Consider the following 57,671-nt stretch of genomic DNA (forward strand, 5'->3'; position numbering starts at 1 on the left):
GGCGCAGGGAAGAAATCAGGGATGCGCTCGTTGAAGTAGTGGGTCCTGTTGGTATATATGAGAGAAGTGATGTATCCATCCGTGAGCTGGAAGGATTGGAACAAACGAAGGGTCCTTTGTACGGTGATTGCCCGCGTCATGTGGTGGTTACGGAAAATGGCCTGCACATCAAGGTTGATATCGTAGAGGGCCAGAAGACGGGTTATTTCTTTGACCAGCGTGAAAATCGTGCTGCCATAGCACCGATGATGACAGGTTGGGGAGTACGTAGTGGAATTACGCTACAAGAAGTAGCTGCAGACTCAGGAGATGCGGGCACAACGGTCTTGAAGCCAGTGAATAAAAGTGGTAAGGTTGTTGAATTCCCATTCTGGGATGGCGCAACCGTATTGGAATGTTTTTCACATACGGGAAGCTTTACGCTCAATGCATGTAAACATGGTGCTAAAAAAGTAACATGTCTTGATATTTCTGAGCATGCGATTGAAAGTGCGCGGGATAATGTCAAGCTGAACGGTTTTGAGGAACGCGTCGAGTTTGTCGTCGACGATGCTTTTCAATATTTGCGCAATCAAGTGAAAGGTGTAGAGGAACGCAATGCACGAGCCGGGGGCAAAGGAGATACATCCAAGCCGCTGACAGCAGGTGGCGGACGCACCTTTGATGTGGTCATTCTCGATCCGCCAGCCTTTGCCAAAACGAAGAACGCTGTCAAAGGAGCTACACGTGGGTATAAAGATATCAACCTGCATGGGATGAAGCTTGTCAATGAGGGCGGCTATCTGGTGACAGCGAGCTGTTCGTTCCATATGCGGCCAGAGCTGTTTTTGGACACTATTAAGGAAGCGGCGGCAGATGCCGGCAAAATCCTTCGTCTGGTAGACTGGAGAGCGGCTGGTAAGGACCATCCTCAAATTTTGGGTGTGGAGGAAGGCCATTACTTGAAATTCGCCATCTTTGAGGTGCGCAGCCGGACACAGCTTTAGGTGTCATACAAAGTCAAAGTCAATCGCCTTTTTGGTGATTAAATAGGTAAAATAGACTCATTTTAGGTATAAATCAGTCCTGTAGAGAAGGCATGCACCAAGCCAACCTGCGGGACTGATTTATTTTTAGGGGGAGGATGAATTGCTACAACATGGCAAACGTACGTTCTTTTCTCCCTTGCCTGATATGCTATACTGTTTAATAGAATGTTGTTCGTTGGAAAGGAGGCCGCATCATGTCGGTCCGCTTGTTGATTGGCCGCTCTGGCAGTGGTAAAAGTACGTTAATCCGCAATGAAATGACGTCTATGTTACGCGAGGAGCCGCTAGGTAAGCCTATGCTGTTACTTGTACCGGAGCAATCGTCATTTGCTTCCGAGCATGCGTTACTTACAGAAGCCGGAAACGGTATTCAGGGGTCGGTGCGCGCCCAAGTGATGGGATTTCATCGTCTTGCCTATTTAGTTATGCAGGAAACCGGGGGTTCAGCACTGGTGCCTGTAACGGAAGAAGGCAAGAAGATGCTTTTATATAAAATTATTCGTCGTCGCAAGGATGAACTGAGCTTGTTTAAGGATTCGGGAGACCAGCTCGGCTTTGTGGATCGGTTGAATACATTGTTTACGGAGCTAAAGCAGTATGGAAATGATACTCGGTCTGTACCCGAGCAACTGGAGCGAATGAACGCTGTGGGAGAGTCAACTCCGATTTTGCGCGGCAAGCTCAAAGATATCAGTCTAATCTATGAGGATTTTGAACGAGAGCTGACGCTTAAATATATTGACGGTGAAGATACGCTGCGCATGCTGGCAGAACAGATTGCGGAGTCTTCCCTTGTGCGTGGAGCAGACATTTGGATGGATGGCTACCGTAGGTTTACACCACATGAATATAAGGTGGTGGAGCAACTTATGCTGCATGCCTCTTCGTTGACGGTGGCGCTGACTTGCAACCGCAGCTACGAGAGCGGACAGCTTCCGCATGAGTTGGATTTGTTTCATCCCTCAGCGGCTACGTATGTAAAGCTCAAAGGAATGGCAGACGAGCTGATGATAGAGACGCAGACACAATTACTGCGCCCTGATCCGCTGCCGAGATTTAAGGAGCGTTCAGCGTTGGCGTATTTGGAGGCTAACTTTGAACATCGTACAGGGTTACGGAATCAGGAACAACGAATGCGGCTGCAGCAGCTACGAGAGCATTGGACAGAAGAACAGCCGGAGGGCATAAAACTGTACACTGCGGCGAATCGCCGTGCAGAGCTGGAAGGGGCTGTACGCGAAATGCGCCGTCTGGCCCGAGATGAAGGCGCGCGTTACCGGGAGATGGCTCTGTTTGTACGTCATATTGAAGATTATGAGCCATGGGTGGAACCGATATTTAAACAGTATGAGGTTCCAGTATTTCTGGATCAGCGAAGAAGTGTATTACATCATCCTTTGGTGGAATTAATTCGGGCTTCGCTGGATATCGTGCAGCGGCGTTGGCGATATGAGGATGTATTCCGTGCGGTCAAAACAGACCTTCTACTGCCGCTGGACGGTCGGGTGAGCCGCGAGGAGATGGACCGTTTGGAAAACTATGTTCTGGCCTGCGGAATACAAGGCAGCCGTTGGACAGATGGTCGGCCGTGGCAGGCTGTGCCCAGCTTGTCACTGGAGCTGGAGGAGCAAGAACGGAACCGTAGGCGGGATGAAACGTTGGATTTGATGGAGCTGTGCCGGGATGTGATCGTGACGCCTTTACGTGCGTTTGAGAAACGTGTGGGCAAGGCACGAACTGCACTTGAGAAGTGTGAAGCGGTATATCTGTTACTGGAAGATGCAGAAATCGGCCACAAGCTGGACGCCTTTATTCATCAGGCAGAGGAAGCAGGAAAACCTGAGCAGGCGAAGGAGCATCGTCAGGTATGGGATGCAGTGCTTGAACTACTGGATCAAATCGTCGAAATGATGGGTGATGAGAGGCTGGATACCTCTTTGTTTGCGGGTGTGCTGGAAACGGGATTGGCCGAGTTCCGTATGGGACTTGTTCCGCCGGCTCTGGATCAGGTTCTAGTCGGAAACACGGACCGTACGCGTGTATCCGGTATTCAACATGCCTTTGTGCTAGGTATGAACGAAGGTGTGATGCCGGCTGTGTTCCATGAGGACGGTGTGCTGAATGAGCAGGAGCGTACGGCATTAAACGAACGAGGCGTGGAGCTGGCGCCGGATATGACAAGACGTCTGTTGGACGAACGTTTTCTCGCTTATACGGCCCTTACCTCAGCCGGTAAAAGCCTGTGGATGAGCTATGCGGTGACTGATGAAGAAGGCAAGTCGTTGTTGCCGTCTGAGTTAGTACGACATGTGCGGCACCTGTTTCCTAGTCTGGACGAACGTCCGTTGGCTGGATACCCTTTGCCTGGGGATGCTTGGACGACGCAATGGGAGTATGCTTCTCATCCGTCCGAGGCTTTGCCGCAGCTCATTGGGCAATTACGGCATTGGCGACGTGGCGGTGACATTTTATCTCCTTGGTGGGAGGTATATAACTGGTATGCAAGCCAGCAAGGGCGTGAGAAGGACAAGCTGCGTCAGCTGTTAACCTCACTTTTTTATGAGAACCATGCCGAAATGCAGAAGGAAACGAGCCGCCGTCTGTACGGTAGCAAGCTGCGTACCAGCGTATCTCGTATGGAACGTTTTGTGGCATGTCCATTTTCGCACTTTGCCTCTCATGGTCTTCGTTTGAAGGAACGTCAAATGTATCGCCTGAAGGCCCCGGATATCGGACAATTATTCCATGCAGCGCTTGGAGAGATGGCGATCAATCTGCGTAAACGCAATGTCAGCTGGGGCAGTCTCAGCACCGAGGAATGCCGACAAGAGGCGGAAAGTACAGTGGAGCGTTTGGCTCCTCGTCTGCAAGGCGAGATTTTAATGAGTTCCAAGCGGTATGGCTACATTTTACGCAAATTGAAAGACATCGTGAGCCGTGCTTCGTTGATCTTAGGTGAACATGCGCGAAGAGGTAGTTTTGAGCCGATTGGGCTGGAGTTGGACTTTGGACCGGGTCAGCAGCTTCCTCCGTTAAGCTTCCGGTTAGATAACGGCGTTGTGATGGAAATTGTTGGACGGATTGACCGTGTAGATGTGGCAGAGGGAGAAAAGGGGTTACTTTTGCGTGTCATCGATTACAAATCTAGCCAAAAGGATCTCAAGCTGCATGAAGTGTACTATGGCCTGTCCTTGCAAATGCTCACCTACCTGGATGTGCTGCTGAATGCGGCGGAGGAATGGTTGGGCGAGACAGCTTATCCAGCGGGTACCCTGTATTTTCACGTCCACAATCCGATGTTGCAGTCGCCTAACGGTCTTAGCGCAGAACAGGCCCGTCAGGAGCTTTTGAAACGTTTTAAGATGAAAGGATTATTGCTTGCAGATCGGGATGTAGTTGGACAAATGGATACAGCATTGGACAAAGGATATTCCTCTATTTTACCTGTTGCGGTGAAAGCAGACGGCAGTTTTTATAGCAGTGCTTCGGTTGCTTCGCCGGAACAGTGGGACAGCTTGTTAGCCTCGGTGCGTAATAATATTCGGACGATTGGCACACGGATGACAGAGGGCGATGTGGCCATTGAACCTTATCGAATCCAGCAAGAGACGGCTTGTACCTTCTGTTCTTTTAAGCCTGTTTGTCAATTTGACGACAGTCTGGAGGGCAGTGGCTACAATCAATGGGGTAAACCCGGTAAGGATCAAATCTGGAATCTGTTGGGTCATACACAGGAAGGGAAAGGAGGAATGGACCAATGATAGGCACGTCAAACACTAAAGACATGCCGAAGCCGGAAGGCAGTATGTGGAGCGATGACCAGTGGCGTGCCATTTCGGAATCGGGTAACAACATGCTGGTCGCGGCAGCGGCAGGGTCTGGTAAAACAGCGGTGCTCGTAGAGCGTATTATTCGTAAAATTGTCGATCCCCAGCTTGGCTTCAGCGTGGATCGGTTGCTGGTAGCAACCTTTACGAAGGCTGCAGCCGCCGAAATGCGTCAACGGATACGCGAAGCGTTGGAACGTGTGTTGGAACAGGAACCGGAAAGTGATCATGTACGCCGCCAGCTGTCGTTGCTGAATCGGGCCTCGATTACAACGCTTCACTCATTTTGTATGGAGGTCATCCGCAGGCATTATCAGGCCATTCCTCTTGATCCTGGTTTTCGGATTATGAATGAGCATGAGACAGAATTGCTGCGTCAGGAGCTTCTAGAAGAACTGTTTGAGGAGAAATATGAGGCTCATGATGAAGGTAGTACATTCCGCAGACTGGTCGACTGGTTTAGTGGAGAACGCACCGATGATGCAATGTACGTGCTTGTTCAGCGGTTGTATGATTTTTCTCAAAGTCATCCTTGGCCAGAACATTGGCTGCGGGAGACAGCGGCAGCATTTCGTGTACAGGATGTAGCCGCTTTGGGAGAGACTCCCTGGGTTCGCAGCATTTTGGCGGATGCCGTACTTTCTTTGCGCGGAGCAGCGAGCTTGCTGGAACAGGCGCATGAAACAGCTATGCAGCCCGGCGGTCCTGCACCTTATGCCGTGACGCTGCAAGAGGATGCGACGATGGTGAAGGGATTGCTGCAAGAGCTGGAGACACAGCCGTGGGCATCTCTATATGATCATTTTCAGACAGCTGCCTTCGGTAAGCTCAAGCCGGTCAAAAAAGATCAGACTGAGCCTGCATTGCAGGAACGGGTTAAGACGTTGCGCGAAGCAGCCAAAAAAATGATTACAGATATGAAGGCATCCCTGTTTGGCAGGAGAGCAGAAGCCTATTGGGAGGAGCTGCACGCCGCGGCTCCGCTGATGGACGAGTTGGTAGAAACCGTGATTGTATTCGGGGAACGATTTCAACAGCACAAGCAGTCAAAAGGGTTGGTGGATTTCGGGGATTTGGAACATTATTGTCTGAAAATATTACGACATCCCGAATCTACTCCGTACAAGCTGCTACCTTCCGACGCTGCACTCGAATACAAGGCGCAATTTGACGAGGTGCTGTTGGATGAGTATCAGGATACGAATACCGTACAGGAAGATATCGTTAGGCTGGTATCACGGGAGGAACCAGGTAACCGTTTTATGGTGGGCGATGTGAAACAGAGTATTTATCGGTTTCGGCTGGCGGAGCCGGGTCTGTTTTTGAATAAGTATCAACGGTACGGCATGCAGGAGCAGGAAGATGGCTTTTTAGTTGATCTGGCGCGTAATTTCCGCAGTCGGCAGGAAGTTGTCGATGCGGTCAATTTGGTGTTCCGCCAGATTATGAGTGTGGATGTGGCGGAAATTGAGTACGATGAACGAGCCTGGCTGGTACACGGCGCATCCTATCCCGACCCGTCGGATCAAGACACCGCATCTGTATACGCACCTGAGATGCTCTTAGTTGATAAGGGTGGACAGGGTCTTTCCGAGGCTTCAGAGCTGTCCGAAACGGGGGACGAATCTGTTCTACAGGAAAGTGAGCTGGCTGAGCTTGCGGAGCTGGAAACGGCACAGTTAGAGGCTCGTGCGATCGCGCAACGGATTAAAGAACTGACCGGAGATACTGGACAACCACTGCTGATTTACGACAGAGGATTAAAAGCGATGCGCCCGGCAGTCTACGGCGATATCGTCATTTTGCTTCGTTCGGCAAGCGTGTGGGCCCCCCTAATTGTGGAGGAACTGCGGCTTGAGGGCATTCCGGCTTCCGGGGAGCAGACGACAGGCTTTTTTAAAGCAACGGAAGTTGAGGTAATGTTGTCTCTGCTGCACATTATTGATAATCCGCAGCAGGACATCCCGCTTGCATCCGTGCTTCGTTCGCCGATTGTCGGCTTGACCGAAGATGAACTGGCACAAATTCGGTTGGAGAAGCCGGATGGATTATTTTATGACGCATTGCTGGCGGCGGCTGAGGCTAACCCACTGGAAGAGAGCGAAAAAGGGATCTCAGCTGACATCATGGAGTTGGATCTTTTCCCTGAGGACTCTTTATCTTCATCTGACTTTGGTAATAGAAATGACGGGAATACGTTGTCTTCCCGACTACGTTCATTTTTGCGTAATTTGGAAGCCTGGCGGCAGGAAGCCCGACAAGGCAGCTTAAGTGTATTGATTTGGAATGTGCTGGAGGAAACAGGATATCTGGATTGGGTCGGTGGACTGCCTGGCGGCTCACAGCGTCAAAGCAATTTGCGGGCGCTTTATGACCGAGCGAGACAGTATGAGACATCTACGTCCAACCGAGGATTGTTCCGATTTCTGACCTTCATTTCCCGTCTGCGGGAGCGAGGCGGTGATTTAGGATCCATTAGCGGGGGGACTGAACCCGATCAGGCTGTCCGTGTTATGACCATTCATAAAAGTAAAGGACTTGAATTCCCTATCGTGTTTATTGCCGGGACAGCAAAAATGTTCAATCAGCAGGACCTCAATGCGCCGTTTCTTATGCACAAGGAGTTGGGGTTTGGTCCTAAATATGTGGAGGAACAAAATCGTGTCAGCTACCCTACGCTGCCTAATTTAGCGATCCGCCGACGCTCACAGCTGGAGCTATTGGCTGAGGAAATGCGGGTGTTATACGTGGCGCTTACGCGTCCGCGTGAAAAGCTAATTATGACCGGAACCGTGAAGGACCTCGCTTCGCGCGCAGCGGGTTGGGCACGTGCCAAAGAACATACGGAAACGGTCTTACCAGACTATATGCTGGCGGCAGGCCGCAGCTATCTGGACTGGGTAGGTCCTGCTTTGATTCGGCATCCTTCTGCTACTTTGTTGAGGGAAGCGGCAGGCGATCAGGATGGGTACTATCACAGGCTGGAACATATGCCGGGAACAGACTGGTTATTTAAAATCGTCGCCTCGGAAACACTTTCCGGCTCTCGTGTGAACTCAGATCATGAGGAAGAGGTGTCGGGCGAAGAGCGCCAAAAGAAGACAGAAGCACTGAGAAATGCGGAGCTAATCGACTTGAACGAAGAGAGTGAAACGGATATTGAAGCTGCTCTTTCCTGGATCTATCCGTATGAACGGGCTGGCAAGACGGCAGCCAATACATCGGTTACTGAGATGAAAAGATGGCTGGAAATGCAGGAAATGGGTTCGGACGATTGGCTGAATCTATCTAACTCTCTACAAGCAGAGTCACCGGAGGATCGGGAGGATTCTCACACTGGGGGAAGTCAATTACACTTGCGCAGACCTAAGTTTATGGGGAATCAGCGACTGACTCCAACGGAACGAGGAACAGTCTATCATACGTTGATGCTGCATTTGCCATTAGATGGGGGGATGAGCGCCGAAGTTATTGAGGAAACCAAGGCTCGTTTGCTCAATCAGCGTATGTTACTGGATGTTCATGCAAAGGCGCTAGATACGGATAAAATATTACGCTTTTTCACTAGTGAGCTGGGTAGCAGAATGCTGGGGGCATCCCATGTTCAAAGAGAGCTTCCGTTTACTTATACCATGCGGGCAACCGATTACTGGAACCACAGCTTACCATCAATGTCACCAGGACAAGAAACAGATTCGGAAGGTGGACAGGACGGCGATAAAGTGCTGATGAACGGGATTATTGACTGTCTATTTGAAACTCCCGAAGGACTCGTGCTGGTAGATTATAAAACAGATCGGATATCTGAATATCGTACACTGTCCCATTTAACAGACCAATATCGTTTTCAATTGGAACTGTATGCCCGTGTGATCGAAGAGATTACAAGCAAAAAGGTTGCTGAGAAGTGGCTGTATTTTTTAGAAGCTGGAGAGAGTGTACAGCTGTAGTTATATAGATAGGGAGAGGAGGAATAGCATGCGGATTTTGCATACGGGTGATTGGCATTTGGGCCGCACGTTGGAAGGACGCAGCCGTTTGAAGGAGCAGGAGGCGTTTTTGGAAGAGTTGGCGAAAATGGCTGACGATCAGCAGGCCGATTTGATTATGATGGCTGGAGACGTATACGACTCAGTCAATCCTTCGGCCGCAGCCGAGCAATTGTTTTATGAAACGTCTGCCCGTCTTACGGCTGGAGGAAGACCACTCGTCGTCATTGCGGGCAATCATGATCAGCCGGAAAGGGTATCCTCGGTCACACCGCTGGTGAGCGGGCGTGGAATTACGTTGCTGGGACTGCCCCATGGGGAAGCGGTACGCGTTCGTACACCGCGAACGGGTGAAATGGCATGCATTGCAGCCTTGCCATATCCATCCGAGTCTCGTCTGAACGAGCTATTGTCTGAAGACGGGGATGAAACAGTCTTGCGCGAGGCATACAGCCGCCGTGTGGGCTTGCTGATGTCACAACTGGGTACAGCATTTCGGCCTGACACCGTTAATTTGTCGATGAGCCATATTTATGTGCTCGGCGGGCTGGAGTCGGATTCGGAACGTCCGATTCAGGTCGGGGGGGCGTATACCGTAGATCCGTCTGCTTTGAGCATTGGGGCACAGTATACGGCTCTAGGACATTTGCATCGTCCTCAATATGTGAAGGGGGACGGGCTGATGCGTTACAGTGGCTCGCCGCTGGCTTATAGCTTTTCCGAAGCCGGACAAGCCAAATCGGTTACGTTAATTGACGTGGTTGCTGGCAAGCCTGCTCAGATCGAGGAACTGTATATTACCAGTGGACGCCCATTAGTGAGGTGGCGCGCACGGGGAGGTCTGGAGGAAGTATATCGCTGGCTGGACGAAGGATTGGATGCCGATGCCTTTATTGATCTGGAAATTACGCTGGATGAAGCGATGTCGATGGGAGATATTCAGCGGCTGCGCAAAAGCCGTGAAGGCATCATTCATATTCGCCCCATGTATCCAGAAATGGCTGCCGCACAGCTGGATCACCAACGATCAGAACTGCCAGTGCATGAGTTGTTCCGGGCATTCTATCAGCGGCAGACAGGTGGAGCACAGCCAGATGACGGATTAGTACAGTTGTTTCTGGAACTGGTGGAACAGGATGATGCAAGAGACCACGCTGAGGAGGATGACGCATGAAACCAATCCTTCTAAAATTGGCGGGGTTGCAAAGCTACCGGGAGTCGCAGGAAATTCGCTTTGACGATTTGACCGAAACTGGACTGTTCGGGATATTTGGCCCAACGGGTAGTGGAAAATCAACGCTGCTGGATGCCATTACGTTGGCTATGTACGGTAAAGTGGAGCGGGCAGTGAATGGTACACAAGGCATTATGAATCATGCTGAGGATACATTGTCTGTTGCATTTACGTTTGAATTAATGTCAGCTCAAGGACCTCGTCGTTACCGTGTAGAACGACGTTTCAAACGTGCTGGAGGCGTATCGGTTAATAATACGCTTAGCCGTTTTATTGCGTTAACAGAGGATGGCGAGGAAGTGCTTGCCGATAAGGTGCAGGATGTGACGCGCTGTGTGGAGGAGTATATCGGCCTGAAAATGGACGATTTTACACGAGCTGTCGTATTGCCGCAGGGAAAGTTTGCGGAATTCTTGTCCTTAAAGGGCAGTGAACGCAGACAGATGCTACAGCGTTTGTTCCATTTGGAGAAGTACGGAGATCAACTTGCACAGAAGCTAAGCCGTCGTGTGAAAGATAACGATACCGCACTGAAAGCGTTAGAGGCAGAGCAGCAAGGGCTGGGGGATGCCAGTGCTGAAGCTCTTGAACATGTAGAGTTGCGTCTCAAAGAGGCGATTGCCAATGCAGAAGCTTCGCGTCGTGAGCTCGAGCGTGTCTCACGTGAATGGGAGGCACTAAACAAAACCCGTGAGCTGGTCGTCGAGCTCAGCCAAAGATCGAACGAGCTGGAGCAGTTGGCAGCACAGGAGCCGGGCATTGCTTTGCTGGAGCGCAAGCTTCGACAAGCATCTGCAGCCGAGGCATTGCTGCCTGCGCTGACGGATTGGAAGGAAGCCATTGCTGAAGCGGAAAAACGGCAAAAGACTGCCGAAGAAGTGGCAGTCCTGGCTGCTACCGCGCAAGAGGCTGCGCTTGTGTCTGCGCAAGCAGATGAGCAGGCTCGGCAAGCGCTCAGTGCCGAAGAACCGAAGCTATTGCTTCGAATCGACCAACTAGAGCAGGCGCTTCAACTGGAGCGTGATACGGAAGCGTTGCGGACCGAACGGGAACGTCTGGCGGCCGAGCTTATGCAAAGCGAACAAACCCTTGCTGAACATGCAAAAGGACTCGCAAAGGAACAAGAGCTACAGACGCGAGGCTTGAAGCGACAGCAGGAGCTTCAACAAGAGCTAAAGCAAAATGAAGTGCGGGCAGATGAGCGGCGTATGCTGCAAGAGGCTGTGCAACGGTTGCAACAGCTGGAAATCGCGAATGAGCAATTGCGTGAAGCTGAACTGGAGTACACCGCTCAGGAGAAACGGCTTGCGCAAGCTGACGAACGTTTAAAGCTGACGGACCAGGAGACACAGGAGACAGAGGCACGGCGTTCTGCCCTTGCTGCACAGGCAGCTGATGGCATTGAGGCATTGCTGACGTTGGAGGCAGAGATCACCGCCGATATGTCGTCACTGGCCTCCGAGGAAGAACAACTGCGCCACGAGCTCCGTGCCGAGGAGCTGGGGCGTCTCGCACAGCATCTCGCTGCCGAGTTGCGCGAAGGCGAGCCGTGCGCAGTGTGCGGTTCGCTGCATCACCCCGCGCCTGCCATCGTCGCGGCGCATAGCGCGGATGCCGCTGCGCCAGATGAGCTGCACCGCCTGCGACTCGGTTTGCAGGAGCTGCGCCTCACACTGCGCCAGCAGTTGCACGAGCAGCGCAGCTTGCTGGCGCAGCCCGCCACCGCAGACAGCGGCGCTGCCGCCACGGGCGAGCCTTTCACGCCTGCGTCAGCGCCAGCAGAGCCGCGCGGTATTGCCGCTTGGGTGGAGCGCTGCACGGCGCTGGAGCGTACTGCGGCAGAGCTAGCCGCACGTGCGCATGCACTGCCTGCCGAGGCACAGGAGCTACGCGAGGCAGACGCCGCCGGACAGCAGCGGCGCATCCGTGCTGCTGCCGAGCAGGAGGCAGCAGCTGCAGCGCTGACGCAGGCACGCAGCAAGCGCGAGGCATGCACCACGCGCAGCGAGGGGCTGCGCGCCGAATGGGCGGCGCAGCTGCCGGATGTCGCTCCGAGCGAAGCTGCGGAGCGTTACCGTGCCATGCAGGAGCGCGATGGGCGTGCGGAAGAGCTGCGGTCCCGGCTGGAGACGAGTGTGACCTTCCTCGAAGGAAAGGCGGCGCGTGTTCAACAGATACAGCAGAGTATTATCGAGGAGGACAAAATCATTATTGCCCGTCGTACAGGGCTCCAAAGCAAAGATGATTCGCTTCGTGAAAAGCTAGCACAGCTCCGAAAATGGGTTGGAGATGGCCAAGCGGCTTCATTGCTGGAAGAAGCGTCCTCGCGACTGTTGGGGCTGAAAAACGGAGCCGAAGCCGCGGCACGCCGCCGTATCGAAGCGGAAGAACGCAAGCAGCAAGCCGTTCATGCTTCACTGATTGCCCGGCAGGCCTCCGACTCAGCAGAAGAAAGCCGTCAGATGGCAGAGTCCCGTTGGGGCAACCGTCTGGAAGCCTCCTCCTTCGCTACGGAAGCAGAAGTCATGGAATGCTGCCTGGGACCGGAAGAAGCCGCACGCTATGAGCGTGAAGCGAGTTTGCATCGAGAACGGGAAAAAGAGCTGTCTTCCCGCTTAAAACATGTCGAAGAGCAGCTGAATGGAGCAACGGTAACAGAGGAACAGTGGGAAACGGCTACTGCACAGCTACGTGATTGCCGTACACGCGACGAAGAGGCGCTTCAGAATCGCGCCAAGGCTGAGCGTGATTTAGAGGACTTGCAGCATCGACACGTCCGCTGGATGAAGCTGGAGTCCAATCGTATACATTTGCGTAGCGAAGCGGAAAAAATGTCCAAGCTCCAGTCTGTTTTTCGTGGCAATGCCTTTGTTGAATATATTGCCGAGGAGCAGCTCATGCAGGTCAGCCAGTCAGCTTCACGCCGCCTGCGTTTTCTGACCAAGCAACGTTACGCGCTAGAGGTAGATTCCAGCGGTGGTTTTGTTATTAGTGACGATGCCAACGGTGGGGTCAAACGTCCAGTATCGACCTTGTCCGGTGGCGAAACATTCCTGACCTCCTTGTCGCTTGCGCTTGCGCTGTCGGCTCAAATTCAATTGCGGGGCCAATACCCTCTGCAATTTTTCTTTCTGGATGAAGGCTTTGGAACGTTGGACCCTGAGCTGCTTGACACAGTGATCACTTCACTGGAAAAGCTGCACCACGATCAATTGTCTGTTGGTGTGATTAGTCATGTGCCTGAACTACGGGCCCGTCTTCCGCGCAAGCTAGTTGTTCTTCCAGCAGAGCAGGCTGGAGGCGGCTCACGTGTGGTTATGGAAACTTTTTGAAGTAATGTGATACAGGTCACAGATACAGTTTCAAACTATTGTTATAATACAGCCAAGCCGACAAGTTAATCATACAGCACCCCGGCGGACGTATGCTGCGGAAGAAATCTTCCCGTCATACGTCCGTTCAGAGGAGCTCTGCCAAGAGCTCCCGGGGTGCTTCTTTTTTTTTTTTTGCAAGCCGGAATTCGCCCAATTTGATGTAGCAAATAGCCCGTTTTTGAATAACATACGGTATACATGCAAGAGCCTAGGAGGAAACAACCATGGAAAAAAGCATGACAACCGAAAAAGTTACAGCACCGGAACAGACGGATGTTAAAACACTATGTCAAAAACATATGCATCGTTATGTATGCGTATGGGTGAAGGACGGGACAATGTATGATGGCATTGTAGAGCATGTGGATGATGAAAAGATATACTTAGCCGTTCCTATGGGTGGAGACGAGATGGAGAAAGTCAATGTTAATCTCCCATATCCACCTAACAATTGTGGCTGCGGCTCCCGTGCTTATGGTGGCTATGCGTCTTATCCTCCGTATCCGTATCCGTACCCGTATCCGTATCCAGTACCCGCTTATGCATATGGGTTCCCATACGGACGCCGTCGCTTTAATCGTTTGATTCTGCCACTTGCAGCGTTGACAGCGATTAGCTTGCTGCCTTATTACTAATCCTAATTCCTTAGTCGCCAGATATAGTGAATTCTCTGCTCTCTCCCGCCTACAGTTCTTGTACAGTACAAGTGACTTTAAGGCGCATCCATACATCATCACCATGCAAGGCTGTTTCTTCCATTATGAAGAAACAGCCTCTTTTTCACGTAAACCATCCCAAATATGATCCAATAATTGAAACTGTATCAGTACAGTTCAATGAAATGAGGTATCCTGTTTATCCATAAACCATGGTAACATCTAGCGTGTAAAGAAACATAAGACGGAATAAGCATGTAATGAAATGAGCATGTAATGAGTATGTAAAGAGCAGGTGGGAGGATATTGTGAAAAAATACGTTTCAATTTTATTGGATATAGAACTTAAAATTCGCGAGGGACAATATAAATCAGGTTACAAGCTGCCGTCGGTCCGTGAGGCTTCTGAATTATACAGGTGCAGCAAAAGCACGATTTTGCGGGCATACGCTGAGCTTGAAAAGAAACACGCCATCTATTCCATACCGCAAAGTGGATACTATGTAGTGGAAAATTCGGGCGATTTACACCATAGCCATATGCAAGACTTCGTTAATTTTGCTTCGGCCTCCCCGGATTTAAATGTATTCCCTTATCTGGATTTCCAACATTGTTTGAATCAGGCTATTGACACCTACAAATATCATCTGTTCACTTATGGCGATTCGCAAGGACTGGAAACACTGCGTCATACGTTGGTTTCCCATTTAGCTGATACTCAGGTGTTTGCAAAAATGGATCGGATTATCGTTACTTCGGGTGTTCAGCAGGCATTGGAGATACTCGCTAAAATGCCGTTTCCCAATGGCAAAGAAAAGGTTTTGGTCGAGCAGCCAAGTTACGATATATATTTGCGTTTTCTGGAGGAAGAGAACATACCCGTCAGTACCATCGTCCGGACAGCGGAAGGTATGGATTTTCACGAATTGGAGAATCAATTTAAGAACGAGAGCATCAAGTTTTTTTATACCATGTCAAGATATCATAATCCATTAGGAGTTTCTTACAACACAGAGGAGCGAAAAGCGATAGCTGCCTTAGCCGCCAAATATGATGTGTACATCGTAGAAGATGACTATATGGCAGATTTGGGGGCCGATCATCTGTTTGATCCCATTTATGCATACGACCAGACGGACCATGTTATTTATTTGAAAAGCTTCTCGAAAATCATTTTCCCCGGCTTACGATTAGGAGTTGCGGTATTGCCAGAAGCCCTATTGAAGACGTTTAATACCTATAAAAGATATGTCGACACATCTATTTTGTCTCAGGCGGCGCTTGATATTTATATTAAAAATGGAATGTATGAACGCCACAAGCACACGATATGCAACCTGTATTCGGAGCGCGTTCGTGCTCTTAACAAGGCTGTGGAACGATACAATCAGGCCGGATACGTTCAGACTTCAGCTGTAACCTCAGGAGTTTATATGCAGTTTAAACTGCCTCGGACGGTGAATTTGGGACGTTTGGTACAGTGTCTTTCCGCGAGGAACATCCAGGTTGTAGCTGGCAAAGGCTTTTATTTATCAGGCTATAGGGAACAAGAGAAGTTTTTGCGCATAAGTATTTCGCGCGCGCAGTTGGATCAAATTGATGCAGGGGTGAAAGCTATTATAGAGGAAGTTAGTAAGGGAAACTGGTATTAAGACCCTTTTTCCGTTATGATACATATAGAAACATAAGTATAACCAAACATGGCTGTATATGTTTCTATTCAGTGTGGGAAATACATAACTTTGAATGCCGAGAGCAAGGGCTGTTTATGCCTATTTACTTACGATCGGCTCACTGCCAAAGGAGGGTTTTGAATGGACGATCTGTTTTTGAAAATTGTGGATGGAACCATCCCCAGCAAAAAGGTGTTGGAAACCGACAATGTGCTCGCATTTCATGACATCCAGCCTGCGGCGCCAGTACACGTGCTCATTATTCCCAAAAAATATATTCCTTCGATGAACGCTGTGACGGAGGAGGATCTTCCTCTTATCGCGGAGATTCATCGTGTTGCGGTTGAGGTTGCGAAAAAGTTAGGAATCGCTGAGTCTGGCTATCGGTTGATTAACAACTGTGGCCCGGATAGTGGACAAGCGGTGGGGCATCTGCATTATCACTTACTGGGCGGCGCCAAATTGGGTGCCTTGACAGGTATTTCGGACTCACATTCTTAAAAAATGACAGAGCTTGCCTTTTCAGTAATACGGAAGTGAATGGAGAAAAATGGCCCTTTATGTATTCATTTTTTCTTATAGGTTGACACCTGGTTTCCGTTTCACCTATAATAAAATTTGATGAACCGTGTTATTGCTCTTGGACGGTCTGGTCGGAGGGAGGGAAAACTGGTGTCTGAAACTAAAGTTCGCAAAAACGAGACAATTGATGCTGCACTTCGTCGCTTTAAACGTTCCATTGCTAAGGATGGCGTATTGGCTGAGGTGAAGAAACGCAAGCATTATGAAAAGCCAAGCGTAAAGCGCAAGAAAAAGTCCGAGGCTGCTCGTAAGAGAAAGTTCTAGGAGGATCTAAGCAATCATGAATTTGAGCGAACGATTGAACGAAGATATGAAGCAAGCAATGAAGAGTAAGGACAAGTTCAAACTCTCCACCATTCGAATGGTTCGTTCTACGATTAAAAATCTTGAAATAGATTTGAAACGGGATTTGGACGACAACGAAGTGCTTGATATTCTGAGTCGTGAGATCAAACAGCGAAAAGATGCCCTCCATGAATTTGAAAAAGCCGGTCGTGATGAACTTGCGACAAGCACTAAAGCAGAAATAGAGATCATCGCTCAGTACCTTCCCGAACAACTTTCTGAGGAAGAAATTAAAGTTATTGTACAGCAGACCATCCAGGAAACCGGTGCTTCTTCGAAAGCCGAGATGGGGAAAGTAATGACGGCCTTGATGCCTAAGGTAAAAGGCCGCGCTGACGGTAAGCTCGTGAACCAAGCGGTTCAGCAATTTCTGCAATAAACCTGCGACAAACAGGAAAACACAACACCCTCTGTTTACAGAGGGTGTTATTTCTATATAAGCGATGCCTACCATAGAATGTAATGATGAAAGATTCTTATATGTAAGCGTTATTGTTAATTGTGAAACGTGATGTCCATTGGGTGCGTAAAGTATCTGACAGCCGTCAGGATTAGCAATATACCCAATAATTTCACATTAAATCCTGAAAACTGTATAGTTTGTCTAACAAAGTTTGGTATGCTGTAACATAGAAAGATCGAAAGGGGGGAGAGAAATGCATAGAGAGCATCACCACTCCAGTCGCAAATTGATCTTTTTAACGTTGTGGATTATGGTATCCGTTTTGCTGTTACCCTTAGTTCATTCTGAATCAGCGGCGGCCCAAACTAAAGGTGGAGCTGTGTTTGTTATACCAGTTGATCAGGAGATTGAGCAAGGTCTGGGCAAATTTATGGAACGTGGATTTGCAGAAGCAGCAGATTTCAAAGCAGGTCTGATTTTACTGGATATTAACACTCCCGGTGGACGGGTAGATACAGCGGAGAAGCTGGGCAAACTGATTAAAGACAGTCCAATTCCGACCGTAGCCTATATAAGGGGCGAAGCGGCCTCAGCGGGTAGCTATATTGCGTTGAGCGCAAACAAGATTGTTATGAAACCGGGGAGTATTATCGGAGCAGCAGCGTTAGTAGACGGCAGGGGGCAGGCTATCACAGATCCAAAAACGATAGCCTGGTGGAAGAGTAGCATGGCATCTGCCGCAGAAGCTGGCGGACGTAATCCGGATATTGCCAGAGGTATGGTTGACTCTAAAACGACCATATCTATTCCAGAGATGAACTTTAATAAGGAAAATGGTCAGATCATTTCTTTAACCAGTGAGGAAGCGCTGAAGTTGGGTTATGCGGATCACATCGCGTCTTCCGAACAAGAAGTTATCCAGTGGATGGGTTACAGCATGGATGATGTAATTCATGTGGAGCGAACATGGGCTGAAAAAGCAGCCGAGATATTGACCAACCCAATTGTGCAGACGTTGCTTTTATTTATCGGTATCGCGGGTATCGTTATTGAGCTGCTCGTACCTGGTTTTGGTGTACCGGGAATTTTGGGCATACTCGGATTTGGGTTGTATTTTTTCGGCAATTATATCGCTGGTTTTGCAGGTTCGGAGACGTGGTTGTTGTTTATTATCGGTCTGGCTCTGCTTATCCTTGAAATGTTCACCCCAAGCTTTGGTGTTTTGGGCATTTTGGGTTCAGTCAGTCTTGTCGCCGGAGTTGTTCGCGCAGCATACAACATGCAGCACGCGTTTATATCTTTGGGCATTGCCTTTGCAGCTGCGGTTGCCGTGGTGGCGATCATTGCGGTTGTATTCAAGGACCGAGGGATATGGAACCGTTTTATACTTAAAGAAAGTTTAACGGCTGACCAAGGTTTTTCTTCAGTTGTGAACCGGGAAATGCTATTAGGTCAACGGGGTGTCAGTCTGACACCACTTCGTCCAGCCGGAACGGTGCTGATCGCTGATGAGCGAGTCGATGTTGTAACGAACGGCGAGTTTATTGCTACAGATATGCCGATTATAGTATCCAAAGTAGAAGGTGGGCGTATTGTGGTCAAGGCAGACACTAGCGTCTAAATAAGTAAACAACAAAGAATTAGATTAATGGAGGATGATGCGAGTGTTCGAATCAGGTATTGTCAGCGTTTTGCTGATTGCCGTTGTAGTGATTATTGTATTGAGCGTATTTTTCAGTTTCTTCCCGGTGATGCTGTGGATTTCAGCATTGGCTTCGGGTGTGCGCATTGGTATCATTACGCTGGTAGCTATGCGGTTACGGCGCGTCACGCCAAGCCGAATTGTCAATCCGCTCATTAAGGCAACCAAGGCGGGTCTGGGCTTGAACATCAACCAGCTGGAAAGCCATTTTCTCGCAGGAGGGAATGTAGACCGAGTGATCAATGCGTTGATTGCTGCGCAGCGAGCTAACATTCCGCTTGAGTTTGAACGTGCGGCAGCGATTGACCTTGCGGGACGGGATGTTCTGCAAGCGGTCCAAATGAGCGTTAATCCGCGTGTTATTGAGACACCTATTGTGGCTGCGGTCGCCAAGGATGGTATCGAAGTAAAGGTTAAAGCTCGTGTTACGGTGCGTGCCAACATTGATCGACTTGTTGGGGGTGCCGGAGAAGAAACGATTATTGCACGGGTCGGTGAAGGTATTGTTACAACCGTAGGTTCCAGTAACTCGCATAAGGACGTATTGGAGAATCCAGATTCAATTTCAAGAACTGTATTGTCCAAAGGTTTGGATGCCGGGACAGCATTTGAAATCTTGTCCATTGATATTGCGGACGTTGATGTAGGTAAAAATATCGGTGCTTTTCTACAAACAGAGCAGGCGGAAGCCGACAAACGTATTGCGCAGGCAAAAGCAGAAGAGCGGCGTGCGATGGCTGTAGCGCAGGAGCAGGAAATGAAGGCACGTGTTGTAGAAATGAGAGCACGCGTGGTGGAATCCGAGTCCGAAGTGCCGCTGGCAATGGCTGAAGCGCTGCGTGGCGGGAAGCTTGGCGTCATGGACTATATGAATTTGAAAAATATTGAGGCAGATACGCAAATGCGTAGCTCCTTAGGCAAACCGAATGAGAACTCGGGGAATGACAACAAGAACCGGGATTAATAACGGGACATAGCCGATGAATTACGGCAGCTAGGTGGTGAGTAATGAACTTTATCAGCTGGATCTTTGAACATTTGTATATCCTGATCGTGATTGGCTTTGCTTTGGTGTCCTTCTTGGGGAAAAGCATCCAAGGTACAGGGCGGAAATCACCGCCGCGAAAAGGTATGCCTACCTTTGGGGGTGATCATGGTTCTCGCGGGCTCTCGACGTCATCCAGACCCTTCACAACGGAACATGGGCAAGAGCAGCGCCAGCAGGATGTTGCTGGTGAGTTGCAACGTCAATTTCCTAATGAACGACGGGCGGTTATGGAGGCTCGTCGTATAGAAGAAGTGGGCGATCGGTCGGAAACGGAAGAACGGATGGACCGGGATTCATTAGATAATGGTTCGACTCTAGAGGATCGGATCCGTGCTATGGAAGAAGAACGCAGATTGGTTTTAGCCCGTCTCGATCGTATATCCAACGCGAGGGAGTCAGGGGAAATTACAGATGCGCCAGAGATAGCTTCGCAAGACCGTAATACGGTGGATACGGCTGATCTGCGCAGAGGTGTGATTTGGGCAGAAATATTAGGTCCTCCGCGTTCCAAGCGCTACATGGGTGGAGGAAGACGTTAAAATGATAGTGGATCCGTCACGGCTTTGGCTGTGGCGGATCTTTTTTGTGATGCTTTAGGAATACATAAGCATGCTCAGAATAAAAAGTGAATTAACGACAAATGCTCTAATTACCTGACAACGAATGTGATAATCTCTTGTGTGCCCTAGGTTTCTCACATTTGCTGTCATCTAAAATGGTGGCATTTTGTCTAATTTAGGGTCTCATTTATGAAAATATATTCGTGAAAAATGATCAAATGTAACAATATGAATGAAGCTTTCCGAAAGTAGTTTTCATTTTTTCTTTTTTATATATAATGTTCTCAATGATAGATATTTATGAAATTAACTCCATATTTAGCTAAAATTTGATTTAAATTGAGGTGATAAAACGAGGTTATAAAAATGAAAAATTAATTTTTAGGAGGATGGAATGGATGGGGAATAGCTTGTTCAGAAAGAAGAGCATTGATCAGTTGATTGCTGCTACGCGGGGGGAAAAAGCACTCAAAAGGGAACTGGGTGCGTTTGATTTAACGATGCTTGGAATTGGAGCCATTATTGGAACGGGGATTTTTGTGTTGACAGGTACGGGAGCAGTTACAGCTGGTCCAGGCTTGGTTCTTTCTTTTGTGATTGCGGGACTCGCCTGTTTATTCGCAGCATTGGCTTATGCGGAGTTTGCATCCACCGTTCCAGTATCCGGTTCTGTTTACACTTTTACATATGCAACGATGGGGGAACTATTGGCCTTTATTATTGGATGGGATTTGATTTTGGAATACATGCTGGCAGCCAGCGCCGTTTCCGCAGGTTGGTCGGGTTACTTTGTATCATTTTTGAATGGAATTGGCCTTCACATTCCGCTTGAATTCACTGCTGCACCTGGGGCTTTAAAAGACCAAACGACTTATTTTAATCTCCCAGCTTTTTTAATTTTGATGGGTATCACGTTCTTACTTTATTTTGGGATAAAAGAATCAAAACGGATAAACAACATCATGGTAGTCGTAAAAATTGTTGTTATTTTATTGTTTATCATCGTTGCTTTTAAATATGTGAAGCCAGATAACTGGACACCGTTTATACCGTTTGGGTTCAGTGGGGTGTTTGGAGCCGCAGCTCTTGTGTTTTTTGCTTTTATTGGTTTTGATGCTGTTTCATCAGCGGCTGAAGAAACCAAAAATCCCGCTCGTGATTTACCGCGAGGCATTATTTTCTCACTTGTTGTTTGTACTTTTTTGTATGTCGTTGTTAGCGCGATTATGACTGGTATAGTACCGTTTATGCAATTTGAAGGTATCTCTCACCCTGTGTCATTGGTATTGCAGGTTGCGGGTCAGAACTGGGTTGCAGGTATTATAGATATAGGAGCTATCTTAGGAATGACAACGGTCATGCTGGTTATGCTCTATGGTCAAACTCGCATTATGTTTGCTATGTCACGTGACGGCTTAGTCCCCAAAGTATTATCCAAGGTTCATTCCAAATATAAAACGCCCTACATTAACACGTTGTTTTTCGGTACTTTATCTGCATTAATGGGTGGGCTGATCCCGCTAGATGAGTTAGCTAGTTTGGTGAACATTGGAACCCTGTCAGCATTTATTCTGATTTCGATCGCCGTCATCGTTATGAGAAAAACACAACCTGATTTGCCAAGGGCCTTCCGTTGTCCTGGAGTTCCGTATATTCCAATCCTGGCTATCGTTTCATGTGGGGTGCTCATTCTTAATTTGAATGGTCAGACATTTATTCGCTTTATGATTTGGCTTGTCATTGGTATGGCTGTTTACTTCTCATACTCTAGAAAAAACTCTCTTTTGAATCGAGATACCGAGAAATAACCGTGTCATATAATGAAAATCAAAAAAGCCAACCTTGTTTTCGATATGAAAACGAGGTTGGCTTTTTTGGTTGTGAATTTTGAAAGAACCCATCTTTTGCCTCTGCAATATAGTAGCAGCTACGAATTGTAAGTTTAGCCTCATAAATGCGGGGACTGGATCATAAAATGTACAGAACAGATATCTGTGGCGCTGGTGTAATGGTGTTCACTGATAATAAGAATATACGATGAAAAGCCAGCAGCGTAGCTGCCATGAAACATCTATGGGTCCGAATGGCAATAACAGAAGATGAAAAAATAGCAGCGTGCTGTCATCAAAACAACTATGAACCGATGGATAACAGATGTTTTGATGACGGGAAAGGAGATTTCGCCGTATGAGCAGGATGAGCCGCAAACTGCGAAAGTGGGCCAGCGAGACGCTGGAGCTTCCGCAGGACATTCTATTTGACTTGCCGCGGTTAACCCTCATCGGCAGCCGCCAGCTTTATGTGGAGAATCACCGGGGCGTGGTGGATTTCACGCCGGATCAGCTCGTACTTGCACTTGCGCAAGGCAGGCTGAGGGTGTCCGGCCATGATCTAGTCATTACGTCTATTCTGCCAGAGCAGGTAAGTGTGGAGGGACATATAACGGATATCCAAATGGAAGGAACGGAGGAAGGCTCGTGAAACATCCTGCTTTAGCAAAGCTGCATGGCACGGTTACCCTTGCTGTCAAGGGCGAAAGTGTGGAAGATTTCATTAATTTACTCACCGATCAACATATACCTGTTTGGAACGTGCGGCCGATGGGTACTAGACATGCAGAAATGAACCTTCTGCTGCCGCACGTCTTCCTCCTACGCCCGCTTTTGAGAAGGACAGGCTGTAAAATGCATGTTCTGAAGCGGCAAGGGCTTCCCTTTACTGTTATACGACTTGCCAAACGTAAATTTTTTCTGGCTGGATTGGCTTTGTTCTGGATAGGTCTCCTGCTGATGTCTTCGCTTATCTGGGACATTGAAGTGAAGGGGAATGATAAGCTCTCGACGGAATCCGTTCTCAAAGCCGCCCGACAGGAGGGGCTGTATCCGTTTCAATGGAGCTTTCGTCTTTCCAGTCAAGACAAGCTTTCCCGTGCGCTCATGCAGAAGCTTCCAGAGGCATCCTGGATCGGTGTGGAAAAACAGGGTACTTTGGTGACGATTCAGGTTGTTGAAGCTTCACAGCCTACCCCTGCGCCGCTCTACAGCCCACGTCATATCATCAGTAAGGCAGACGCGGTAGTCACTGAAATTTTTGCCGAGCAGGGTCGTCCTGTCGTGCATAAAAATACGCGTGTCAAAAAAGGAGCCATCCTCATCTCGGGAACGCTTGGAGATGAGGAGAATCAGCAGCAGGTCGTAGCCAAAGGAGAGGTTAAGGGTCTTGTATGGCATGAATACGAAATTAGCAGTCCCACGGTGCAACGCAGCAGCACGTATACAGGTACCAGTCACGACCGCTTGTATCTGGTGTTAGGCAACCGTGCAATACAATTGTGGGGATATGGGAAAATACCTTATTCTACACATAAAACAACAGTTGAACATGATCCGCTAACATGGCGTTCCTACAAACTTCCGATGGGTTGGATGACCGAAAGTGTGAGGGAGACAAAGATACAAGAGCAGAAGCTTACGGAAGCAGAAGCGAAAATGTCAGGAATAGAAGGCGCGCGAGCTGATATTTTAGCTAAATACGGCAAAGGAACGAAAATAATAAGCCAAAAAATTTTGCATGAGAAGAGAGAGAATGGTAAAGTTTATATGAAAGTGCTTTTTGAAGTGGAGCAGGATATTGCGGAAGAACTTCCGTTAGTTCATAACCAAGGAGAATGAGGCTATTTGGCAGAACAACAACGCAGCATACAAATTGCATTGAACAATGCGGGAGAAGGACAGGCGTTATTTGGCCCGCAGGATTCCTTTTTAAAATTAATCGAAGCCGCTATTCCAGCAAAAATAGCATCTCGTGAGGCAGAAGTTAATGTTTTTGGTAATGCACACGAGGTGGAAGTGCTCGAACAATTGTTCGATGTATTACTCCAGTTAATTCGCAATGGGTATATACTGACCGAAAGGGATGTCCATTATGCGATTGAATTGGCCAAAGATTTGCGCGCTGATCAGCTGCTCGATTTGTTCAAGGGTGAAATTACGACGACGTTTCGGGGTAAACCGATTCGCGTCAAAACGATTGGACAAAAGCACTATGTAACCACGATTAAGAAACGCGATATTGTATTTGGAATTGGCCCGGCGGGTACTGGTAAAACCTATCTGGCTGTAGTGCTGGCCGTAGCTGCCCTGAAGGAAGGTTCAGTCAAGCGCATTGTACTGACTCGCCCTGCGGTGGAAGCAGGTGAAAATTTAGGTTTTTTACCAGGGGATTTACAGGAAAAGGTTGATCCGTATTTACGCCCATTGTATGATGCCCTATACGATGTGATGGGCCCAGAGCAGACTGCAAAGGCACTGGAGCGCGGGTTAATAGAAATTGCACCTTTGGCTTATATGCGGGGACGTACGCTGGATGATTCATTTATTATTTTGGACGAAGCGCAAAACACCACACCCGAGCAAATGAAAATGTTTTTGACTCGACTTGGCTTCGGCTCCAAAATGGTAATTACCGGCGATGTCACGCAAATTGATTTGCCTCGCGGCAAAAAATCCGGTCTGATTGAAGCGAATGCGATTTTACAAGGGATTGAGGAAATAGGCTTTGTCCAGTTTGCAGAAGAGGATGTTGTCCGTCATTCCCTCGTTCAAAAAATCATTGTTGCTTATGACCGTGTTGCCGAAAATCAAGGATAGCCATTCAATCACGAGTATGGTGTGTACGATCAGAAGTATAAAATGAGCAGTGTAGCTGCCTTGAAAAAGATGATGGAGAGGGATTGTTTTAGATGACCTCGAAGGAATTATCTAAAGGGAAAACGTTCCAGCATAGAATGAATGGATGGAAGTATAGCGTGGCGACACGCTATCTTCTGTTTTTATTTTTGGTGGTTCTTTTTTATGTAGGCTTTGCGTCCAAGCTGCTTCCCGAGCGTTATGATATTCGGGTAAATCAACCGAGTGAAAAGGAAATTGTCGCCCCGATGCAGCTTCCTAACAGTAAGGCGACTTTGAAGGCTCAAGAGGAATCAGCTGAACGTGTGCAGCCCATGTATACCATTGTGCCCGTTCGCAACGATAACCTGATTACTGGTATTTTGGATCGAATTGAACGGCTCAATCAGGATGATCAGGTTTCCAGAGCAGATAAGATTTCGATTTATAAGGATGAGATTCCGCAACGTGCACGGGAATTTGTGCAAAATTTTGTGAATAATAGCCGTAATGCAGATGCCTACCCAGATAAGCTACTGGATGAAGTGCTGGAAAAAACGAAAGAGCAAACGTACCGAATTCCAGAGGAGACATTCATTAAAATTCCGCGCCTTACATCTGAGGATATTGCTGAAATGCGGCCTGTTGCCCGTGAGATTGTGACAGGGTTGATGAATGATCAAATTACGGATGCTCAGACAGCCCGAGCGAAAGTAGCTGAGCGGGTTAGTACAAGCTCGCTTACTAAGCGTACTTCACGGGAGGTTGTTCAGGAACTTGCAAGGCTTGTGATTACCGCCAACAAGTTTTATGATGATACAGCTACGAAGGACGCCAAGGTACAGGCTCGTGAAGATACACCGACAGTTTACATTAAACAGGGTGAAGTACTCGTCAAGAAGGGTGAGATTATTACCCAGGAAATCTATACACTGCTTGATGAAAATGAATTGCTCAAGGATAAAATCAATTATTGGCCACAATTTGGGCTGCTGATGTTGTCTATGATGCTGGCATTGGGCCTGTTTATGTATATTCGTCAATTTCAATCACGAACACGAAACTTCAAGTATAATAATGCGCAGTTGCTCATGCTAGTATTAATCTTTGTGATTACAGTGGGAGCAATGATGTTAATTTCCATACTGCAGAACAGTGAACGTTCCTATCTCGGCTATCTGGCGCCTATCGCGCTTGGAGCTATGCTCGTAACGCTGTTGCTTGATATGTCGTTGGCTTTCGTATGTGCCGTTATATTCAGTATATTGGCAAGTGTTATTTTGAATGTCCGTCAGGGACAAATTTTTGACTTTAATTTTGGATTTTTTGCTATTGTGGTCTGTCTGGCAGCGATTTTCTCTACCCATCGAGCCAGCCAGCGTTCAACACTGTTCAAAGGGGCAATTATGGTATGCCTGTTCGGTGCCCTGTCTGTTTTTTCTCTGGCACTGATTGACCAAGGGAATTGGACTCAAACGACGACGCTTTATGGGGTAGCCTTTGCTTTTGCAGGCGGTCTGATAACAGCAATACTTGTTATAGGGCTAATGCCATTTTTTGAGTCTACTTTTGGTATCTTGTCGGCACTGAAGCTTGTTGAACTGTCGAATCCCAACCATCCATTGCTCCGCAAGCTGCTTACGGAGACACCGGGAACGTATCATCATAGTGTAATGGTGGGTAATCTGTCAGAGGCCGCAGCGGAGGCTATAGGAGCAAACGGCTTGTTGTGCCGGGTTGGTTCGTATTATCATGATATTGGTAAAACCAAGAGGCCTTCGTACTTCATTGAAAATCAAAATGGGTTGGAAAATCCACATGATTCAATAGAGCCTAAGCTTAGCAAATCCATCATTATCGCCCATGCTCGTGACGGCGTGGAAATGCAATTGGATTACAAGCTACCCAAGCCCATTCGCGATATTGCCGAGCAGCACCACGGAACGACATTCTTACACTATTTTTATCACAAGGCGTTGCGTGAGGCTGAAGAGCGGGGGGTGGAGCCTGACTTCACGGAGGATGATTTCCGTTATCCGGGACCGAAGGCTCAGTCTAAAGAGTCTGCTGTGGTGGGAATTGCTGATAGTGTGGAGGCAGCAGTTCGTTCCTTACGGAAGCCGACGGTGGAACAGGTTGAATCCATGATTGAGAAAATTATTAAGAGCCGTCTTGATGATCACCAATTTAACGACTGCGAGCTGACCATGCGGGAGCTTGATATCGTGGCTCAAACCCTCAAGGAAACAGTAATGGGGATTTTCCATTCCCGTATTGAGTATCCAGAGGAAAGGCCCAAGTCTGAAAACGGAAAAGCTTAATATAACTTGTGCATGAAGCACGGGTAGAGCACTAGAATTAAAAGGAGCGGTTGGCATGGGCCTTCAATTAGCTTGGAATAATGAACAAAACGATATGGAAATTAACGAATCTTTAATTACGCTGCTGAACACCTTATTAGAGGAGGCAGGCAGAGTGGAAGGAGTCACGGACGGTGAGGTAGCCCTTACCTTCGTTAATGATGAGCAAATTCATGAGTTGAACAGGGACTATCGGGGAATTGATCGTCCCACCGATGTGTTGTCTTTTGCTATGAAGGAGACACTGGATGAAGAACTTGAAATTATTTACGAACCGAATGAAGAAATTTCATTGAATGATGTACCGGATGTTCTGGGGGATATTATAATCTCTGTACAGACAGCGCAAGCTCAGAGCGAAGAATACGGACATTCCATTGAGCGTGAAATCGGTTTTTTGTTTGTTCACGGTTTTCTGCATCTGTTAGGCTATGATCATCAGGATGATGTGAGTGAAGCTGAAATGATGGGCAAACAGGAAGCTGTACTGGCTCAAGCGGGGTTGACAAGGTAATGAGACGTCAGCCTTGGAGAATGACCTTTCGCTATGCGGCAGAAGGCGTGATGTATGCTCTGCGTACGCAAGTAAATATGCGGATACATGTGGCCGTGGCGCTCCTTGTCATTGTAGCAGGCTTAACTCTGCACATCTCCCGGCTCGACTGGTTATTCGTCTGCGTGGCTATCGCTATAGTCATTGTAGCCGAACTGTTCAACACCGCTGTTGAAGCAGCGGTGGATCTCATCTCACCTGATATTCATCCGCTGGCCAAAGCGGCTAAAGACACCGCCGCCGGAGCCGTGCTCCTGGCAGCGGTTTTTGCTGTAATTATTGGTATATTTGTGTTTTATAGGCCTATGTTGACGTTAATTAGTTCGCTGTTTTAATGGAAAAACCAAAATAAAATAGGTGCTTAATCGCGCTGGAGGAAATGAAATGGCTAAGAAACACTTTAAATCAGGCTTTGTCGCAATTGTTGGCAGACCCAATGTCGGAAAATCAACACTGATGAACCACGTCATTGGGCAGAAGATCGCCATTATGTCAGACAAGCCACAAACTACACGCAACAAAATTCACGGCGTATTTACTACAGAGGACACGCAAATTGTATTTTTGGATACACCCGGGATTCATAAGCGCCAGTCAAAATTAGGCGATTACATGAATCAGACTGCTTTTAATACGTTAGGTGAAGTGGAAGCGGTACTTTTTCTTATTGACGCTGCTGAAGGCCTAGGCGGTGGCGACCGCTTTATTGCGGAACAACTTAAACAAGTAAAAACGCCAGTTATCTTGGTGCTGAATAAAATTGATCGCATTGAGCCGGAAGCGTTGTTGCCCCTGATTGAGCAGTATCGCAAGTTGTACGACTTTGCAGAAATCGTACCGATCTCGGCCAAAATGGGCAACAATGTAAACACCCTGCTGGAGCAGGTGCAAAAATACTTGCCAGAAGGTCCGCAATATTACCCGGATGATCAAATTACCGACCATCCTGAACAGTTTGTTATTGCCGAGTTGGTACGGGAAAAAATTCTGCATATGACACGTGAGGAAGTACCCCATTCTATTGCGGTTATGATTGAAGATATGAAAGTGCAGGATAATGGTGTAGTGCATATTATGGCTGTTATTTTTGTAGAGCGTGACTCCCAGAAGGGGATCATTATCGGCAAACAGGGAGCCATGCTCAAAGAGGTGGGCAAACAGGCCCGCCAGGATATCCAAAACCTGCTAGGCTCCAAGATTTTCCTGGAGCTTTGGGTTAAGGTAAAAAAAGACTGGCGCAACCAGGAACGCGTCCTTCGTGACCTTGGCTTCCATCGCGACGCTTAAAAACAGAATTCGATACTACGTCACTTTAGTTCAAGGATTTATTGGGGCTAAAAAAATGGATATTAAATAAATATGTATAGTTGTTGTAAGCATCATAAAAAAGCCGTCCCGATCTCTATGACTGAGATAAGTAACAGTCTTCTGATCATTCAAAGCGCCGCACATATGCGGCGCTTAACTCTTGCTCTTTTTACCTTTTCGACCAGTGATGAAATAAGGAGCATTTTTAACGCAATCCATTTATTTCATCGCATACTTCTCCCCTCCTCGCATCATCCTATTTTTGAGATGCAAACGTCATTTCCGAAGAAAGGATGAATACAATTGCGAGATTTTTCGTGGAAGTATTTTGCGATGACTGGAGATGTCGGTGCGTATCTGTTATATCGGGAGAGCGCCGTGACAAGGGAGCAAGACACGGATGAGGGAGAGTCGGACGAGCATGAAGAAGCCCGTGAATAGTACAAGCCACTGGCTTCTTCGCGAATGTTTGGGGGAAGAGGCATGCTTTACAGGGTGGAAGGAATCGTCATCCGCAGCATGGATTACGGTGAGGGGAACAAAATTATTACGCTTTGCACCGAAAGCGGAGGCAAAGCAGGCGTGCTGGTCAGAGGTGCAAAAAAGTCCAAAAGCCGTCACGCTGCTTTAACGCAGCCGTTTACGTACGGTGAATTCGTTTTTTTTCGAAACACAGGCTTAGGCACGTTGAATGCCGGTGAAATCATCCAATCCCACCATACATTGCGCGAGGATATTACTAAGGCTGCTTACGCATCTTATGCTTGTGAATTACTCGATCGGGTGTTACAGGATGAGGAAACAGGTGCGTTCTGGTTTAAGCAGCTAAAAGCATGTTTGGAGGCGCTGGAGAGTGGCAAAGATCCGCTGATCGTCATGAGTATTTATGAATTTAAAATATTGCAGGCGGCCGGATATGCTCCTCAGCTTGATGCATGTATTTCAAGTGGTCAACAATGTGCTGATGAAGATATGTTTGTCAGTCCGAGGCTAGGCGGAGTTTTGTGCCGAAGCTACAAGCATTTTGATCCAGCTGCATTGAGCGTGACTCCACGTACATTGAAGTTGCTGCGCTTGTTCGCCAGAATGGATTTGAATCGGCTCGGCAACATTGACGTGAAGGACTCCACTAAGCTGGAGATCAAACATGTCATGCGTCAGTTCATGGATATGCAGTTGGAGGTCAAGCTGAAATCCCGCAATTTCTTGGATCAGCTCGACAAGTACGATATGTGAAACGCCCTATTCTCTTGACTGTATTGCTGAAAACGTGTAATATCCTACTATATATCTCCTTCGGGAGCAGATGCATTGAACGAGAAAGTAGCGGGATGTATTCTCTGTAATTAGCGAGTTGGGGACGGTGTAAGCCCAGCGGGAATTCTTCGTGAACAAGGCACTCGGGAGCATCTGAATGGACACGGAAAAGAGGATTACGATCTGATTGGTGATGTAGGATCGCAATCAAGTAGGGTGGAACCGCGGGAGTCAGCTCTCGTCCCTACGTCTGTACAGGCGTAGAGGCGGGGGCTTTTTGCTGTCTCTAGCAAGGCTTTTGGGATAAAATAGCCCTGTACATACGAGCTTAATGAGAAGAAATCACCAACATTTGAGGGAAGTAGAAAGGGAGCGTGTACCAATGAATTTTCAGCAGATGATTTTAACGCTGCAACAATTTTGGGCAGAACACAACTGTATTATTGTACAGCCGTATGACACGGAAAAAGGGGCAGGCACGATGAACCCAATGACGTATTTACGTTCGATCGGACCTGAGCCGTGGAATGTAGCTTATGTTGAGCCTTCTCGTCGTCCGTCAGACGGACGTTATGGTGAGAACCCGAATCGCCTGTATCAGCATCATCAGTTCCAAGTAGTTTTGAAGCCTTCACCGGATAACATTCAGGAATTGTATTTGGAGAGTTTGAGCCGTTTGGGCATTAACCCTCTGGAGCATGATATTCGTTTCGTTGAAGACAACTGGGAAGCACCGACGTTGGGAGCGTGGGGCTTAGGTTGGGAAGTATGGCTGGACGGTATGGAAATTACCCAATTCACCTATTTCCAGCAAGTGGGCGGTATTGATGCCAGTCCGGTTGCCGTAGAAATCACGTATGGTATGGAGCGTCTTGCTTCCTACATCCAGGACAAGGAGAATGTGTTCGATTTGGAGTGGGTCAATGGAATCACGTACGGTGATGTTTTCCACCAGCCTGAATTTGAGCATTCCAAGTATACGTTCGAAGTATCTGACGTCAAAATGCTCTTTACTCTTTTTAATATGTACGAAGAAGAGGCAAATAAAGCGATGGCGCAGCATCTTGTATTTCCAGCCTATGATTATGTGCTGAAATGTTCTCATGCGTTCAACTTGCTGGACGCTCGCGGAGCGATCAGCGTGACGGAACGGACTGGGTTTATTATACGAGTACGTAATTTGGCGCGTCAGGTGGCTGCGACCTATCTGGAGGAGCGCGAGAAGCTGGGCTTCCCGCTGTTGAAGAAAGGAGGTGCGGCAAATGTCTAAGGATTTATTGTTTGAGATCGGGTTGGAAGAAGTCCCTGCACGTTTTATCCCGAATGCGATTCAGCAGTTGAAGCAGCGTATGACGACGTGGCTTGACAGCTCGCGTATTGCTTATGGTGCTGTAGAGGCTTATGCTACACCTCGCCGTTTGGCGGTACTTGTCAAGGAAGTAGCGGAGAAGCAAGAAGATATTAACGAAGAAGTTAAAGGTCCTTCCCGCAAAATCGCACTCGACGAAGCTGGTAACTGGAGCAAGGCTGCACTAGGCTTTGCTCGCAGCCAAGGTGTTGATCCTGAACAGTTCACATTCAAGGAGCTTGGAGGCGTGGAATATATTTACGCAACTAAGAGCAGCATAGGTGTACCAACAGCAGATGTACTGTCCGAAGGTTTATTGCACATTTTACATGCCATGACATTCCCTAAATTCATGCGCTGGGCAAGTTATGACTTTAAATTTGTTCGTCCGATCCGCTGGTTGATTGCCCTATTTGGTAACGATATTGTTAATTTGGAGATTGCTGGCGTGCAGTCAGGAAATGTGACAAGAGGGCATCGTTTCCTGGGACAGGATGCCGTTGTAGCAAGTCCGGCCGACTATGTTGAAGTACTTCGCAAGCAGCATGTCATTGTGGATATTGAAGAACGTCAAACGCTTATTGTAAAGCAAATTGAAGCGCTGGCTGCCGAAAAAGATTGGACGATTGCGGTCAAGGATGATCTGCTGGAAGAAGTGCTGTATTTGGTGGAAACCCCAACTGTACTGTTCGGAGGTTTTGATCCTGCGTTCCTGAACATTCCGAAGGATGTACTCATTACTTCCATGCGTGAACATCAACGCTATTTCCCAGTGCTGGATCGCACAGGAGAGCTACTGCCATACTTTGTTACGGTACGTAACGGAGGAAGTCAATCGCTGGAAGTCATTGCTAAAGGGAATGAAAAAGTATTGCGTGCGCGGCTGTCTGATGCCAAATTCTTTTATGAAGAAGATCAGAAGCTGGAAATTAAAGATGCACTCTCCAAACTGGAAAGTATCGTTTTCCATGAAGAGCTGGGAACGGTTGGAGACAAAGTGCGCCGGATTCGCCGTATTGCTGATGCTCTGGCAGAGAAACTTCACGTTTCCTCAGATACACAGGAATCGGTTAGTCGAGCAGCGGATATTTGTAAATTTGACCTGGTAACACAAATGGTATATGAGTTCCCTGAACTGCAAGGTGTGATGGGTGAGGATTATGCTCGTAAGGCTGGAGAGAAGGAAGAAGTGGCGAGAGCGGTGTTTGAGCATTACCAACCGCGTTATGCAGGAGAAACGGTTCCTTCAACGAATGCTGGAGCGATTGTAAGTATCGCAGACAAGATAGATACCATTACAGGATGCTTCTCCATCGGTATTATTCCAACAGGTTCACAGGACCCTTACGCGCTTCGTCGTCAGGCAGCAGGTATTGTGCAAATCTTGTTGGATCGTAAGCTTTCGGCTACGTTGTCTGATGTGTTCAATATCGCGCTCGATGTGCACGGCAACCTTGGAAATATGAAACGTTCCGCGGATGAAATACGTAAAGAATTACATGAGTTTTTCGGATTACGGGTGAAGAAACTATTGTCTGAGACACTTCGCTATGACGTTGTGGATGCTGTGCTTGCAGCTGGATATGACGATGTTGCTTCCGTTGTTAACCGCGGAACTGCATTAATGACTGCCGTACAAACAGGTGAGGTATTCAAAGCAACAGTTGAATCCTTTAATCGTGTAGGCAATCTGGCTGCTAAAGCAGTGCATAAGTTAGTTAATACGAGTGAGTTTACGGAGCAAGGCGAAAAAACGCTTTACGAAGCATGGTCTAGCGCTTATGAATCTTATAGCGTAGCTTTACAGGAAGGTGATGCGACACGAGCGTTAGCCCTTGCTTCATCCATTACCCCTGCGGTGACGGCATTCTTTGATTCCGTTATGGTTATGGCTGAGGATGATGCTGTTCGTAATAATCGTTTGGCATTGCTGGCTGCTATTGACTCAGAACTGAAGCGTTTTGCCGATTTTTCCAAGCTTGTAGTTTAAACGTTAGTTGTGATAGTATGAACAACTTGAAAAAATGGGTATAAATATACGGAACGGTGTGAGAGTAATCTTGCAGCCGTTCCGTATTTTACTCGAATGCGGATGGAGATGGGGGATGCTCATGGAGGGAACCGGAACTTTACTGGATGTGCGGATCGTTGTTGACGGGGACGCTTGTCCTGTTAAAAGTGAAATTGCGGAGATAGCTTCCCTTTTTCATATTGAGGTTATTATGGTATCTTCATATGATCATCTCATTCAGGGCAGCAAAGGCGTAAGCGTCGTTAAAGTAGACCGAAGCGACCAAAGTGCCGATCTCTATATTGCCAATCATATCCGCCGCGGAGATATTGTAACCACCAATGATTATGGTCTTGCTGCACTTGCCTTGGCAAAAGGTTGTGAAGTGATGTCTTTTCGCGGAGCTATGTATCGAAACGATTCGATAGATTTCATGCTTGACCGACGCCATACTTCTGCCAAAGAACGGAAAAAAGGACGTTATGGAAAAGGTCCTAAACCGTTTACATTAGAGGATCGTGAAGTTTTTCAACATAAACTGACAAAACTTTTACTTCGCTTGCAGGAGAATGAGTAACGGTATCGAATTATATTTACGTGCTAAAGAGATGAAGGTGGTTAATATGAGTGCCGGACAAGGCAACATACCGGACGATATCATTGAGTCGGTTTTACAACATCATGATATTGTAGATACGGTAAGCAAGTACGTGCATTTGACCAAGCAGGGGAAATATATGAAAGGCCTCTGTCCTTTTCATTCCGAAAAAACCCCTTCATTCACCGTGACACCGGATCGTCAGATTTTTTACTGCTACGGCTGCGGCGCGGGAGGCAATGCCATCAAATTTATGATGGAAATCGAAGGACTATCCTTTCCCGAAGCTGTCAGGACAATGGCAGAAGAAAGTCATATCCCGCTCGGCGAATGGCAGGGACGTGATTCATCGCATCAGCATCCTGAGTTGGACAGGCTGTTGCAAGCGTATGAGTTAACTTCTAAGATGTACCATTTTTTGCTTAAAAATACGGAGCACGGCAAACCAGCCATGGAATACTTGCGCTCACGGGGATTCAGTGACAAGATCATTGATCAATTTCAAATTGGCTATGCACCCAACCGATGGGATACGATCGTTCAGTTTCTGGAGAAGCGTTCTTTTGATCCCGTGGAGATGGAAAAGGGAGGCCTTATTTCTCCCCGGCATGAGGGTGATGGATATGTGGATCGATTCAGGGATCGTATCATGTTTCCCATTTGGAATCGCAACGGAAAAGTTATTGCCTTTGCAGGCCGTATACTTGGTGAGGGACAGCCGAAGTATTTGAATTCACCGGAGACCAAGCTATTCAACAAGAGCCGAACGCTGTACAATCTCCATCATGCTAAAACCTCAATTCGCAAGCTACGCCAAAGTGTTCTTTTTGAAGGCTATGGTGATGTTATCTCGGCGTGGGAAGCTGGCGTACAAAATGGGGTGGCTGCCATGGGCACTGCTCTAACGGAGCACCATGCTACGATGTTAAAAGGACTGTGCGACGAGGTTATTATTTGTTATGATGGTGACCGGGCAGGACAAGCTGCTGCGCTTAAAAATTTTCCGCTGTTGGAAAATGCGGGGCTTCACGTGAAAGTAGCGCTGGTCAGTGACGGTATGGACCCGGATGATTTTATCCGGCAATACGGCGGCGAACGATTCCAGCGCCAAATTATCGAAAGTGCTGTTTCAACGGTGAAATTTAAGCTTATATATCTGAAAAAAAACCATATACTGCAAGAGGAAGAAGGAAGAATCGCGTATTCCCGCGAAGCATTAAATGTCATTGCACCTCTGTCATCCCCGACCGAGCGGGAAGTGTATCTGCGCGAAGTATCATCCGAAGTCAAGGTGGATTTTGAAACCTTGAAGCAAGAATGCAATTTACTCCGTCAATCCCTGCAAAAAAAACAGAACTTTGGGGATAATAACGAAAATGGGTGGAATAATGGTAGGCATAAAAAAGGGCAGGTCTCCACACCTAATCTGTTGCCAGCTTACCATGTGGCTGAACGCAGGCTGCTTCACTGGATGATGCAGGATTTAGAAGCTGCAGAGTATGTAGAAAAGCATCTGGGCGACGCCTTTAATATTGAGGATCATGCAGCAATTGCTGCTTATCTATATGCCTATTACGCGCAAGGGAAGTTACCGGATACAAGCCGTTTTATTTCATCTTTGCAAGACGACCGACTGGAGAAGAACGTAAGTTCGATCATGATGATGGATGCTCCAGGCGTATGGGCACCGCACATTTTGGATGATTATATTCATCAAGTGCGAAAATTTCCATTGCAGGAGCAACTGGATTTGAAAAGGGAAGAAATGAGAGCCGCTGAGCGCTTAGGTGACTTTTTGCGCGCAGCACAAATTGCAAGTGAGATTATAGCCCTAGAGAGACAATGAACACACAGAGGTCGGATGTTTCTAGGGAGGAGGGAGTCGAAAGATGGCGAATGATCAGCATACTGAACTGGAGACGGAACTAACACTGGATCAGGTTAAAGATCAACTGATTGAGTTGGGTAAAAAAAGTTCTTCTCTGAACTACAAAGATATCATGGAAAAACTGTCGCCGTTTGATCAGGACCCCGAGCAAATGGATGAGTTTTATGAGCAGCTGGGTGACTTGGGGATTGAGGTTGTGAATGACAACGACGAAGAAGTTACCAGATTGCGTCAAAATGACGACCCTGAAAACAATGATGGGGATGATTTTAATTTCGATGACGATCTGAGCCTGCCTCCCGGTATTAAAATTAATGACCCGGTCCGGATGTACTTGAAGGAAATCGGTCGTGTACCGTTGCTTTCTGCTGATGATGAGGTGGAGCTTGCCAAACGGATCAATAACGGCGATGAAGAAGCTAAGCGTCGGTTGGCAGAAGCGAACTTGCGTCTGGTTGTAAGTATTGCCAAACGTTATGTTGGTCGCGGAATGCTTTTCCTGGATCTGATTCAGGAAGGTAATATGGGTTTGATTAAGGCAGTAGAAAAATTTGATTACGAAAAAGGCTTTAAATTCAGTACGTATGCAACCTGGTGGATTCGTCAGGCCATTACGCGCGCAATAGCCGATCAGGCGAGAACGATCCGTATTCCGGTGCATATGGTGGAAACGATCAATAAGCTGATTCGCGTATCGCGTCAACTTTTGCAAGAGCTGGGGCGCGAACCTACGCCGGAAGAAGTGGCTGCCGAGATGGAGCTGAGCGTGGAAAAAGTACGGGAGATTATGAAAATTGCCCAAGAACCGGTTTCATTGGAAACACCAATTGGTGAAGAGGATGACTCACATCTGGGGGATTTCATTGAGGATCAGGAAGCATTGGCGCCTGCAGATGCGGCTGCCTATGAACTTCTGAAGGAACAGCTTGAGGATGTACTGGATACGTTGACCGAACGGGAAGAGAATGTTTTGCGTCTCCGCTTTGGTTTGGACGACGGAAGAACCAGAACTCTTGAAGAAGTGGGTAAAGTGTTCGGTGTTACACGTGAACGTATTCGTCAGATTGAGGCCAAAGCGCTGCGTAAGTTGCGCCATCCAAGCCGCAGTAAGCGACTGAAGGATTTCCTCGAATAGAAGCGTAACATTGCGGACCTTCTGCGGCTTGAAGCGCGCAGGGGGTCTTTTTTTATCTCATGGCAGCCTTGGTGGAGGGGAAGAAGCTTGGACCAGGAGAAAAAACGGGCAATACTGTTACATGAAATTGAGCATTGGCGGCGAAGTCGGCTGCTCCCTGAGCAATATTGCGATTTTTTGTCTAACCTGTATCGGGAGGACGAAGAGCCGTCGCAGAGCCAGAACCGTAACAACACCGGGCTGCTTACATATCTTAGACACGGGCATGGGATCGCCTGGCTTCTTGGTTTTGTCATTATTTCCTGCATTTGTTTGATCGGTTTTTATTTTACCGCTTTTCCGTTGGCAATGCAAATATTCTCGGCAAGTGCAGTTACTACGATTTGCTATGGAGTGGCCGCATTTTGGCGGTCTTCCGAAAAGAGTATGAGTGCGATGTTGAGCACTTTAGGCAGCGCGATTATGCTGGGTTCGGGTGTGTGGATCATTCAGCTCCATCAAGGTGAAGCTAAGGTTTGGTTTCTTTTTCTCGTAGGCCTATGCGGTGTGGTATGGTGTCTTGTGGGATTAACTTTGCGGATCAGCTTACTTCATTACTGTGGTCTTGCTGGGCTGCTTTTAGTGTACGCGGTCCTTATAGGCCGCTACTGGCCTACAGCAACTTTGGTGATGCTTGAGGCATTTTGGATTTTACACGCAGTATTGTTGATCTGGTTAAGCTGGTGGGTACATCGCCGCTTTCCGCGTCTCGCTTTGGTTTATTTCGCTATAGGCATGACACTAGCATTCATGGCTGAAGCAGACATGATTATCCTGCGCCATCAAGCAGCGGGAGATGTGGTGTTTTACAGCATACTGAAGTTGGCATTTGTTGTAGGGATTTTATTTTGGACTCGAAAAAAATGGATTACGTGGGTGACGTCATGAAACTTTCTCAACGATTACAATATATTATGGAACAAATTCCTGCCGGGAGCAGATTTGCGGATATTGGCTCGGATCATGGACTGCTCCCTGTAGCTGCAGTGCGTAGTGGCAGAGTACCGCAAGCCGTGGCGGGTGAAGTCAACGATGGGCCGTTGCGTGCGGCTCAAAAGCAGGTGGCCGAAGCAGGTCTTACTAATCGCATTGCGGTTAGAAAGGGAGATGGCTTGGCTGTAATTAAGGCCAATGAGGTTGATGTTATTACAATAGCCGGCATGGGTGGTGCCTTGATCGCTTCCATTCTAGAGCAAGGGAAAGACAAGCTTGTTTCAGTAAAACAACTTGTTCTACAGCCTAACGTAGGCGAGGATATTTTACGCCGATGGCTCATTGAACATCAATGGGTACTAACAAGTGAACATATTATGGAAGAAGACGGAAAAATATATGAGATTCTGACGGCAGTACCTGATTCGGTAAGCCCACTGAAACAGGATGAGCTGTATCAACCATGGAAACTTCCCGATAGTTCGCTGGTACTGACACAGGATTTGTTAATGCAACTTGGACCGCTATTGGTTAAAGCACCGAATGAAATCTTTTTTTATAAATGGAAATTGGAGATTCGCAAGCTTCAGGATGTGCTGGCACAAGTGGCACGGTCAGATCAGGAATCCGCACAGCATAAGCGGGAACAATTGCGCAAGCAAATTGAACAGCTAGAGGAGGTACTTGCATGTTTGCCAAAGGACAGACAGTAATTAGCTACATGGAGCAGCTGGCTCCAAAATACTTGGCAGTTCCAGACGATAGAATCGGGCTTCAGCTGGGTAGTCTGCAAAAGGAAATCAAAAGCATATTAGTAGCCCTGGATGTTAATGATGAGGTTGTCGAAGAGGCAATCCGCATAAAAGCAGACCTCATTATTGCGCATCATGCGATTATATTCCGCCCACTTAAAGCTTTGAACACGGATCAGCCTGCGGGCAGATTGTATGAAAAGCTGATCAAGAATGATATTGCTGTCTACATCAGTCATACGAATCTGGATACGGCTGAGAACGGCATGAATGACTGGATGGCGGAAGCACTGGGTATTCAAAGTGAAGGTACGTTGGAGGATGTTCACACCGAGCAATTGTTCAAGCTTGTCGTTTTCGTACCCAAAACACATCATCAACGGGTACTGGATGCCGTACTGGGAGCGGGAGCTGGACATATTGGCAACTACAGCCATTGCAGCTTTAACATTGATGGCTACGGAACTTTTGTGCCGGGTGAAGGCACACAGCCGTTTTTGGGTGAGCAGGGTAAAATGGAACGTAGTGAAGAGGTTCGTATTGAGACCATTGTACCGCAGGGTGTACGCAATAAAGTTGTTCAAGCGATGCTGAAGGCTCATCCTTATGAAGAGGTGGCTTATGACCTATACCATATGGATTTGCAAGGCCGTAGCTTTGGTTTGGGGCGGGTCGGCAAGCTTAAGGAAGCCTGCACGTTACGCGAGTTTGTCGATGTTGTGAAAAACGGTCTCAACGTCGAGCATGTACGTGTGGTGGGCGACTTAGATCGTACGATCAAAAAGGCAGCCGTGCTTGGGGGCTCTGGCAGCCGTTATGTGAACAAGTCGCTTTTTAAGGGGGCTGATGTATTAGTCACGGGGGATATTGACTATCACACGGCTCAGGATGCCCTTATGGCGGGGATCGCTATTATTGACCCTGGACATAACGCTGAAAAGATTATGAAGCCTAAAACTGCAGAGTGGATGCGTAAACGCTTGGCAGAAGGTCGATACTCAACGGAAGTACATGTATCTCAGGTGGAAACCGAACCTTTCCAATTTTTGTAAAACCTCAACGTCTATGAGAAAATAAAGGTGCTTTCTACTTTTTACAATATTTTCAGGGTTGTAACGTGCGCGCGTTCCCTGTATACTATGTAATGTTGTTCGGAAAGTTTGACAGACAATCGCTGGCGGCGTAAGCCGCGAGAGGAAAGTCCGGGCTCCATAGGGCAGGATGCTGGATAACGTCCAGTCAGCGCGAGTTGAAGGATAGTGCCACAGAAATGGACCGCCGATGGCCGCTTGCGGCACAGGCAAGGATGGAACCGAGGTGTAAGAGACCCCGAGGAACGCTGGTGACTTCGTTCCTGGTAAACCCCATCTGGAGCAAGACCTAATGGGACACAGCTTCTTCGCGAAGCAGCCTTAGCCCGAGGCGTGTCTAGGTTGGTCGCTGGAGCTGGATAGCAATGTTCGGCCTAGATAGATGATTGTCGCTTGTAGTGGGAGGGTAGTTCCCGTCTGTACCACGAATAGCACAGAACCCGGCTTACGGAAAACTTTCCCCACTGCAACACCTTAAAATGTATGAATTTAACTTTTGTAAATGACCTGTTTGCATGAAAGCCTTTAATCCAAATGTATTTATTGAATTAAAAAGGGTGTGTCATATTCCTGTGGGAATCATGACACACCCTTTTTAACATACCGTATTTGCGCAGAAATAGTGCATTTTTAGATTGAAGCCCCCAAGCATAATTACTGGAGGCTTTCATTTTAATTTTTACTCCCTCTACCGTAAAAACGTGCGAGGAAGAGGCACGTAGTCAGCGTAGCAACGCATTTGAATCTGTAGAAGCGAGGCGTGCGGCTTTTGTCCCAGATTCCACCACTATTCAAAATTCAAACAAATCAGGGATAACAGCGATCGTAAAAACAACGTGAAGCGGGCCTCACGTACGTGTTCTGCCAACTCCATCAGCGTACGCTTTTTACCACACTTTCCTCTGTGTACATCTTCAGTGCTCGATCCAATCGGTCAACTGCTTTTGGAAGCAGAGAAGGATCGGTATGCGTGAAGTTGATTCGCATATGGTTGCTGCCGCTCAGGTCAGCATAGAAGACTTGTCCAGGCACAAATGCGACTCCTTCCTCAATTGCGAGTTGCAGCAACCGGTCAGAACGGAAGCCCTCAGGTAGGGTAACCCACATAAACATACCGCCAAGTGCATCATTCCATGTGATTCCTTCCCATTGGCGTTCTTTCATCAGCGATGTGAGACGTAGCATACGAGTGTGGTACTCGGCGGACACGGTACGAATATGTCCGTCCAAGTCAAAAAAGTCCAGTAACTCATTCAAAGCACGTTGATCAATACTGCTGGAGTGCAGATCGGCAGATTGTTTGGCATTCGCGACTTTAACGACGATAGCTTGATCGGCTACCAACCATCCAGAGCGAACACCTGGAGCGACAGTTTTAGAGAATGTAGAAGTGTACATTACATGACTGTCTCCACCTAACTGTTGATCAATTGAGAAAAGGGATGGAAAGTTAAGGTTTTCGTCAAATTTAAGACGTCCGTAAGGATCATCTTCAAAAATCAAAGTGCCGTATTTACGGCATAGTTCAACAACGCCTGTTCTGCGTTCCATACTCCAAACACTTCCTGCCGGGTTGGAGAAGGTGGGGATGACATACACGAATTTAGGCTGATGTTTTTTGATCTTGGCTTCAAGATCTTCTAATTGCATACCGTTAGAGTCTGTATCTACACTTACAATGTTGGCACCATAGGAATTAAATACCTGAAGAGCCGCCAAATAAGTAGGGGACTCCACCAATACAGTATCCTGCGGATCGAGCAACACACGCGAAACCAGATCAATAGTCTGCTGTGAGCCCGTCGTCATAATGATATTATCTCTGGTGACGGAGATGCCTTGGGATGACATGATTGCTGCAAGACGTTCCCGTAGAGGAATGTAGCCCTCGGTTAGGCCGTATTGAAGAGCGGTAGTACCGCCGAGGCGAAATACCCGCTCATAGGCTTTAGCAACAGCTTCGATGGGGAAAAAGGCATCGGCAGGAAGGCCGCCTGCCAGAGATAACACATCTGTTCCCTGTGTCAGCTTTAAAATGTCCCTTACCATGGACGAGCCCTGAGTACGAGCCATACCCGAAAATTTGTGTTCCAATCCAATCATCTCCTGTGTTCTATACTGTACTATGAAATTTGTTGTATTATATCGATAATGAAGTATAACAGTAAACGTCTAAATGTAACAGTTGATTTTTTGGGGGGGACAGTTCCGATGCATATTGATCTCAGCCGCAATAGCAGTGTCAAATTATATTTACAGATTGCCAAAACATTAGCAGATCGCATCCAGTCTGGCTTGCTGCCTCAGGGCACAAAGCTTCCGTCTGTCCGTCATCTGTCCAGCCTGCTTGCGGTAAGTCCTGTAACTGTAAGCAAGGCATATGCTGAGCTGGAGTCTATTCATTTGGTTATCTGTACACAGGGAAAAGGTTGCTATGTAGCGGAGCCTTCGGTAGCTGTTCAAGGTGAGGGAGCGCAGGATTTGTCATGGCAAATGTCGCTGATCGATTATTTGCCGCGCGCACAGCTATGGAGAAACTTTAACCATAGCAGACAGATTCCCTATTCTTTTCATATAGCAGCAATTCAACCGGAGCTTCTTCCTACACGCGAAATCATTGCTGATACTCAACGTCTATCCTCTGGAAATCCCGATGCAATGGCAGCATATGGGACTTTTGAAGGTGATTTAGCGCTGAGGGAAGTGTTTGTAGATCACTTGAACGAACGCGGTATATGCACAGTGGCAGAACAGCTACTCGTAACCAGTGGTGCCCAACAAGGGATTGACTTGGTGGCACGTACTTTTGTTGGTTCTGGAGATGTTGTCTACATGGAGGCTCCTACATATACGGGGGCCATTGATGTGTTTACCAGTCGTGGTGCCAAAGTAATTATGATTCCGATGGATGAGCAGGGCATGCGGATCGATATCCTCACACGTCTTTGCGACACTCATCCCCCAAAACTGATCTACACGATACCCACTTTTCATAATCCTACCGGAGTAACTTTAACGATGGCCAGACGCACACAATTACTGGATCTAGCTCAAAGTTATCATTGTCTCATTGTTGAAGATGATCCATTTTCCGACCTTTATTATAAAACAAAGCCGCCACTCTCTATCAAGGCGCATGATCAGTCTGGACATGTGATATATATCAAAAGCTTTAGCAAAACCGTTGCTCCCGGCTGCCGTATAGCTTGTGTAGCGGCCACTGGCAGTGTAATGGATCGTTTGGTGGCTGCCAAGTCTACAACGGATTTGGGGAGCCCTCTATTAACACAAAAAGCGCTACTGCCCTTTATCAAGAACCGACTTGATCAGCACCTTGTTTGGTTGCGGGAACAAATGCGGGATCGGTTGACAGTCGCATTGCACACGCTCCAGCGCTATGCTCCGCCAGAGGTCAGCTGGTATGCTCCCGAAGGCGGCCTAAATGTGTGGATTAAGCTTCCTCCTAATGTTGATATTCCAGAATTGGAGCGGCTTGCTGACCGAGAAGGCGTTTCCTTTTTACCTGGTGCAGTATGTTATGCAGGTGGTATGGACAGTAATCATATCCGTATTTCTTTTTCGTATGCAGACAAGGAAACACTTAAAACAGGTCTTCACAAACTGTGCAGTTTGTTGGGCGAACTGCTTGATCGTTCGGTCATTGTTGAACGGAAGCCTATTTTATAAGGGATATTTGTATTAGGGGGTAAACATCCAAGCACAGCACCTGCCTTCTTAATATGCTGTACTAATTCACCGAAAGGAGTTGCACATTATGAGTCATTGCCCTTACGACCCGATCGTGTGCCCACCGATCCAATTTGTAAATCATCAATTTTTCCCACAAGTCGTGCCTGTGGTTCATCCGATTGAAATTGTAAATCAGACGCACATTGTACCTGTGCCTCATCACGTATTTCCGGTGAGTATAAAGGATCCTGGAGAACCTTGCTGTCATACTCGCAGCCATGGCAAGCGTCCTGTTCGCAGCAGTTCCAAGCGTTAATAAAGCCCAAAAAAGCAGCCATGGAGCAACATGGCTGCTTTTTTCCAATAAGGAATCTTACGTTTCCAGTTTCTTTAATATAGATTTTAACTTGTCACTTAAATGCTGTGGATAGAATTGCAAAGGAACATATGGACGTTGTGCTGCTTTCAACGCTTTATACACGTCAATTTGACCATACCCGAAATATTTGTCATGCCCTGGTGTGCCCAAGTCAATTACGCTGCTTCTCATTAATTCCATTACCTCTTTGTTGGTCAGATCGGGGTTAATGGATCGAATCAGTGCAGCAAGTGCTGATACATGGGGACTGGCCATTGAAGTGCCCGACAGTGCAGCATATTGATTCCCTGGGTACGTACTGGCGATACTTGCACCTGGAGCCATGACGTCTACATAATCTCCATAGTTAGAAAAGGATGCACGGTGCATAGAAGAATCTGTAGCGGAAACGGCAAATACTTCTGGATACGCTGCTGGATAGCCAGGTCGTTCCGTATTGTCATTACCTGTGGCTGCAACTAATACGACATCTTTATCATAGGCGTATTTGATCGCATCATGCAAAAATTCAGCTTGTGCGTAATTGCCCAGACTCAAATTGATGACCTTGGCCCCATGATCAGCTGCCCATATAATACCTTCTGCAACCGAGTAAGTCGTACCGGAGCCAGATTGGTCAAGTACCTTAATCGGCATGACTTTGTTGTACCATGTCATGCCAGCGACCCCCTCAGCATTATTCACGAGGGCAGAAATGATGCCGGCGACGTGCGTTCCGTGACCGACGTCATCATAAGGTTTTTCAGACGGGTTTACCACGTTATGCCCTGAAAGGATTTGACCTTTTAGGTCGGGGTGATCCAAATCTACTCCCGTATCTACGACAGCGACAATTACATCCTTGCTGCCTTTGCTTAATTTCCATCCCCGGTTGGTTTCCGTAGCCGGCAGATTCCATTGATAGCGGGAAAAGAGCAAATCATTGGGGATAGAGCTGTCCGCTTGGATAGGTGTTTTCTCATTGGTTAGATACATATAGTGAGGCTCAATATAAAGCGGGTTCCACTTTCTTGAAAAATATTGCTTTAGCTCCTTGAAGTTCATCTTATCTGAATGAAATACATAGGTATAACCAAGCTTGCGGCCTGGCGCACAGTGTAAATCTGCTGCAATTTCCTGCAGTTGTCGTGAATCAGGATTGTGACGGAAGCGAACGACAATTTCGTTTTCAAAATAATGACTTGCATTTTCGTTGTCGTGGCCCGTCTTGACAGTAATATCGTGCAATGTGTCGGGATGTACGGATTCGATTTTGTAGCTGCCTTCTTTTGGATAGGGAATCAACCGCAAATTCTTACGCTGATGCTTCTCCACGTCACGCAATACTTGCTGACTAACCAGGGCAGCAACGCCACATGTTCCGTCAGCCGATGGTTCTGCCATGACAAAATATTTACCGCCTTCAGCCTGAAATGCAGCAGATTCGTAGGATTTATTTTGCATGACGGAACGGCGAGCGGCGGCCAAGCTGCTTTTAATTTGAGGATGACTCAGCAGACGAGTTTGTGATTTACCGCCCGTATAGGTGCTCGTGTTCCCGTCGCGTGTGTGAATCAACTGTAACGTATGAAGATGACTGTGCGATTGCTGGAGCGTGCGGGTAAACTGCCTTTTCTGATCAGCAGTTTTACCATCAAGCTCCCGCATCACGTATTGAATATCCTGCCTTGCATCCATGCGTGTGAGGGTATCCGTAGCGGACAGGTCCAAAGCCAACATTCCTTTTTTGAGCTGCTTCTCTTGCTGTGGCACCATCTTGGCCGTATATTCGGGCTGCGGTGTATGGCGGTGATCACGGGAAGGCAGCATCAGTGTGATGAGAAGCACCCCGGTAGCTGCTCCGAGCAGGGGTTTTAACCATTTTCGCCGAGACATGGGACCGTCCTCCTTGAGTATTCATAAATTTATGGTTTAGCGTGAGGAGGTTGGCATGTTTTTATACCTTTCAATGCTCATTTGTGGTAGGATAAATACTGAAAATTACAGCTCTTTCGGTTAGAAGGGACTATTTTCGGGTAACCAATTGATGAACAAGCAACAAATAAGGGGGAGCTGCCTTGATGTCAGCAGTCAACGTACAAAAATTATGTGAGTCGGCGCAGGAGAGACTGAAAACTGCCGTGAAACGGGTGGAAACATTCCTCAATGAGCATGCTTTGCCGCAACTTGCTGCAGATGGCAATGAGGAGTCCGTACTTTTTTACAAAGGCCTTTTGTCGGATCTCCGTCATGTCCTTGTTTTTTCCGAAGTATCTTATGAAAAGCTGGGTGTGGCTTTACGCCGTGCCAATTTTGACGTCGATTTTGCGGAAAAGGCATTGTATAACGTTTACCATGACTGCGTGAACAGCTTTTTTTATCCCAAAAATGAATCTTACGCAGAGGATGGACGCTATGCGTATACGGGACAAGATGCTATTCGCTTCCGTAAAACGCCAGTGCCAGCCGCTCGCGAAGTGATCATGGACATTACGAAAAATTTTGAAGAATTGCGTGATGATCTGACTTATTATGAAAGTGACTATTTGACTCAGCGCCGGATGCAGACTCGACGTACTCATGCCTAAAGCATTCAATGGGGAAGATCATTTCTAATCAAAAACTAAAACAAGACAAGCAAGCCGTTTTCTACTTGCTTCCTGCCATTTTGGAGGAGGTGAAGGAAGCGGCTTTTTTCGTATGTCACCAACTGCCATATACCATGAACGCATAGGTGCAGGGTAGCGGGGGGACAATGAATCCGAGGTGATAATCATGAGCCAAGAGGCCAAGCCAATCGTTAAGTGTAGCGTAGCCAATTGCCATTATTGGGGAGAAAACAACTTTTGCAAGGCAGATTTGATCATGATTGAAGTTGATGGTCATGCCGGTAAGAAATTTAAAGAAGAATATGCGGGAGAAAGCTTCAGTTCAGAAGAACGTGATAAGGCTGCCACGTCAGCCGCAACCTGTTGCCACACTTTTAAGCCGAAGTCCGTGTAAATTTTATTGCGCGATTCATTTCGCATTTGGAGGTGCAGTTTATTATGGAAGATCATGAAAATGACAAGCATCAGAGTAAAGAGCATGTTAGCCGCGAACGTGTAGATTACCCCCGTCACATTCATGAACGATCTGCCAAGCGCCGTAATGATCGTGAGGAATATGCAGCAGAGGTTGCTCCCGGCTCAGCTGTGACTCGACATGAGGTTAAGGGTGAAGAGCAGGTTATAAACAATAGTGGCCGTATTTCTGGCTATATTGGTCTGGCTGCAGGAATTGCCTCATTGTTTATGTGGTCAATTGTGCTGGGACCTATTGCTGCAGTTTTAGGTTTTTTTGCTTATGTGAATGGCAGCAAAACGACCGGCATTTGGTCGATTGGTCTTGGGGCGCTGGCGACATTGAGTTATTTTGCTTTTATCCCGTTCGTTCGTTGACCCTACTGGAGAACAAGCTCAGTTTTCTTTTTGTATATCCGAGAAAAATCATCTTAGTGATATAATTACATTAAAGCTGATTTATAAAGCTCCGCTGTCTTTTCGACAGAAACGGAGCTTTTTTTCATTAAAAGGTATGGAAGTACATAGTAAAAAGTTGTATCATAGCAGTAATGACAAGCTATTTGGGATATAACAACTATAGAAAGTTGGGAACACCACATGCAAATTGATCCGCGCGTGTCCAAGTCCATGTTAGACATGCAGCTGTTAAATAATATGAGTGCTACAACCCAGACGGGTACAACGGACGCTTTTTCCGGATTACTGGAACAAGTAGGTCAGTTGGAAACAGATGGTGCTGTGACACGAGAAAATTCAAGTGATGTTACCAGAGACGAAAACGGTTTGCTATGGCTTCAATTGGGACCTTCGAGGGGGACGGCTTCGTCATTGTACCCCGCTCCTTCCAGCACAGCAACAGACGGACCCACAACACCTACAGCATATGATGGTTTGATTAACGAGGCTAGCCAGAAATACGGCGTTCCAGTAGCGTTGATTAAAGCGGTTATTGACACGGAATCTTCGTTTAATCCGTCGGTCACTTCTTCGGCCGGAGCCAAAGGGCTTATGCAGCTTATGGATGCTACGGCTCAAGGCCTGGGAGTCAGCGACCCATATGATCCTGTTCAAAATATTGATGCCGGTGTTCGTTATTTGTCCTACCAGATTAAACGATTTAACGGACAAGAAAATATGGCGCTGGCTGCATATAATGCAGGTCCCGGACGGGTGCAGCGGCTTGGTGTAAATAGTGATGAACAGTTAATGGCTGTACTGGACAAGCTTCCGGTGGAAACGCAAAGATATATTACCAAAATTCAAAATGCACGTGAAAAATATACGATCTAAGCCCTATAGCTTACAACGAAAAAAGTGCGTAATTTCAATTAGATTAGGTCCGCAGACAGGATCAATATGGGGAAAGGGTGTCGCTATAATGTAGCGGCCTTTCCCTGTTTTGGTCTTTTTTTGTTGCAGCAGTTATAGAGCGGAAAAGGGGAGTGCAATGAAATATTTTGATTATGCCGCGACAACTCCGCCTTTTGAAGAGGTGATTACAACAGTTGCCGAGGTCATGAGACGCCACTACGGGAATCCATCCTCGATGCATCGATATGGAGAGGATGCAGATAAGTTGCTTAAGCGTTCGCGCGAAGTATGTGCTGCGGCTTTGGGAGTGTATCCATCAGAGATTGTCTTCACATCTGGGGCAACGGAAAGCAACAATCTTGCTATCAAGGGAGCAGCTTTGCAGTATCAGACCAGAGGCAAGCATATTGTTACTGTATCGACAGAGCACCCGTCTGTGTATGAAGCTTGCAGACAACTGACAAATCTGGGCTTTGAGGTTACATTTTTACCTGTCGATGCAGAAGGGCATGTGAGCGCCGAACAGGTTTGTGCCGCTGTCCGTAAAGATACGATTTTAGTCAGTATCATGCATGTCAATAATGAGACGGGAAGGGTGCAACCGTTGCATGATATCGGAGTTGCGCTGAAGAAACAGTTCCCCCGTGTACTATTTCATATTGACGGTGTACAGGGGTTTGGAAAGCTACCGGTTGATATCCGGGGATGGCAGGCTGATCTGTACAGTCTCTCTGCGCATAAGTTGCGTGGACCCAAAGGTGCTGGACTACTATTCGTTCGGGAAGGTGTAGAGCTTTTCCCACTGCATAGTGGCGGCTCTCAGGAGCAGGGTTTTCGTGCAGGTACGGAAAATGTACCGGTGCTTGTCGGTATGTCTAAGGCGATACGGTTGGCGGGCGAACGGCAAGTAGAGACAGCACGCCGTATGACCGAGTGGAGAGAACGGGTGGTCGCAGAAGTGAAGACACTCCCTCAACTGCGGCTGAACAGCGGGGAAGAAGCGCCGCATATTATCCACTTTTCGTATCCAGGCATGAAAGCCGAGGTAATGCTGCATACGCTGGAGCAACTGGGTGTGGTAGTATCCACCAAATCGGCTTGCTCTTCGAAATTGGCTGAACCCAGTCGGGTGCTGCTGGCGATGGGATGCAATGAGGCGGAAGCGTCTGGCGGCATTCGTATCAGCTTCGGTGATGAACATATGGAACAGGATATCGATGAGCTTATACTTGCACTGCGAAAGGCTGTAGCCAAGCTGGAATCCCTTGAAAGGTGGAAACGTTAAAATGCACTATGATATGCTGTTACTTCGCTTCGGTGAATTTACATTAAAAGGGAAGAATCGGACTCGTTTTGAAAAGGCTGTACTGAATCACGTGAAGCTGCTGCTAAAGCCCTTTCCCGGTGCTTCTTTGCGGAAGGAATTTGGACGGATTTATGTGGTTCTCGGAGGAGAGCCTTATGAACAGATCATTCAGGTGTTACAAAAAGTGTTTGGCATCACGACAATAAGTCCTGTCAAAATGGCTCCTGTCGAGCTGGATGCTATCATTGAGACCGCTGTAGCTTTGATACGTGAGCTGAATGTGACCGAGGGAACGACGTTCAAGGTAAATGCCCGCAGAGTATGGAAGGAGTTTGCTCATTCCTCACAAGAGATGAATCATTTAATTGGTTCTCCTATATTGCGAGAGTTTCAAGCGTTGAGGGTCGATGTACATCAACCAGATATTGAGTTACGTGTGGAGGTTAGAGAGCAGGCGGCCTATATATTCAGCGATGTTATTATGGCTGTAGGGGGCTTTCCGTTAGGAACGAACGGTAAAGCTATGCTGCTGCTGTCTGGTGGAATTGACAGCCCGGTAGCAGGATGGTCTTCCATGCGTAGAGGATTGGAAATCGAATGTGTACATTTTTATAGCTATCCATTTACAAGTGAGCGTGCGAAGGAAAAGGTTATTGATTTGGCAAGGGTATTAGCAGGCTATGCGGGTCGGATCAAAATCCACCTTGTACCGTTTACAGAGGTGCAGACGGCCTTTACGCGCACTGGACAGGATAATCTGATTATTACGCTAATGAGACGGTCTATGCTGCGAATTGCAACGATGCTGGCTGAACGTGAAGGAGCACTGGCACTCGTGACAGGCGACAGTCTGGGGCAAGTCGCTAGTCAAACGTTATCCAGCATGAATGTGATTGGCCGCTCGACAGAATTACCATTGCTGCGACCTCTCGTCATGATGGATAAACAGGAGATCACGGAAATCGCAAAGCAGATTGGCACCTACGATCTATCGATACTCCCCTATGAGGATTGCTGCACATTGTTTGTTCCTAAATCCCCAACGACCAATCCAAATTTGTGGGTTGTTCAAAAGATTGAAGCCTCTATTCGGGATTTAAATGTGTTGATTGAACAGGCTGTGGCTACAACGGAGACGCTTGTCCTGGAGGCAGGCGGAGCTATAGAGGGGCGCAAAGAAGAAGTTATACAGGAAGATTGGTTTTAAACAAAAAGGCAGACCCACCAGCTATTTTGGGTCTGCCTTTTTATTTTAATTAAAACAGTTTTTGAATCATTTTAGACGGCTTTTTCTCGACTGGACACTGCTCTGCGATTTTGAAGATATCCTGTGAGCAAAATACCTGCCATGACTGCGGCAATAAACAAGATACGCAGCGCAGGGTGCTCAGTAAAGTAGGGTTCCAGCTTACGTTCTTCAGTAATCATATTAGAGGCTGTATAACCAAGCACAGCCGATCCTAAATAGATAATCCAAGGGAATTTATTGATCAACTTGATAAAAAGAGTGCTTCCCCATACAACGATCGGTACGCTGATTAATAGTCCCAGCACTACAAGGAGCAAATGCTGCTGGGCCGCGCCAGCAACAGCAATCACGTTGTCCAGACCCATAGCCGCATCGGCTACAACAATCGTGCGGATAGCACCCCATAACGTTGTTCCCGCTTTGACTTCGGTATGATCCTCCTGGTCTACGAGCAACTTATACGCGATCCAGACTAACATGACACCTCCGATGAGTAACAACCATGGTACTTGAAGCAACCAGAGTACCACAATGGTGGCTGCTATGCGAATGAGCAGGGCACCACCGGTACCGTACAGTATCGCTTTTTTTTGCGTTGCAGGAGGCAGCTTTCTGGCGGCAAGTCCAATTACAATCGCATTATCTCCTGCGAGCAGAAGGTCAATAAATATCACATTAAGCAGTAGCCAAAAGAACTGAAGTCCAGACATATCAATCGTTCTCATCTCCCTGATTAAACATCCTAAAATCATTGTATGTTGTTTATTTTAATACCCGTTTTTCGGAAATACGATTCATTATATTGCTGTTTGTTATTGATTTCAAGGTCTTTGCTCAACAAATTTGACATCAATTTTTAATAAATGATGACTTATTTGACAAGGCTTATAAGCATAGCCTCGTCCTATTTCGCATACAAGTAGGATGGGGGTGTTTGTACACATGGAGCATATCATTTTGCTGTTGAAAATATTAATGATTAATTTGGTGTTAAGCGGTGATAATGCAGTTGTTATAGCCATGGCGAGCAAAAACTTGCCTGCAAGGCAGCGGAGTCAAGCTATATGGTGGGGGGCAGTCGGCGCAGTCCTCCTGCGCTGTGTTTTGACTTTTGTAGCTGTCATTTTGCTGGGCATACCCTTTATTCAGGCGGCAGGCGGTCTACTTCTGTTATGGATTGCGTTTAAGCTGCTTTATGAGAATGAGGATCATGTGGGAGTAAGAGCAGAAACAACCATATGGAAGGCTATACAGGTGATTCTGGTAGCGGACTTTGTGATGAGTCTAGATAACGTATTAGCTATTGCAGCTCTAGCAGATGGGGATATCGCTATTATTGTCATTGGTATTGCGATTAGCATTCCGATTGTCGTCTGGGGCAGCAACGTGATTGCGATCTGGCTTCATCGGTTCCCTGTACTTGTTTTGCTCGGATCTGCAATCCTGGCTTTTACGGCAGGAGAAATGCTACTGCGTGATCCCCGATTGGGTGTATGGTTAGCAGGTACGGGAGAGCTTATACATGCATGGTTACCGGGACTCTTGGCAACAGCAGTTGTCGTTGCAGGTATATATCGTCAGTTACGAGCTCGCCATATTTGAACGTAGTTTTTTTGGAAAACATCGGCTAAAATAGACATAGAGTTTTTGCGAATGCCAGATTTACTCGGTTTTTGTAAAGACTCTATATTCACAAAAATATACTTAAAAACAATCACATTAAGAGACCTAAAAACAAATTCAGCAAACAAAGGAGACCACGATGAATTCCGGAAAAGAGCGTATGATCGGAGTGGGCATTGTTGCCGTAGGACTGATTATTTTGTTGGGGAAACTGGGGGCGTTCTCCTTTTTGGGACGAAACTTTTGGCCTTTGCTGTTTTTAATACCTGGAATCGTACTGCATGCAATGTACATAAAGCGTAAAGTTTCACCCTTTATGTTGCTGCCGGCAGGGATTTTGTCGGTTTATGGCTTCTTATTTTTGCTCTGCAATATTTGGGGCTGGCATTTAATGGCCTATTTATGGCCTTTGTTACTTCTAGGTGTGGCGATTGGATTATGGGAGTACGCCATTAACGATATTTCGCTTTCTCGCAATGTATATACAGGGGGCGTAATATTGGGCTTGGTATCGGTGCTTTTATTGGTTATTACCTCCTTAAGAACGGGTATCATATATGTTATTGCAGTTTTACTGATTGGCGCTGGAATCTGGTTGGTCCTAAACAACCGTGGCAAACGCAAAAGGTAAAACGACAAGCTGTGAGATTTTATGGCGGTAAATTACGGAACAGGCAATAATGTCTTGCTTTATGACATATTTCAACTATAATATAATGGATATGATAAGAGCGTCGGAATGATTTCTGACGCTTATTTTAAGGTTTTCACGCGAATCGGAGAGAGAAGCTGTCTGTACAAAGCCTGAAACATATAGAAGGCTGGCAGGGAGTGGGCCTAAAGAACGATTGTTAGCCTTGAATCAGCACTGCTTCAGGATAGAGACACTATTTTGATATACGGAAAGGATATGGATACAAACCATGCATGCTAGAGAAAACATTCGCAATATTGCGATTATTGCCCACGTCGACCACGGAAAAACGACGCTTGTCGACAAGCTGCTTCAACAGTCCGGAACATTTAGAGAACACGAGGCTGTTCAGGAGCGCGCCATGGACTCCAACGATCTGGAGCGTGAACGCGGTATTACGATTTTGGCTAAAAATACAGCTATCACTTACAAAGACTATCTGATTAACATTGTAGATACACCGGGACACGCCGACTTTGGTGGCGAAGTGGAACGGATTATGAAAATGGTTGACGGTGTTTTGCTCGTCGTTGATGCTTACGAAGGTTGCATGCCGCAAACGAAATTCGTACTGCGTAAAGCGCTGGAGCAAAATCTGACGCCAATCGTTGTAGTAAACAAAATTGACCGTCCGGCAGCTCGTCCGGCAGAAGTTATTGACGAAGTACTGGATCTGTTCATCGAGTTGGGTGCGAATGACGAGCAATTGGAATTCCCTGTTGTGTACGCTTCGGCGCTGAACGGAACATCCAGCATGGATGCTGAAAAGCAAGACGATAACATGCAAGCATTGTACGAAACAGTTGTAGAGCACATTCCGGCTCCAACTGAGAAAGTAGATGAGCCTCTTCAATTCCTCGTAACACTGATGGACTATAACGAATACCTTGGCCGAATTGCAGTAGGTCGTGTAAACCGCGGTATCATCAAGCAGGGGCAAGCAGTCACAGTTATGCAGCGTGATGGTAGCAGTAAATCAGCGCGTATTGAGAAGCTGTTCGGCTTCCAAGGTCTGAAACGTATTGAAACTGACCAAGCGGGCGCTGGTGACATTGTGGCGATTGCGGGAATTAAAGATATCAACATCGGTGAAACCATTGCCGATCCAAATCATCCTGAAGCATTGCCTGTACTGAAGATTGATGAACCAACGCTGCAAATGACCTTCCTGGTTAACAACAGCCCATTCGCAGGTCGCGATGGTAAGTGGGTAACATCCCGTAAATTGCGTGAGCGTCTTCTGAAAGAACTCGAAACGGATGTCAGCTTACGTGTTGATGAAACAGATAGCCCGGACGCCTTTATTGTATCCGGACGTGGTGAGTTGCATCTGGGTATCCTGATTGAAAACATGCGTCGTGAAGGTTACGAACTGCAAGTGTCCAAACCGGAAGTTATCGTCAAGGAAATTGACGGTAAGAAAATGGAGCCAATCGAACGTCTCCTTATTGATATTCCGGAAGAAAGCATGGGCGCGGTTATGGAAAGTTTGGGCTCCCGTAAAGCCGAAATGGTTAACATGATTAATAACGGCACCGGACAGGTTCGCTTGGAATTCTTGATCCCTGCTCGTGGTCTGATCGGCTACACTACAAACTTCCTGACTTTGACTCGTGGTTATGGCGTAATGAACCATGCGTTTGACAGCTATGGACCATTTGTTGGCGGTCAAGTAGGTGGACGTCATCAGGGTGTACTCGTGTCAACGGAAAACGGCAGCTCTACATTTTATGGTATGCTGGGCGTGGAAGATCGCGGTATTTTGTTCCTGGAGCCAGGTACTGAAATCTATGAGGGTATGATCGTTGGGGAGCACACACGTGATAACGACATTGTCGTTAACATTTGTAAAGAAAAACAATTGACAAACGTTCGTTCAGCAACAAAAGACGATACAGTTAAACTGAAAACACCTGTTATTTTCTCTTTGGAGCAGGCGCTCGAATATCTGAATGATGATGAGTATTGCGAAATTACACCTAACGCTATCCGTTTGCGTAAAAAGATCTTGAACAAAGGTGAACGCGAGCGTGCGGAGAAACAACGTAAAACAGCACAAGCAAATATGTAATTGATTGGATTGGTCTTTGGCCACAGCGGCGACGCCCGGGAACGGGATGCGCCGCTGTGTGTGTTTTAGGATTGTAAACTTGGAGAAAGCTATATTTCTCAAAACGCAGGAAAAGGTGTTGAAGCATGAGTAATCTTTCGAACGGATTGCCTCCCCGGACACAAAGCGGGAAAAAGTCCGCCAAACCGAAAAAAACGAAAAAGAAAAAAAGCTTTTTCAGATCGTTTATGAAGTTTGTCTTGTTTCTGCTTATTATAGGTATTTTGGCAGCAGGTGGTTATACCTACTATATTTACAATCAGGTAGAGGAAGTTTTGGATACGGGGATCAACAAGGAAGTACCCAAAACACAATTGGCAGAAGCTAAGCCTTTGACTATCTTATTGCTAGGAACCGATTACCGCCCTGATCATCCGACTTATTTGTCCGACGTTATTATGGTAGCTACATTGAACCCCAATACTAAATCGTCTACCATCGTGTCCTTACCGCGCGATACGCGTCTAGAAATGGATGGATATAAACCTCGCAAGTTGAATGAGTATTATCCGGTGTTTAAGGCTAGAGAGAAAGAATCTGGCGAAGTTGCTGAAGAACAAATGAAGAAGATGATTGGCAAATATTTAAACATTGATATTGATTATGTGACGGTTATTAACTTCCAGGGCTTTAGAGATGTAGTAGATAATTTGGGTGGCGTAGATGTGACGGTTGATAAAAACATGTGTTATCGTGACCGTGCAGATGGTACCGATATTAACCTGACAGTTGGAGCCAAGCATTTGAACGGTGATCAGGCTCTTGATTTTGTTCGCTACCGCAAATCGAATTGTCGTCCGAGAACAGCTGAATCTGACGATTTTGATCGTAATCGTCGACAAAATCAGGTGCTTCATTCCCTAATTGACCAAATGCAATCCTTTAACGCTTTGACCAAGTTTAGTGCAATTATTAAATCGGTTGATAAGAATATGATGACAGATATCGAGTCACAGCAAATGAAAAATATCGTACAAACCTATTGGAATATTTCCAAGCAAAATGTGAAATACAATCCTGTAGCAGGAACGTGGCGTAGCCCGTATGTGTACATTGATGAGCAACAGCTCGATTTGGCCAAGCAAGCGCTACAAGAGGAATTAGCTAAAAAAGCAAGCGACAATACCGCAGCTTCTTCCAATTCCTGAGTATGTATCTTTCTTCCCACTTATGTTATACTCGCAGCGAGTAAAGCTCTTATATAACATAAGGGGGTTGAGGTATGTCTAAAGTTATAGTGAACCAAGTCTAGGTCCAGTGAGCAATCACTGGGCCTTTTGTGTCTAATTTCAAAAATGGACAGGCTCAGAGGCTATCTTCACTTACAACTTTTCGTTGTTTTATGCTGCTTTGGGGTTCTTTTTTCAGGGAATCAGCAAGTATTGGGTACCCGGTGAATAGGTATAGGTATGAAACACGAGATTGTCCACGCCGCTTTGGAGGGGATTTAATGAAGAAAATTTTTGTGCTGGATACGAATGTGCTGCTGCATGATCCGAAAGCCATTTTTACCTTCAAAGAACATGAAGTTGTCATTCCAGCTGTTGTTCTGGAAGAAATCGACTCCAAAAAACGCAACGCGGATGAGATTGGACGGAATGCCCGCAATGTATCGCGATTGTTGGACGGGTTGAGAGAAGTAGGTCATCTGCACAGTGGCGTTCCACTTCCCCAAGGTGGGAGGCTTAAGGTTGAGTTAAACCACCGAAGTTTTTTGAAAGTTCAGGAGATGTTCGGGGAGGTTTCGAACGATAACCGGATTTTGGCGGTCGCCTTGAATTATCATCTGGAAGAGCAGGAGCAGCCTGAACCACGTTCGGTCGTTTTGGTCAGTAAAGACGTGCTGGTCAGGATCAAGGCAGATGTATTGGGACTACTGACCGAAGACTACCTATCTGATAGAA

47 protein-coding genes and 1 other RNA gene (2 of these 48 cut by a window edge) are annotated in these 57,671 nt (G+C 47.1%); 45 read left to right on the forward strand and 3 right to left on the reverse strand.

What is annotated here, in order from left to right; genetic code table 11:
• The 32 genes from ACL9RM_RS11150 to rnpB all read left to right on the forward strand — a co-directional run.
• Positions 1 to 986, forward strand: partial view of a class I SAM-dependent rRNA methyltransferase gene (locus tag ACL9RM_RS11150; protein ID WP_039272290.1) — the 3' portion only. Its footprint begins 394 nt before the window's first position; only the last 986 of its 1,380 coding nucleotides appear in the window; its start codon lies off the left edge, out of view; it ends in the stop codon at positions 984 to 986.
• Positions 987 to 1,222: 236 nt separating this feature from the next.
• Positions 1,223 to 4,789, forward strand: coding sequence for a helicase-exonuclease AddAB subunit AddB (addB, locus tag ACL9RM_RS11155; protein WP_414126312.1), 3,567 nt, complete (start codon positions 1,223 to 1,225; stop codon positions 4,787 to 4,789).
• A complete protein-coding gene (gene addA / locus ACL9RM_RS11160; protein ID WP_250268858.1) occupies positions 4,786 to 8,805 on the forward strand; it encodes a helicase-exonuclease AddAB subunit AddA in 4,020 nt (1,339 codons plus the stop codon). The genes addB and addA overlap by 4 nt, the downstream gene beginning before the upstream one ends.
• A 28-nt stretch (positions 8,806 to 8,833) precedes the next feature.
• Positions 8,834 to 10,018 (forward strand): exonuclease SbcCD subunit D, encoded by a 1,185-nt coding sequence (locus ACL9RM_RS11165; protein ID WP_250268857.1) that lies wholly within the window; start codon positions 8,834 to 8,836, stop codon positions 10,016 to 10,018.
• Positions 10,015 to 13,410 (forward strand): AAA family ATPase, encoded by a 3,396-nt coding sequence (locus tag ACL9RM_RS11170; RefSeq protein WP_414126311.1) that lies wholly within the window; start codon positions 10,015 to 10,017, stop codon positions 13,408 to 13,410. The genes ACL9RM_RS11165 and ACL9RM_RS11170 overlap by 4 nt, the downstream gene beginning before the upstream one ends.
• Before the next feature lie 266 nt (positions 13,411 to 13,676).
• Positions 13,677 to 14,087, forward strand: a complete 411-nt coding sequence (locus ACL9RM_RS11175; protein ID WP_039272285.1) for a hypothetical protein — start codon at positions 13,677 to 13,679, stop codon at positions 14,085 to 14,087.
• 329 nt (positions 14,088 to 14,416) lie between these two features.
• On the forward strand, positions 14,417 to 15,760 hold the full coding sequence (locus ACL9RM_RS11180; protein ID WP_250268855.1) for a PLP-dependent aminotransferase family protein: 1,344 nt from the start codon (positions 14,417 to 14,419) through the stop codon (positions 15,758 to 15,760).
• Positions 15,761 to 15,922: 162 nt separating this feature from the next.
• The gene (locus ACL9RM_RS11185; protein WP_025722131.1) at positions 15,923 to 16,282 is read left to right on the forward strand and encodes a histidine triad nucleotide-binding protein; all 360 of its coding nucleotides are present in this window, start codon (positions 15,923 to 15,925) and stop codon (positions 16,280 to 16,282) included.
• Between the two features lie 171 nt (positions 16,283 to 16,453).
• Entirely contained in the window at positions 16,454 to 16,627 is a 174-nt protein-coding gene (gene rpsU / locus ACL9RM_RS11190; RefSeq protein ID WP_005547957.1) for a 30S ribosomal protein S21, read from the forward strand.
• A gap of 16 nt (positions 16,628 to 16,643) precedes the next feature.
• Positions 16,644 to 17,087: a GatB/YqeY domain-containing protein gene (locus tag ACL9RM_RS11195; protein ID WP_013311146.1), complete on the forward strand. Its 444-nt coding sequence runs from the start codon at positions 16,644 to 16,646 to the stop codon at positions 17,085 to 17,087.
• A gap of 277 nt (positions 17,088 to 17,364) precedes the next feature.
• A complete protein-coding gene (locus tag ACL9RM_RS11200; protein WP_250268854.1) occupies positions 17,365 to 18,732 on the forward strand; it encodes an NfeD family protein in 1,368 nt (455 codons plus the stop codon).
• 43 nt (positions 18,733 to 18,775) lie between these two features.
• Positions 18,776 to 19,777 (forward strand): flotillin-like protein FloA, encoded by a 1,002-nt coding sequence (floA, locus tag ACL9RM_RS11205; protein WP_039272282.1) that lies wholly within the window; start codon positions 18,776 to 18,778, stop codon positions 19,775 to 19,777.
• Positions 19,778 to 19,821: 44 nt separating this feature from the next.
• Positions 19,822 to 20,400 (forward strand): hypothetical protein, encoded by a 579-nt coding sequence (locus tag ACL9RM_RS11210; RefSeq protein ID WP_250268853.1) that lies wholly within the window; start codon positions 19,822 to 19,824, stop codon positions 20,398 to 20,400.
• A gap of 419 nt (positions 20,401 to 20,819) precedes the next feature.
• The gene (locus ACL9RM_RS11215; protein WP_250268852.1) at positions 20,820 to 22,229 is read left to right on the forward strand and encodes an amino acid permease; all 1,410 of its coding nucleotides are present in this window, start codon (positions 20,820 to 20,822) and stop codon (positions 22,227 to 22,229) included.
• Positions 22,230 to 22,608: 379 nt separating this feature from the next.
• Positions 22,609 to 22,902 carry a sporulation protein YqfC gene (gene yqfC, locus ACL9RM_RS11220; RefSeq protein WP_029517796.1) on the forward strand — a complete coding sequence of 98 codons (294 nt, stop codon included), beginning with the start codon at positions 22,609 to 22,611 and terminating at the stop codon, positions 22,900 to 22,902.
• Positions 22,899 to 24,092, forward strand: a complete 1,194-nt coding sequence (gene yqfD, locus ACL9RM_RS11225) for a sporulation protein YqfD (RefSeq protein WP_250268851.1) — start codon at positions 22,899 to 22,901, stop codon at positions 24,090 to 24,092. Before yqfC ends, yqfD begins: the two co-directional genes overlap by 4 nt.
• A gap of 6 nt (positions 24,093 to 24,098) precedes the next feature.
• Complete coding sequence (locus ACL9RM_RS11230; RefSeq protein WP_029517794.1) at positions 24,099 to 25,070, forward strand: PhoH family protein; 972 nt, start codon at positions 24,099 to 24,101, stop codon at positions 25,068 to 25,070.
• A gap of 92 nt (positions 25,071 to 25,162) precedes the next feature.
• Positions 25,163 to 27,409 (forward strand): HD family phosphohydrolase, encoded by a 2,247-nt coding sequence (locus ACL9RM_RS11235; RefSeq protein WP_039272278.1) that lies wholly within the window; start codon positions 25,163 to 25,165, stop codon positions 27,407 to 27,409.
• A gap of 55 nt (positions 27,410 to 27,464) precedes the next feature.
• On the forward strand, positions 27,465 to 27,962 hold the full coding sequence (ybeY, locus tag ACL9RM_RS11240) for an rRNA maturation RNase YbeY (protein ID WP_250268850.1): 498 nt from the start codon (positions 27,465 to 27,467) through the stop codon (positions 27,960 to 27,962).
• Positions 27,962 to 28,336 (forward strand): diacylglycerol kinase family protein, encoded by a 375-nt coding sequence (locus tag ACL9RM_RS11245; protein WP_025722122.1) that lies wholly within the window; start codon positions 27,962 to 27,964, stop codon positions 28,334 to 28,336. Before ybeY ends, ACL9RM_RS11245 begins: the two co-directional genes overlap by 1 nt.
• Before the next feature lie 49 nt (positions 28,337 to 28,385).
• Positions 28,386 to 29,288, forward strand: coding sequence for a GTPase Era (era, locus tag ACL9RM_RS11250; protein ID WP_029517791.1), 903 nt, complete (start codon positions 28,386 to 28,388; stop codon positions 29,286 to 29,288).
• Between the two features lie 324 nt (positions 29,289 to 29,612).
• Positions 29,613 to 29,750, forward strand: a complete 138-nt coding sequence (locus ACL9RM_RS11255) for a YqzL family protein (RefSeq protein ID WP_013372137.1) — start codon at positions 29,613 to 29,615, stop codon at positions 29,748 to 29,750.
• A 42-nt stretch (positions 29,751 to 29,792) separates the two neighbouring features.
• On the forward strand, positions 29,793 to 30,545 hold the full coding sequence (recO, locus tag ACL9RM_RS11260; protein ID WP_013311133.1) for a DNA repair protein RecO: 753 nt from the start codon (positions 29,793 to 29,795) through the stop codon (positions 30,543 to 30,545).
• Between the two features lie 403 nt (positions 30,546 to 30,948).
• A complete protein-coding gene (gene glyQ / locus ACL9RM_RS11265) occupies positions 30,949 to 31,836 on the forward strand; it encodes a glycine--tRNA ligase subunit alpha (RefSeq protein WP_023989480.1) in 888 nt (295 codons plus the stop codon).
• Positions 31,829 to 33,904: a glycine--tRNA ligase subunit beta gene (gene glyS, locus ACL9RM_RS11270; protein ID WP_250268849.1), complete on the forward strand. Its 2,076-nt coding sequence runs from the start codon at positions 31,829 to 31,831 to the stop codon at positions 33,902 to 33,904. The genes glyQ and glyS overlap by 8 nt, the downstream gene beginning before the upstream one ends.
• A 121-nt stretch (positions 33,905 to 34,025) precedes the next feature.
• Positions 34,026 to 34,502, forward strand: coding sequence for a YaiI/YqxD family protein (locus ACL9RM_RS11275; RefSeq protein ID WP_250268942.1), 477 nt, complete (start codon positions 34,026 to 34,028; stop codon positions 34,500 to 34,502).
• Positions 34,495 to 36,369 carry a DNA primase gene (gene dnaG / locus ACL9RM_RS11280; RefSeq protein ID WP_180984627.1) on the forward strand — a complete coding sequence of 625 codons (1,875 nt, stop codon included), beginning with the start codon at positions 34,495 to 34,497 and terminating at the stop codon, positions 36,367 to 36,369. Before ACL9RM_RS11275 ends, dnaG begins: the two co-directional genes overlap by 8 nt.
• Positions 36,370 to 36,412: 43 nt before the next feature.
• Positions 36,413 to 37,546, forward strand: a complete 1,134-nt coding sequence (rpoD, locus tag ACL9RM_RS11285; protein WP_007431230.1) for an RNA polymerase sigma factor RpoD — start codon at positions 36,413 to 36,415, stop codon at positions 37,544 to 37,546.
• An 87-nt stretch (positions 37,547 to 37,633) separates the two neighbouring features.
• Positions 37,634 to 38,473 carry a hypothetical protein gene (locus ACL9RM_RS11290; protein WP_250268848.1) on the forward strand — a complete coding sequence of 280 codons (840 nt, stop codon included), beginning with the start codon at positions 37,634 to 37,636 and terminating at the stop codon, positions 38,471 to 38,473.
• Entirely contained in the window at positions 38,470 to 39,231 is a 762-nt protein-coding gene (locus ACL9RM_RS11295; protein ID WP_250268847.1) for a tRNA (adenine(22)-N(1))-methyltransferase, read from the forward strand. Before ACL9RM_RS11290 ends, ACL9RM_RS11295 begins: the two co-directional genes overlap by 4 nt.
• A complete protein-coding gene (locus ACL9RM_RS11300) occupies positions 39,207 to 40,322 on the forward strand; it encodes a Nif3-like dinuclear metal center hexameric protein (RefSeq protein ID WP_039272270.1) in 1,116 nt (371 codons plus the stop codon). Before ACL9RM_RS11295 ends, ACL9RM_RS11300 begins: the two co-directional genes overlap by 25 nt.
• Positions 40,323 to 40,425: 103 nt before the next feature.
• Positions 40,426 to 40,824: RNase P RNA component class A (gene rnpB, locus ACL9RM_RS11305), an RNA gene on the forward strand.
• A 410-nt stretch (positions 40,825 to 41,234) separates the two neighbouring features.
• On the opposite strand, the gene ACL9RM_RS11310 is transcribed toward rnpB, so the two are convergent.
• Positions 41,235 to 42,455: a PLP-dependent aminotransferase family protein gene (locus ACL9RM_RS11310; RefSeq protein WP_250268846.1), complete on the reverse strand. Its 1,221-nt coding sequence runs from the start codon at positions 42,453 to 42,455 to the stop codon at positions 41,235 to 41,237.
• A gap of 117 nt (positions 42,456 to 42,572) precedes the next feature.
• Here ACL9RM_RS11310 and ACL9RM_RS11315 point away from each other — a divergent pair, with 117 nt between their 5' ends.
• Positions 42,573 to 44,048: a PLP-dependent aminotransferase family protein gene (locus tag ACL9RM_RS11315; RefSeq protein ID WP_250268845.1), complete on the forward strand. Its 1,476-nt coding sequence runs from the start codon at positions 42,573 to 42,575 to the stop codon at positions 44,046 to 44,048.
• Between the two features lie 88 nt (positions 44,049 to 44,136).
• The gene (locus tag ACL9RM_RS11320) at positions 44,137 to 44,367 is read left to right on the forward strand and encodes a hypothetical protein (protein ID WP_071558470.1); all 231 of its coding nucleotides are present in this window, start codon (positions 44,137 to 44,139) and stop codon (positions 44,365 to 44,367) included.
• A gap of 57 nt (positions 44,368 to 44,424) precedes the next feature.
• On the opposite strand, the gene ACL9RM_RS11325 is transcribed toward ACL9RM_RS11320, so the two are convergent.
• Complete coding sequence (locus ACL9RM_RS11325; protein WP_250268844.1) at positions 44,425 to 46,305, reverse strand: S8 family peptidase; 1,881 nt, start codon at positions 46,303 to 46,305, stop codon at positions 44,425 to 44,427.
• Positions 46,306 to 46,490: 185 nt separating this feature from the next.
• Between ACL9RM_RS11325 and ACL9RM_RS11330 the strand changes: the two genes are divergently transcribed.
• The 6 genes from ACL9RM_RS11330 (at position 46,491) to thiI (ending at position 51,298) form a co-directional block, all read left to right on the forward strand.
• Positions 46,491 to 46,997 carry a YpuI family protein gene (locus ACL9RM_RS11330; RefSeq protein WP_061828537.1) on the forward strand — a complete coding sequence of 169 codons (507 nt, stop codon included), beginning with the start codon at positions 46,491 to 46,493 and terminating at the stop codon, positions 46,995 to 46,997.
• Positions 46,998 to 47,184: 187 nt separating this feature from the next.
• Positions 47,185 to 47,412, forward strand: a complete 228-nt coding sequence (locus ACL9RM_RS11335; protein WP_061828536.1) for a DUF1540 domain-containing protein — start codon at positions 47,185 to 47,187, stop codon at positions 47,410 to 47,412.
• A gap of 44 nt (positions 47,413 to 47,456) precedes the next feature.
• Positions 47,457 to 47,849 (forward strand): hypothetical protein, encoded by a 393-nt coding sequence (locus ACL9RM_RS11340; protein ID WP_061828535.1) that lies wholly within the window; start codon positions 47,457 to 47,459, stop codon positions 47,847 to 47,849.
• Between the two features lie 222 nt (positions 47,850 to 48,071).
• Complete coding sequence (locus ACL9RM_RS11345; protein WP_250268842.1) at positions 48,072 to 48,764, forward strand: lytic transglycosylase domain-containing protein; 693 nt, start codon at positions 48,072 to 48,074, stop codon at positions 48,762 to 48,764.
• A gap of 157 nt (positions 48,765 to 48,921) precedes the next feature.
• On the forward strand, positions 48,922 to 50,070 hold the full coding sequence (locus tag ACL9RM_RS11350) for a cysteine desulfurase family protein (protein ID WP_250268841.1): 1,149 nt from the start codon (positions 48,922 to 48,924) through the stop codon (positions 50,068 to 50,070).
• Between the two features lies 1 nt (position 50,071).
• Positions 50,072 to 51,298, forward strand: coding sequence for a tRNA uracil 4-sulfurtransferase ThiI (thiI, locus tag ACL9RM_RS11355; RefSeq protein WP_250268840.1), 1,227 nt, complete (start codon positions 50,072 to 50,074; stop codon positions 51,296 to 51,298).
• Positions 51,299 to 51,369: 71 nt separating this feature from the next.
• Here the strand turns inward: thiI and ACL9RM_RS11360 are convergent, their stop codons facing one another.
• Positions 51,370 to 52,065 (reverse strand): TerC family protein, encoded by a 696-nt coding sequence (locus tag ACL9RM_RS11360; RefSeq protein WP_025722107.1) that lies wholly within the window; start codon positions 52,063 to 52,065, stop codon positions 51,370 to 51,372.
• 217 nt (positions 52,066 to 52,282) lie between these two features.
• Here ACL9RM_RS11360 and ACL9RM_RS11365 point away from each other — a divergent pair, with 217 nt between their 5' ends.
• From ACL9RM_RS11365 to ACL9RM_RS11385, 5 genes are all read left to right on the forward strand, one after another.
• Positions 52,283 to 52,942, forward strand: coding sequence for a TerC family protein (locus ACL9RM_RS11365; protein WP_013311114.1), 660 nt, complete (start codon positions 52,283 to 52,285; stop codon positions 52,940 to 52,942).
• A 160-nt stretch (positions 52,943 to 53,102) separates the two neighbouring features.
• On the forward strand, positions 53,103 to 53,594 hold the full coding sequence (locus ACL9RM_RS11370) for a hypothetical protein (RefSeq protein ID WP_250268839.1): 492 nt from the start codon (positions 53,103 to 53,105) through the stop codon (positions 53,592 to 53,594).
• A gap of 292 nt (positions 53,595 to 53,886) precedes the next feature.
• Positions 53,887 to 55,728: a translational GTPase TypA gene (gene typA / locus ACL9RM_RS11375; protein ID WP_061828529.1), complete on the forward strand. Its 1,842-nt coding sequence runs from the start codon at positions 53,887 to 53,889 to the stop codon at positions 55,726 to 55,728.
• A gap of 125 nt (positions 55,729 to 55,853) precedes the next feature.
• Entirely contained in the window at positions 55,854 to 56,915 is a 1,062-nt protein-coding gene (locus tag ACL9RM_RS11380) for an LCP family protein (protein ID WP_250268838.1), read from the forward strand.
• Positions 56,916 to 57,217: 302 nt separating this feature from the next.
• A protein-coding gene (locus tag ACL9RM_RS11385; protein WP_250268837.1) for a PhoH family protein crosses the window boundary here: on the forward strand, positions 57,218 to 57,671 show its beginning. Its footprint extends 878 nt past the window's final position; 454 of the gene's 1,332 nt are visible here — the first part of the coding sequence; its start codon is at positions 57,218 to 57,220; its stop codon lies off the right edge, out of view.

Origin of the sequence: Paenibacillus sp. S29, assembly GCF_049319765.1 — a bacterium.
GTDB classification, from domain to species: Bacteria; Bacillota; Bacilli; order Paenibacillales; family Paenibacillaceae; genus Paenibacillus; species Paenibacillus polymyxa_B.

Excerpts from the sequence above, each read along its gene's own strand:
- addB (WP_414126312.1), top strand. The coding sequence starts at position 1,223 with ATGTCGGTCCGCTTGTTGATTGGCCGCTCTGGCAGTGGTAAAAGTACG.
- addA (WP_250268858.1), top strand. The coding sequence starts at position 4,786 with ATGATAGGCACGTCAAACACTAAAGACATGCCGAAGCCGGAAGGCAGT.
- ACL9RM_RS11165 (WP_250268857.1), top strand. The coding sequence starts at position 8,834 with ATGCGGATTTTGCATACGGGTGATTGGCATTTGGGCCGCACGTTGGAA.
- ACL9RM_RS11170 (WP_414126311.1), top strand. The coding sequence starts at position 10,015 with ATGAAACCAATCCTTCTAAAATTGGCGGGGTTGCAAAGCTACCGGGAG.
- ACL9RM_RS11175 (WP_039272285.1), top strand. The coding sequence starts at position 13,677 with ATGGAAAAAAGCATGACAACCGAAAAAGTTACAGCACCGGAACAGACG.
- ACL9RM_RS11185 (WP_025722131.1), top strand. The coding sequence starts at position 15,923 with ATGGACGATCTGTTTTTGAAAATTGTGGATGGAACCATCCCCAGCAAA.
- ACL9RM_RS11195 (WP_013311146.1), top strand. The coding sequence starts at position 16,644 with ATGAATTTGAGCGAACGATTGAACGAAGATATGAAGCAAGCAATGAAG.
- ACL9RM_RS11200 (WP_250268854.1), top strand. The coding sequence starts at position 17,365 with ATGCATAGAGAGCATCACCACTCCAGTCGCAAATTGATCTTTTTAACG.
- ACL9RM_RS11210 (WP_250268853.1), top strand. The coding sequence starts at position 19,822 with ATGAACTTTATCAGCTGGATCTTTGAACATTTGTATATCCTGATCGTG.
- ACL9RM_RS11215 (WP_250268852.1), top strand. The coding sequence starts at position 20,820 with ATGGGGAATAGCTTGTTCAGAAAGAAGAGCATTGATCAGTTGATTGCT.
- yqfC (WP_029517796.1), top strand. The coding sequence starts at position 22,609 with ATGAGCAGGATGAGCCGCAAACTGCGAAAGTGGGCCAGCGAGACGCTG.
- ACL9RM_RS11235 (WP_039272278.1), top strand. The coding sequence starts at position 25,163 with ATGACCTCGAAGGAATTATCTAAAGGGAAAACGTTCCAGCATAGAATG.
- ybeY (WP_250268850.1), top strand. The coding sequence starts at position 27,465 with ATGGGCCTTCAATTAGCTTGGAATAATGAACAAAACGATATGGAAATT.
- ACL9RM_RS11245 (WP_025722122.1), top strand. The coding sequence starts at position 27,962 with ATGAGACGTCAGCCTTGGAGAATGACCTTTCGCTATGCGGCAGAAGGC.
- era (WP_029517791.1), top strand. The coding sequence starts at position 28,386 with ATGGCTAAGAAACACTTTAAATCAGGCTTTGTCGCAATTGTTGGCAGA.
- recO (WP_013311133.1), top strand. The coding sequence starts at position 29,793 with ATGCTTTACAGGGTGGAAGGAATCGTCATCCGCAGCATGGATTACGGT.
- glyQ (WP_023989480.1), top strand. The coding sequence starts at position 30,949 with ATGAATTTTCAGCAGATGATTTTAACGCTGCAACAATTTTGGGCAGAA.
- glyS (WP_250268849.1), top strand. The coding sequence starts at position 31,829 with ATGTCTAAGGATTTATTGTTTGAGATCGGGTTGGAAGAAGTCCCTGCA.
- ACL9RM_RS11275 (WP_250268942.1), top strand. The coding sequence starts at position 34,026 with ATGGAGGGAACCGGAACTTTACTGGATGTGCGGATCGTTGTTGACGGG.
- dnaG (WP_180984627.1), top strand. The coding sequence starts at position 34,495 with ATGAGTAACGGTATCGAATTATATTTACGTGCTAAAGAGATGAAGGTG.
- rpoD (WP_007431230.1), top strand. The coding sequence starts at position 36,413 with ATGGCGAATGATCAGCATACTGAACTGGAGACGGAACTAACACTGGAT.
- ACL9RM_RS11295 (WP_250268847.1), top strand. The coding sequence starts at position 38,470 with ATGAAACTTTCTCAACGATTACAATATATTATGGAACAAATTCCTGCC.
- ACL9RM_RS11300 (WP_039272270.1), top strand. The coding sequence starts at position 39,207 with ATGTTTGCCAAAGGACAGACAGTAATTAGCTACATGGAGCAGCTGGCT.
- ACL9RM_RS11315 (WP_250268845.1), top strand. The coding sequence starts at position 42,573 with ATGCATATTGATCTCAGCCGCAATAGCAGTGTCAAATTATATTTACAG.
- ACL9RM_RS11320 (WP_071558470.1), top strand. The coding sequence starts at position 44,137 with ATGAGTCATTGCCCTTACGACCCGATCGTGTGCCCACCGATCCAATTT.
- ACL9RM_RS11325 (WP_250268844.1), bottom strand. The coding sequence starts at position 46,305 with ATGTCTCGGCGAAAATGGTTAAAACCCCTGCTCGGAGCAGCTACCGGG.
- ACL9RM_RS11330 (WP_061828537.1), top strand. The coding sequence starts at position 46,491 with ATGTCAGCAGTCAACGTACAAAAATTATGTGAGTCGGCGCAGGAGAGA.
- ACL9RM_RS11335 (WP_061828536.1), top strand. The coding sequence starts at position 47,185 with ATGAGCCAAGAGGCCAAGCCAATCGTTAAGTGTAGCGTAGCCAATTGC.
- ACL9RM_RS11340 (WP_061828535.1), top strand. The coding sequence starts at position 47,457 with ATGGAAGATCATGAAAATGACAAGCATCAGAGTAAAGAGCATGTTAGC.
- ACL9RM_RS11345 (WP_250268842.1), top strand. The coding sequence starts at position 48,072 with ATGCAAATTGATCCGCGCGTGTCCAAGTCCATGTTAGACATGCAGCTG.
- ACL9RM_RS11350 (WP_250268841.1), top strand. The coding sequence starts at position 48,922 with ATGAAATATTTTGATTATGCCGCGACAACTCCGCCTTTTGAAGAGGTG.
- thiI (WP_250268840.1), top strand. The coding sequence starts at position 50,072 with ATGCACTATGATATGCTGTTACTTCGCTTCGGTGAATTTACATTAAAA.
- ACL9RM_RS11360 (WP_025722107.1), bottom strand. The coding sequence starts at position 52,065 with ATGAGAACGATTGATATGTCTGGACTTCAGTTCTTTTGGCTACTGCTT.
- ACL9RM_RS11365 (WP_013311114.1), top strand. The coding sequence starts at position 52,283 with ATGGAGCATATCATTTTGCTGTTGAAAATATTAATGATTAATTTGGTG.
- ACL9RM_RS11370 (WP_250268839.1), top strand. The coding sequence starts at position 53,103 with ATGAATTCCGGAAAAGAGCGTATGATCGGAGTGGGCATTGTTGCCGTA.
- typA (WP_061828529.1), top strand. The coding sequence starts at position 53,887 with ATGCATGCTAGAGAAAACATTCGCAATATTGCGATTATTGCCCACGTC.
- ACL9RM_RS11380 (WP_250268838.1), top strand. The coding sequence starts at position 55,854 with ATGAGTAATCTTTCGAACGGATTGCCTCCCCGGACACAAAGCGGGAAA.